This is a genomic window from Arsukibacterium sp. MJ3, from assembly GCF_000987765.1.
GTDB lineage: Bacteria > Pseudomonadota > Gammaproteobacteria > Enterobacterales > Alteromonadaceae > Alishewanella.
This window is the reverse complement of record NZ_LAHP01000014.1, coordinates 57,672-106,119: the sequence shown is the minus strand read 5'-3', so window position 1 is coordinate 106,119 and position 48,448 is coordinate 57,672. Positions and strand designations below refer to the sequence as shown.

Annotated in this window: 48 protein-coding genes (1 of these 48 running past the window's edge); 18 read left to right on the top strand and 30 right to left on the bottom strand. The window is 46.9% G+C overall.

All coding sequences use genetic code 11. The annotated features are described in order from the left end of the window. Nucleotides 1–350: 350 nt before the first annotated feature. Together VT06_RS11680 and trmA are read left to right on the top strand one after the other, a co-directional pair. The gene (locus tag VT06_RS11680) at nt 351–821 is read left to right on the top strand and encodes an RNA-binding protein (protein ID WP_046554479.1); all 471 of its coding nucleotides are present in this window, start codon (nt 351–353) and stop codon (nt 819–821) included. A 156-nt stretch (nt 822–977) separates the two neighbouring features. Further along, complete coding sequence (gene trmA, locus VT06_RS11675) at nt 978–2,090, top strand: tRNA (uridine(54)-C5)-methyltransferase TrmA (protein ID WP_046554496.1); 1,113 nt, start codon at nt 978–980, stop codon at nt 2,088–2,090. On the opposite strand, the gene fabR is transcribed toward trmA, so the two are convergent. Further along, complete coding sequence (gene fabR, locus VT06_RS11670; RefSeq protein ID WP_046554478.1) at nt 2,063–2,674, bottom strand: HTH-type transcriptional repressor FabR; 612 nt, start codon at nt 2,672–2,674, stop codon at nt 2,063–2,065. The two genes, trmA and fabR, sit on opposite strands and share 28 nt — an antisense overlap. Before the next feature lie 96 nt (nt 2,675–2,770). On the opposite strand from fabR, the gene VT06_RS11665 reads away from it, so the two are divergent. The 3 genes from VT06_RS11665 to VT06_RS11655 all read left to right on the top strand — a co-directional run bounded on the left by VT06_RS11665 (nt 2,771) and on the right by VT06_RS11655 (nt 6,889). Then, the gene (locus tag VT06_RS11665) at nt 2,771–3,889 is read left to right on the top strand and encodes a fatty acid desaturase (RefSeq protein ID WP_046554477.1); all 1,119 of its coding nucleotides are present in this window, start codon (nt 2,771–2,773) and stop codon (nt 3,887–3,889) included. Between the two features lie 88 nt (nt 3,890–3,977). Continuing rightward, nucleotides 3,978–5,393 (top strand): Si-specific NAD(P)(+) transhydrogenase, encoded by a 1,416-nt coding sequence (gene sthA / locus VT06_RS11660; RefSeq protein ID WP_200897968.1) that lies wholly within the window; start codon nt 3,978–3,980, stop codon nt 5,391–5,393. A 128-nt stretch (nt 5,394–5,521) separates the two neighbouring features. Continuing rightward, on the top strand, nt 5,522–6,889 hold the full coding sequence (locus VT06_RS11655) for a TonB family protein (protein WP_046554476.1): 1,368 nt from the start codon (nt 5,522–5,524) through the stop codon (nt 6,887–6,889). Between the two features lie 34 nt (nt 6,890–6,923). On the opposite strand, the gene hemE is transcribed toward VT06_RS11655, so the two are convergent. Next, a complete protein-coding gene (gene hemE, locus VT06_RS11650; protein WP_046554475.1) occupies nt 6,924–8,000 on the bottom strand; it encodes a uroporphyrinogen decarboxylase in 1,077 nt (358 codons plus the stop codon). Nucleotides 8,001–8,233: 233 nt separating this feature from the next. Beyond that, nucleotides 8,234–9,028 carry an NAD(+) diphosphatase gene (nudC, locus tag VT06_RS11645; RefSeq protein ID WP_046554474.1) on the bottom strand — a complete coding sequence of 265 codons (795 nt, stop codon included), beginning with the start codon at nt 9,026–9,028 and terminating at the stop codon, nt 8,234–8,236. Between the two features lie 164 nt (nt 9,029–9,192). On the opposite strand from nudC, the gene VT06_RS11640 reads away from it, so the two are divergent. Further along, a complete protein-coding gene (locus tag VT06_RS11640) occupies nt 9,193–9,678 on the top strand; it encodes an Rsd/AlgQ family anti-sigma factor (RefSeq protein ID WP_046554473.1) in 486 nt (161 codons plus the stop codon). A 56-nt stretch (nt 9,679–9,734) separates the two neighbouring features. Here VT06_RS11640 and VT06_RS11635 read toward each other — a convergent pair whose 3' ends face one another. Then, entirely contained in the window at nt 9,735–10,463 is a 729-nt protein-coding gene (locus VT06_RS11635; RefSeq protein WP_046554472.1) for an FKBP-type peptidyl-prolyl cis-trans isomerase, read from the bottom strand. A gap of 104 nt (nt 10,464–10,567) precedes the next feature. On the opposite strand from VT06_RS11635, the gene VT06_RS11630 reads away from it, so the two are divergent. Together VT06_RS11630 and VT06_RS11625 are read left to right on the top strand one after the other, a co-directional pair. Further along, nucleotides 10,568–11,539, top strand: a complete 972-nt coding sequence (locus VT06_RS11630) for a WD40 repeat domain-containing protein (protein WP_046554471.1) — start codon at nt 10,568–10,570, stop codon at nt 11,537–11,539. Then, complete coding sequence (locus tag VT06_RS11625; RefSeq protein WP_046554470.1) at nt 11,532–11,756, top strand: SlyX family protein; 225 nt, start codon at nt 11,532–11,534, stop codon at nt 11,754–11,756. Before VT06_RS11630 ends, VT06_RS11625 begins: the two co-directional genes overlap by 8 nt. A gap of 52 nt (nt 11,757–11,808) precedes the next feature. Here the strand turns inward: VT06_RS11625 and VT06_RS11620 are convergent, their stop codons facing one another. Next, the gene (locus VT06_RS11620; RefSeq protein WP_046554469.1) at nt 11,809–12,015 is read right to left on the bottom strand and encodes a YheV family putative zinc ribbon protein; all 207 of its coding nucleotides are present in this window, start codon (nt 12,013–12,015) and stop codon (nt 11,809–11,811) included. Nucleotides 12,016–12,114: 99 nt separating this feature from the next. Between VT06_RS11620 and abc-f the strand changes: the two genes are divergently transcribed. The 3 genes from abc-f (at nt 12,115) to VT06_RS18740 (ending at nt 14,741) form a co-directional block, all read left to right on the top strand. Beyond that, on the top strand, nt 12,115–14,022 hold the full coding sequence (abc-f, locus tag VT06_RS11615) for a ribosomal protection-like ABC-F family protein (RefSeq protein ID WP_046554468.1): 1,908 nt from the start codon (nt 12,115–12,117) through the stop codon (nt 14,020–14,022). Nucleotides 14,023–14,035: 13 nt separating this feature from the next. Then, on the top strand, nt 14,036–14,512 hold the full coding sequence (locus VT06_RS11610; protein ID WP_046554494.1) for a TIGR02444 family protein: 477 nt from the start codon (nt 14,036–14,038) through the stop codon (nt 14,510–14,512). 88 nt (nt 14,513–14,600) lie between these two features. Continuing rightward, complete coding sequence (locus VT06_RS18740; protein WP_082122508.1) at nt 14,601–14,741, top strand: DUF3149 domain-containing protein; 141 nt, start codon at nt 14,601–14,603, stop codon at nt 14,739–14,741. Between the two features lie 21 nt (nt 14,742–14,762). On the opposite strand, the gene fdxA is transcribed toward VT06_RS18740, so the two are convergent. Continuing rightward, nucleotides 14,763–15,086 (bottom strand): ferredoxin FdxA, encoded by a 324-nt coding sequence (gene fdxA, locus VT06_RS11605; protein ID WP_046554493.1) that lies wholly within the window; start codon nt 15,084–15,086, stop codon nt 14,763–14,765. A 171-nt stretch (nt 15,087–15,257) separates the two neighbouring features. Between fdxA and VT06_RS11600 the strand changes: the two genes are divergently transcribed. Then, a complete protein-coding gene (locus VT06_RS11600; RefSeq protein WP_046554467.1) occupies nt 15,258–16,862 on the top strand; it encodes an NAD(P)/FAD-dependent oxidoreductase in 1,605 nt (534 codons plus the stop codon). 11 nt (nt 16,863–16,873) lie between these two features. Beyond that, a complete protein-coding gene (locus VT06_RS11595) occupies nt 16,874–17,662 on the top strand; it encodes a CLCA_X family protein (RefSeq protein WP_046554466.1) in 789 nt (262 codons plus the stop codon). Between the two features lie 36 nt (nt 17,663–17,698). Here the strand turns inward: VT06_RS11595 and VT06_RS11590 are convergent, their stop codons facing one another. The 3 genes from VT06_RS11590 to VT06_RS11580 form a co-directional block, all read right to left on the bottom strand. Then, the gene (locus tag VT06_RS11590) at nt 17,699–19,069 is read right to left on the bottom strand and encodes a diguanylate cyclase domain-containing protein (protein ID WP_046554465.1); all 1,371 of its coding nucleotides are present in this window, start codon (nt 19,067–19,069) and stop codon (nt 17,699–17,701) included. 88 nt (nt 19,070–19,157) lie between these two features. Continuing rightward, nucleotides 19,158–20,729 (bottom strand): GMC family oxidoreductase, encoded by a 1,572-nt coding sequence (locus tag VT06_RS11585; RefSeq protein ID WP_046554464.1) that lies wholly within the window; start codon nt 20,727–20,729, stop codon nt 19,158–19,160. Further along, nucleotides 20,729–21,232 carry a hypothetical protein gene (locus VT06_RS11580; RefSeq protein ID WP_046554463.1) on the bottom strand — a complete coding sequence of 168 codons (504 nt, stop codon included), beginning with the start codon at nt 21,230–21,232 and terminating at the stop codon, nt 20,729–20,731. Before VT06_RS11580 ends, VT06_RS11585 begins: the two co-directional genes overlap by 1 nt. 52 nt (nt 21,233–21,284) lie before the next feature. On the opposite strand from VT06_RS11580, the gene VT06_RS11575 reads away from it, so the two are divergent. Further along, nucleotides 21,285–22,289: a hydrolase gene (locus VT06_RS11575; RefSeq protein ID WP_046554462.1), complete on the top strand. Its 1,005-nt coding sequence runs from the start codon at nt 21,285–21,287 to the stop codon at nt 22,287–22,289. Next, a complete protein-coding gene (locus VT06_RS11570) occupies nt 22,286–22,522 on the top strand; it encodes a YheU family protein (protein WP_046554461.1) in 237 nt (78 codons plus the stop codon). Before VT06_RS11575 ends, VT06_RS11570 begins: the two co-directional genes overlap by 4 nt. On the opposite strand, the gene VT06_RS17560 is transcribed toward VT06_RS11570, so the two are convergent. The 8 genes from VT06_RS17560 to nudE form a co-directional block, all read right to left on the bottom strand. Beyond that, nucleotides 22,519–24,078 carry a ParB-like protein gene (locus tag VT06_RS17560; protein WP_052750239.1) on the bottom strand — a complete coding sequence of 520 codons (1,560 nt, stop codon included), beginning with the start codon at nt 24,076–24,078 and terminating at the stop codon, nt 22,519–22,521. The two genes, VT06_RS11570 and VT06_RS17560, sit on opposite strands and share 4 nt — an antisense overlap. 71 nt (nt 24,079–24,149) lie before the next feature. Beyond that, the gene (locus VT06_RS11555; protein ID WP_052750238.1) at nt 24,150–25,511 is read right to left on the bottom strand and encodes a histidine-type phosphatase; all 1,362 of its coding nucleotides are present in this window, start codon (nt 25,509–25,511) and stop codon (nt 24,150–24,152) included. Continuing rightward, entirely contained in the window at nt 25,511–26,971 is a 1,461-nt protein-coding gene (locus tag VT06_RS11550; protein ID WP_052750237.1) for a metallophosphoesterase family protein, read from the bottom strand. Before VT06_RS11550 ends, VT06_RS11555 begins: the two co-directional genes overlap by 1 nt. 76 nt (nt 26,972–27,047) lie before the next feature. Beyond that, nucleotides 27,048–29,870, bottom strand: coding sequence for a TonB-dependent receptor (locus tag VT06_RS11545; protein WP_046554460.1), 2,823 nt, complete (start codon nt 29,868–29,870; stop codon nt 27,048–27,050). Nucleotides 29,871–30,022: 152 nt separating this feature from the next. After that, complete coding sequence (locus VT06_RS11540) at nt 30,023–31,162, bottom strand: hypothetical protein (RefSeq protein ID WP_046554459.1); 1,140 nt, start codon at nt 31,160–31,162, stop codon at nt 30,023–30,025. 171 nt (nt 31,163–31,333) lie between these two features. Then, a complete protein-coding gene (gene pckA, locus VT06_RS11535) occupies nt 31,334–32,932 on the bottom strand; it encodes a phosphoenolpyruvate carboxykinase (ATP) (protein ID WP_046554458.1) in 1,599 nt (532 codons plus the stop codon). A gap of 213 nt (nt 32,933–33,145) precedes the next feature. Further along, nucleotides 33,146–33,976 (bottom strand): 3'(2'),5'-bisphosphate nucleotidase CysQ, encoded by an 831-nt coding sequence (cysQ, locus tag VT06_RS11530; RefSeq protein WP_046554457.1) that lies wholly within the window; start codon nt 33,974–33,976, stop codon nt 33,146–33,148. Beyond that, nucleotides 33,954–34,541, bottom strand: a complete 588-nt coding sequence (nudE, locus tag VT06_RS11525) for an ADP compounds hydrolase NudE (protein WP_046554456.1) — start codon at nt 34,539–34,541, stop codon at nt 33,954–33,956. The genes cysQ and nudE overlap by 23 nt, the downstream gene beginning before the upstream one ends. 58 nt (nt 34,542–34,599) lie before the next feature. On the opposite strand from nudE, the gene yrfG reads away from it, so the two are divergent. Beyond that, on the top strand, nt 34,600–35,295 hold the full coding sequence (yrfG, locus tag VT06_RS11520; protein WP_046554455.1) for a GMP/IMP nucleotidase: 696 nt from the start codon (nt 34,600–34,602) through the stop codon (nt 35,293–35,295). Between the two features lie 15 nt (nt 35,296–35,310). Here the strand turns inward: yrfG and VT06_RS11515 are convergent, their stop codons facing one another. The 12 genes from VT06_RS11515 to gspC are packed head-to-tail and all read right to left on the bottom strand — an operon-like array spanning nt 35,311 to nt 46,625. Continuing rightward, nucleotides 35,311–36,057 carry a type II secretion system protein N gene (locus VT06_RS11515; protein ID WP_046554454.1) on the bottom strand — a complete coding sequence of 249 codons (747 nt, stop codon included), beginning with the start codon at nt 36,055–36,057 and terminating at the stop codon, nt 35,311–35,313. 1 nt (nt 36,058) lies between these two features. Beyond that, nucleotides 36,059–36,529 (bottom strand): type II secretion system protein GspM, encoded by a 471-nt coding sequence (gene gspM / locus VT06_RS11510; RefSeq protein WP_046554453.1) that lies wholly within the window; start codon nt 36,527–36,529, stop codon nt 36,059–36,061. Beyond that, nucleotides 36,526–37,716 carry a type II secretion system protein GspL gene (gene gspL / locus VT06_RS11505; RefSeq protein ID WP_046554452.1) on the bottom strand — a complete coding sequence of 397 codons (1,191 nt, stop codon included), beginning with the start codon at nt 37,714–37,716 and terminating at the stop codon, nt 36,526–36,528. Before gspL ends, gspM begins: the two co-directional genes overlap by 4 nt. After that, nucleotides 37,713–38,699 (bottom strand): type II secretion system minor pseudopilin GspK, encoded by a 987-nt coding sequence (gene gspK / locus VT06_RS11500; protein ID WP_046554451.1) that lies wholly within the window; start codon nt 38,697–38,699, stop codon nt 37,713–37,715. Before gspK ends, gspL begins: the two co-directional genes overlap by 4 nt. After that, nucleotides 38,699–39,427, bottom strand: coding sequence for a type II secretion system minor pseudopilin GspJ (gspJ, locus tag VT06_RS11495; RefSeq protein ID WP_052750236.1), 729 nt, complete (start codon nt 39,425–39,427; stop codon nt 38,699–38,701). The genes gspK and gspJ overlap by 1 nt, the downstream gene beginning before the upstream one ends. Further along, nucleotides 39,420–39,788 (bottom strand): type II secretion system minor pseudopilin GspI, encoded by a 369-nt coding sequence (gene gspI / locus VT06_RS11490; protein ID WP_046554450.1) that lies wholly within the window; start codon nt 39,786–39,788, stop codon nt 39,420–39,422. Before gspI ends, gspJ begins: the two co-directional genes overlap by 8 nt. After that, on the bottom strand, nt 39,788–40,372 hold the full coding sequence (gspH, locus tag VT06_RS11485) for a type II secretion system minor pseudopilin GspH (RefSeq protein WP_046554449.1): 585 nt from the start codon (nt 40,370–40,372) through the stop codon (nt 39,788–39,790). The genes gspI and gspH overlap by 1 nt, the downstream gene beginning before the upstream one ends. Further along, nucleotides 40,372–40,815: a type II secretion system major pseudopilin GspG gene (gene gspG, locus VT06_RS11480; protein ID WP_046554448.1), complete on the bottom strand. Its 444-nt coding sequence runs from the start codon at nt 40,813–40,815 to the stop codon at nt 40,372–40,374. Before gspG ends, gspH begins: the two co-directional genes overlap by 1 nt. Before the next feature lies 1 nt (nt 40,816). Continuing rightward, nucleotides 40,817–42,037, bottom strand: coding sequence for a type II secretion system inner membrane protein GspF (gene gspF, locus VT06_RS11475; protein WP_046554447.1), 1,221 nt, complete (start codon nt 42,035–42,037; stop codon nt 40,817–40,819). After that, nucleotides 42,037–43,548 (bottom strand): type II secretion system ATPase GspE, encoded by a 1,512-nt coding sequence (gspE, locus tag VT06_RS11470; RefSeq protein WP_046554446.1) that lies wholly within the window; start codon nt 43,546–43,548, stop codon nt 42,037–42,039. The genes gspF and gspE overlap by 1 nt, the downstream gene beginning before the upstream one ends. Beyond that, a complete protein-coding gene (gspD, locus tag VT06_RS11465; RefSeq protein ID WP_052750235.1) occupies nt 43,548–45,659 on the bottom strand; it encodes a type II secretion system secretin GspD in 2,112 nt (703 codons plus the stop codon). The genes gspE and gspD overlap by 1 nt, the downstream gene beginning before the upstream one ends. 30 nt (nt 45,660–45,689) lie before the next feature. Beyond that, complete coding sequence (gene gspC, locus VT06_RS11460; RefSeq protein ID WP_046554445.1) at nt 45,690–46,625, bottom strand: type II secretion system protein GspC; 936 nt, start codon at nt 46,623–46,625, stop codon at nt 45,690–45,692. A gap of 168 nt (nt 46,626–46,793) precedes the next feature. Here gspC and hslR point away from each other — a divergent pair, with 168 nt between their 5' ends. Both hslR and hslO read left to right on the top strand, forming a co-directional pair. Further along, a complete protein-coding gene (gene hslR, locus VT06_RS11455; protein WP_046554444.1) occupies nt 46,794–47,204 on the top strand; it encodes a ribosome-associated heat shock protein Hsp15 in 411 nt (136 codons plus the stop codon). A gap of 10 nt (nt 47,205–47,214) precedes the next feature. Next, the gene (gene hslO / locus VT06_RS11450; protein WP_046554443.1) at nt 47,215–48,060 is read left to right on the top strand and encodes an Hsp33 family molecular chaperone HslO; all 846 of its coding nucleotides are present in this window, start codon (nt 47,215–47,217) and stop codon (nt 48,058–48,060) included. Between the two features lie 46 nt (nt 48,061–48,106). Here hslO and VT06_RS11445 read toward each other — a convergent pair whose 3' ends face one another. Beyond that, nucleotides 48,107–48,448: the end of a S8 family serine peptidase gene (locus VT06_RS11445; protein WP_046554442.1), read on the bottom strand. Its footprint extends 3,375 nt past the window's final position; 342 of the gene's 3,717 nt are visible here — the last part of the coding sequence; the start codon falls outside the window, past its right edge; it ends in the stop codon at nt 48,107–48,109.

Here is a 48,448-nt window from a genome sequence, read left to right as displayed (position 1 = left end):
TCGTTGCTACCTTCAAGCGAGGGCGCCATTTTAGTGATTTAAACCTCAGTGTCAAGCGTCTTTTTAGAAGATTTTTGCTACCCGGCTTATCTCACCCAGCGTACCCAACCCGCAGTACCCCTTGGCATGGCGCGCATTATAGGGTGTTTATTGCTAGCTGCAAGCAGTTATATGACTATTTTATTAATTTTGATGCTAACTGCCTATAAATCACACTTTTCGCTTAAATTTATTACAGCTTTTTTGTAAGTTTGGAATTTTTTCTGTTGGCTGCTTAAGATCTAACCGTTAAGATGGAATTGCTGTATAAACTGTATGTGTATTTTATCTTCTGTCTTTAGGAATTGATTATGTTACCAACTTTACGTGCTTCACTAGCTTACACACTGGCATTAGCTGTGCTGGTTTTTGTTTTTGCATTCTTTACTTTAGATTTTGATCAGGCTTTGTCTGTTGTAATTGGCATTTTACTTGCGGGAATACTGGTGCCCATTTTAGTCGATGTTAAAGGCGCCACTGTTAATACCAACTCTAGCACAAAAGAATTTAGCGGTGACAGTGCAACATTATATGTTGGCAACCTACCGTATCGTGCCAATGAAGAAGCCGTAAAAGAATTATTTGAAAGCTGTGGTACCGTTAAAAATGTTCGCTTAATGAAAGATCGACAAACGGGCCGGCGGCGTGGGTTCGGTTTTGTTGAAGTAGCCGCTAAAGATGCCGCTAAGATGATCAGCAAACTTAATGACTTCGAGTTTCAGGAAAGAACGTTAAAAGTTCGTGAGGCAAAAGAACGTCAAGAGGAAGACAGTGCTGAGTAAGCTTTGAAATATTTAATAGCTAATAAATAAAAGTCGGCGCTTAGTCGGCTTTTATTTACACTTTTAGTTCAATACCTGTTAACTAGAGCTCACTTAGGTTGGCGGCATTAGCAAAAAAACATAAAATACTCCTCTTTATTTTAAGCAGAGATGATTATGCCAATAGGTCAGGTATTTCCCGCCGAGTACGACACCCAATTAATCAACAAACAGACACGGTTACAACAATTACTTGCGGTCTATATCAAACCAGACATCGAGGTGTTTCGCTCTGAAGCAAGCCACTTTCGGCAACGAGCTGAGTTTCGCATATGGCATGACGGTGATGATATTTATCATGCGATGTTTGACCCAGATACTAAACAAAAAGTACGAATCGATTATTTCCCGATAGCATGTCGGATAATTGCCGATTTCATGCCGGTGTTACTCAATAAAATTCAGTATAATCACGCTCTGCGTTATAAACTGTATCAGGTAGATTATCTGGCTACTATATCAGGTGAACTACTCGTCAGCTTAATTTACAAACGACAACTCGATCAGAGCTGGCAAGACGCTGCCACTGCATTAATTGCAGACTTACTGCCAGAATGGCCAATAAAAGTTATCGGTCGCGCCCGTAAACAAAAAGTAGTATTACAAGATGACTATGTTACTGAACACTTTACTGTTGACGGTAAAACACTAGCTTACCAACAAGTAGAAGGCAGCTTTACTCAACCCAACGCCGGGGTTAACCAGCATATGCTAAACTGGACAGCCAGCATTGCACGGCAACTCAGTGGCGACTTATTAGAGTTATATTGTGGTAATGCAAATTTCTCTCTAGCACTGGCTAGCTATTTTGACCAGGTTGTCGCAACAGAAATTTCACGTACATCGATTAAATCAGCACAATATAATATTGCACTGAATAATATTATGAATGTTCAGGTACTGCAAATGTCTGCTGAAGATGTAGCGAAAACGCTATTTAACAGCACTGCGCTCAAGCAGATCGAGCTGGCAAATATGGCACTTAATACGGTTTTAGTCGACCCACCGCGCGCCGGTTTAGATACGGATACTATTAAGCTGATCAGTCGTTTTAATGATATTATTTATATTTCATGCAATCCTGAAACATTGGCTGACAACCTGCAGACCCTTAATGAAACACACTGTATTGTTAAAACAGCCTTGTTTGATCAATTCCCCTATAGCCATCATGTAGAAACCGGAGTTTGGCTGCAAAAACGTCAATCTTTCAGCTTATGCCTACCATAACTGGCAGCACCATGTGCCAGCCAGCGTAATTGCATAATAGTACGGTTGCTGAGTTTGGCATATTGCTCTGGTGGTGCATCAAGTGCATCAGCACCAGTATGAAACACCAACGTTACCATTGCCTCTGCCTGCAACTGTGCCAAGTCGTCGGGACAGGCCGTTTCTTTTCGGAGGTAATGGGCAAGCTCTGCGGAGAAATGCTGAATTTCGCGGGCCACCGCAGCTCGAAAAGCAGCAGAAGTACCGGAACGCTCGCGTAATAATAAACGGAATACATTACTGTTTCCGGTGACAAACTCCATAAAGGTCTCTATCGAAGTGCTAATAACACTGCCGTTTTTTTCAATTCTCTGCCGGGCCTGCCGCATTAACTGGCGTAACATTAAACCCGCTTCGTCTACCAGCGTTAAACCTAATTCATCCATATCAGCAAAGTGACGATAAAACGAAGTTGGGGCGATCCCCGCTTCTCGCGCTACTTCTCGCAAACTTAAACTGGCGAAACTTTTTTCTGCACTCAACTGAGAAAAAGCAGCTTCTATTATAGCCTTACGAGTTCGTTCTTTTTGTTGCGCTCTGCTCACGGCACATCCTATCGATAAAATAGCTATTTTATACCTTGACCTAACGCTGCTGGCTAGTTAAATTGGCTTACAGTTGTAAGCTCAAAGTACCCTAATATGAAAAAAGCACCTATTATTTGGTCAACGACAATCTTATTTAGCCTGACATTTCTTGTAGCAGCCGTCGCCGTACCCTGGTACGCCATTGCAGTAGGATTTGGCTGGTTTGAGATTATTGCTACAATTTTAGCGCTTGGCTACTGTGGTATGTCTATTACCGCGGGCTATCATCGGTTGTGGGCGCACAAAACCTACGATGCTCATCCTATTTTACAATGGGTTTTCGCCATCGGTGGCGCCTTTGCATTGCAAAATAGTGCATTACACTGGGCTTCTGATCATCGGGACCATCATCGCCATGTTGATAACAACGACAAAGACCCCTACTCTGCTGGGCGTGGTTTTTGGTACAGTCATATCGGCTGGATGCTTCGTGATTACCAGGGCGAGGTATACAACGACTACGCTAATGTTCGTGATTTGCAAAAAAACCATATTTTGGCATGGCAACACAAACACTATTTATTATTAGCCATAGCAACCAACTTTGGCATTCCACTGTTTTTGGGCTGGTTAAGCGGTAATATGCTGGGTATGATTTTAAGCGTTGGGGTACTAAGACTAGTCTTAAGCCATCACTTTACTTTCTTTATAAATTCTTTAGCTCATATCTGGGGTAAGCAACCTTACACAGACAGCAATTCGGCGCGTGATAATGGTTTGCTGGCCTTTTTGACTTATGGTGAAGGTTATCATAATTACCACCACATATTTGAATACGATTATCGTAATGGCATCAGATGGTGGCAATTTGACCCAACGAAGTGGTTAATTAAATCTGCCAGTTTTATTGGGTTAACCCGAAATTTACGCACGGTGCCTGAAGAGAGAATAGCGATTGCAAAAATAAAAATGCAATTGCAGCGGGCCAAAGAAAAAGCACAGCTGCTACCTAATGCTGAGCAACTTTTACAAATGCTTGAGCGTGAATACGAATTATTGCTAGCCAGAATTCAAGATTACTATCAGTTAAAAAAACAATTTATGGTGCAGAAAAAACAGGCCTTGATAGAACAGTGTCAAACTGCAGCATTTAAACAGCGCTATCGTGAGTTTAAATTTCACCTGCAACAACAACAGCAACATTGGCAAAGGCTAACCGCAGCATTTCATTAATCTTTAAAAAGAGGCTGCGGCCTCTTTTTTTGTTACTAAGAACTGCTATGCTGGAAAATGACGGGTTTTATCAAGCAGGATTGCGCTAGTGACCGAAAAAAACAAAAATATAACTTATGATTATGACGCGATAATTATTGGCACCGGCCCTGGCGGCGAAGGGGCAGCGATGTATCTGGCAAAAAGCGGTAAACGAGTTGCAGCCATTGAGCGTTATAAGTCAGTGGGTGGTGGCTGTACCCATTGGGGTACAATTCCTTCTAAAGCATTACGTCACTCGGTGAGCCGACTAATAGAGTTTAATGAGAACCCACTATTTCAGCTAGACGAACAACATACACACCTGACTTTCTCACAAATTCTAAAGCATGCCGCAGGCGTTATCCGCAAGCAGGTAAAGCTCAGAGCCGGTTTTTACGACCGGAATGTGGTTAAAATTCATCAGGGTGAAGCACGTTTTATTGATAACCATACTCTGGAGGTTACGGCTGAAGATGGCAGCTGCTACACGCTAAGCGCTGAAACCATTGTTATAGCCACCGGTTCACGACCTTATCGTCCGCCCGAAGTTAATTTTAACCATTCACGCATCTATGACAGTGACACTATTTTATCACTGGCTCATGACCCAAAACATATTATTATTTATGGCGCCGGTGTTATAGGTTGTGAATACGCATCGATATTCCGCGGCCTGGGTGTGCGTGTTGATTTAGTTAATACCCGGGATCGGCTTCTCTCCTTTATGGACGCAGAGGTGTCAGACTCGCTAAGTTACCATTTTTGGAATTCAGGCATGACTATTCGTCATGGCGAAGAGTTTGAACGAATCGAAGGGACAGCAGACGGCGTAGTATTGAACTTGAAGTCTGGTAAAAAAATGAAAGCCGACTGCTTCTTGTTCGCTAATGGTCGCACTGGCAATACCGAAATGCTTAATTTTGATGCAATAGGTTTAGAAGCAGATGGTCGTGGTTTAATAAAAGTGAATACCCATTATCAAACCAGCATAGACAATATTTACGCTGTCGGCGATGTAATTGGTTATCCAAGCTTAGCCAGTGCCGCCTATGATCAAGGCCGGTTAGCCGGTGAGGCCATTGTTAAAGGCAATCTTGACGTTCATTTAATTGCGGAAATACCTGTTGGTATTTATACCATTCCGGAAATGAGTTCAGTTGGTAAAACAGAACAGGAGCTGACCAGCGCTAAAATTCCTTACGAAGTAGGCAGAGCACAGTTTAAGCATTTAGCACGAGCGCAAATAGCGAATACTAATGTGGGTAGCCTCAAATTATTATTTCATCGTGATACGTTAGAAATTCTGGGCATTCATTGTTTTGGAGAGCGTGCTGCAGAAATTGTCCATATCGGTCAAGCAATTATGATGCAAACTAACGGTGGCAACACTCTTAACTATTTTGTGCGTACTACTTTCAACTATCCGACAATGGCCGAAGCGTATCGGGTAGCTGCTCTTAACGGTCTAAACAGACTTTTTTAATAATTAGTAAAAAATTTACGCCGCAACATCTTGAAAATAAACAAAATATTTATTTTTGTTTTGGCTGATAATTCATTGTAAACTCAATGAAAGAATAATATTTAGTGGGAATGTCGTGGAGACCCGTTATGCCATTAGTTCGTATTAGCCTGGCTTGGATTGCAATCTGCTTCTCTTGGCAGACGCTTGCAGATTTTCCTACCGCAAAATCGCTGTTTGAGAAGCAAGAATACCAACTAGCGAAACCTCGATTGGAAAAGCTAGCAGAGCTTGGCCATCTTCAAGCCCAATTTATGGTGTCCAGCATCTATGCTGAAGGTTTAGGCACCGACATTGATATTAACAAAGCTTATGCCTGGAGTTTAATCGCTCGCGAGCGTCAACACCCCGAAGCAGAAAAACAGTATTTATTATTGCGCAGCAAACTTGAGTCACGCCGTGATGGCAAAAATACTTTTACTGAACTCAACAGCAAATATGGCAAAGATGCGCTTTATGGCAGTTTATATCCTATTGCTAACAGGTTTGTAGTGGGTAATGCCGTTAAATTGCAGGTAATAAACCAGAGCAAACCAGATTATCCAAGCTTTTTTGAACGTGGTGGTGTGTCAGCGTGGGCAGTGGTGCACTATGATATTAATGAAGATGGTAATGTTGAAAATGCTAAGGTTATTGCATCATTTCCAATTGATGGCATTAATGAATATGTGTTAAAAGCCGTAAATAATTGGCGATTTGAACCACCGCAGGACTTATACGGCGACACTATGCGCCTTGAAATGCAATCGCATACCTTTCAAATTAAAGCTAATCAAGGAACGCAAACCCGACGTTTTAACAGGGAAAGTCAAGAGTATATTGACGCTATAGCAGCGGCAGCTCGTGCTGAATTTGCAGAATACCAATATTTGTATGCCGTGCTTGCTGAAAGTAATATTGTCAAAACCGAGAACCCGCTAGAGTGGTATCAAAAAGCGGCAATAAATGGTAATAAAACGGCCCAGTATCGTTTAGCGCAATGTTTAATTGCTGGTAATGGTTGCGACAAAGATCGCAGTAAAGCCGTTAATTGGCTGGCACTTGCAGCTGAAGGTGGCAGCCCTAAAGCAGCTTACTTATTAGCTCAAGAATTACTAGACAGCAATAATGTTAATTTTGATCCACGCAAAGCCGCGCGTTATCTGGAGCTAGCCGCATTGAAGGAATATATGCCGGCCATTGCAGACTACGCTTCTTTGCTGGCTATGTCAGATGATCCACAAATACGTAACCCAAATAAAGCGGTTAGCCTGGCGGAACAAGGACGTGCAATAGATCCGAATCATCCCGACTTATTAGCAACTTTAGGCGTAGCTTTTATCGAGCTTGGTCAACAAAGCCGTGGCGAAGCAATGTTACAACAAGCTATAAACGAAGCACAGAAACGTAATTGGGTAGTGGCGAATTTCGAGGATTTACTACTTGATTATCAAACTTCAGTGGCTGACATGAATTAGATAAATGGCCATCAATCTGATGGCCATTACTTTGTTATTCGGCTGAGATATCCAGATGGTAAGTGCGGCTTAATGACTGTACCGCATCAATAAATATTCCCGCTTTTTCAGGATCAACATCAGGTGTAATGCCATGGCCCAGATTAAACACATGGCCAGATCCCTGTCCAAAACTGTCTAATATAGACTGTACTTCCTGCCTTATCCGCTCAGGAGAGCCCAACAACAGAGACGGATCCATATTACCTTGTAAAGCCACTTTATCGCCTATTCTGGCACGGGCATTACCAATATCAGTAGTCCAATCTAAGCCTACACCATCACAGCCTGTTGCCGCTATTACCTCTAGCCATTGGCCGCCATTCTTAGTGAATAAGGTAACCGGTACTTTTCGGCCATCGGCTTCACGAGTTAAACCATTTATAATAGTTTGCATATAACTTAACGAAAACTCTTTATAGTCCCGTGGTGTCAGTATGCCGCCCCAGGTATCAAATATCATGACTGACTGCGCACCTGCTGCAATTTGAGCGTTCAGATACAACACAACGCTTTGGGCCAGTTTATCTAATAGCATATGCACCACTTCAGGCTCGCTATACATCATCTTCTTAATAATACTAAACGTTTTACTGCCACTACCTTCGACCATATAGGTTGCCAGTGTCCAGGGACTGCCGGAAAAACCAATTAATGGCACACTACCATTAAGCTCTCGCCTGATAGTTCGCACTGCGTCCATCACATACCGCAATTCTTGTTCGGGATCCGGAATAGGGAGATTAACAACATCTTTAAAATCGCGAACGGGCCTTTGAAACTTTGGGCCCTCACCTTCGCCAAAATATAAACCCAAACCCATGGCATCAGGAATAGTTAAAATATCACTAAATAATATGGCTGCATCCAGTGGGTAACGTCGCAGGGGTTGCATAGTCACTTCACATGCCAACTCAGGATTTTTACACAGCGACATAAAGTCGCCAGCTATAGCCCTGGTTGCCCGGTACTCAGGCAAATAACGACCTGCCTGACGCATCATCCAAATTGGCGTACGATCAACTGGCTGCTTTAAAAGTGCTCGCAGGTAACGGTCGTTTTGTAATTGCATAATTCATTCGCCTTAAATATAAACTGCATTAGTTTAACATTTGTCAAAGCCAGACTCTATATATTCAGTATTAATCTACAGTTCAGGTTTATTCAGTCAGGGGCTTGTCAGTAGATAAACTATCTGGTATAAAATACAGGCGCTAGTGAAGAATTATAATTAAGAAGCCCTTTATAAGGGACCACGCAGTACTACGTTAAGCCACATTTGTGGCTTTTTTATTGGCTGTTTTTCTACTTTACATTTTTACGCTGCAAATGATGAATAATCCTGCCTGATAATGTTTCTACTGGCGGTATTTGCGGAAGGTTATTAAAATCAAACCATGCTGCTTCTTCAATTTCATTCGGCTGACACACAATATCTCCCTGTTGATAGTCGGCAGTAAAACCTGTCATCAACGAATGCGGAAATGGCCAGGGTTGGCTACCAATGTAGTTCAAGTTAATAATATCTACTCCCACTTCTTCTTTTACTTCCCGTACAGCAGCTTGCTCCAGCGTTTCTGCTGATTCAACAAAACCTGCCAATATTGAGAAAGAACCCGTTTTATGCCGACTGGAGCGAGCTAAAAGTATTTGTCCGGGCCGGGTGATCCCTACCAGTACACAAGGCGCGATACGGGGATAGCAGCGATGACCGCAGCGGTTGCACAGAACAGCAAGCTCCCAGTTCACCAGATGCATAGCACTGCCGCATTGACCGCAAAAACGGTGTGTTTGCAGAAATAATGCTACCTGCAGCGCCCTGGCCGCTAACTGAAAAAGCTGTTCATCTTCAGACAATAAACTGCGCGCAGAATGCCACATCGCCTGATCAGCTACTTGATCATGATCAACTAACAAATAGCAGGGTTGTTGCTGATACTCACCAAGCCAGCATATCTGCTCAGGCTCGGCAGCGACTTGCAAACTTGCCAGCGTTCCTCTTGGTATTTTACCAGCCTCTGTTAAATATACATTGCCTTTATTAACAATAAACCAAAAGCCTAGGCTCTGTTTAGTCAGTGTTACACTGTGCTTGATCATGGTAAAGTCCTTTATCGGCGAGATTTATTCAGTTGCACATCAGTTCACTATTGCTATGATACGGCGAGTATACTGAGCTGACCAATAAAAAAATGGTTGATCTTTCGTCTGAATTTCTTTTAATTAGAGCCTGCAGTACTTTTACTGCACTTAAGGAGAAGGCAATGTACCGTCGTGTGCAACAAGCGCAACAAAAATGGGGAGGGTCGTTAACAGCAATTGATAACTGGCTTGACGAACGCCAGCAGCTTATTGTTAGCTATTGTCGACTAGCGGGCTTGCCTCCCTTTGAAAAAGATCGCCATACATTGCCTTCTCAAGAAAAAGTCCGTGAATTCTGTCAATTACTCATGGATTATTTATCAGCGGGCCATTTTGAAGTGTATGAACGAATTGTTGACCAATGCGCGGTAAATGGTACTGATTCCCGAAAACTCGCTGATAGCATGTATCCAAAAATAGCCATTTCAACTGATCTATCGCTAACGTTTAACGACTCTTATGCGGACCATTTAAGCACACGTGACAGTGCCGCCTTTGATCATGAATTGTCTGATCTTGGACAAGCATTAGAAGAACGATTTGAATTGGAAGATGAATTAATTGATACGTTACATGCTAAACATACTGACAGCGGTGTATCAGCCTAAAAGTTGCATACCGAATAAGTAAGCGACCACAACATGTTGTGGTCGCTAGCAAAAATTTATTCGCCGGCAACAATTTCCAGCAATTCAACTTCAAAGACTAACACGCTATGCGGCGTAATAACGCCCATGTCACGCTCGCCGTAAGCCAGTTCAGACGGAATTGTAAACTTAAATTTAGAGCCTACGTTCATCAGCTGCACGCCTTCAGTCCAACCAGGAATAACCCGATTTAATGGAAACTCTGCAGGCGCGTCACGGTCGTATGAGCTGTCAAATTTAGTGCCGTCAGTCAGTGTGCCGGTATAATGTACTTTTACAATATCGGTTTCTGCTGGCTTAGGGCCATCTGCTGCTACCAAAACTTCGTACTGTAAACCAGACTCAGTTACCATGACACCTTCTTTAGTGGCATTTTGCTCTAAATAAGACTTACCTGCAGTAATCACCGCTTCTGATTCTGCCGCAGCCATTTCAGCCTGCTTGGCGCGGTACTGCTCATCTAACGTGGCTAACAGTTGCTGAATTTCGTCATCACTGACACTTGAAGTGCCCGCCAAGCCATCTTTAACACCTTGCAAAATTAAATCACTGTTCAACTCAACGGCAATTTTGTCGTACTCTTGCACGGTACTTTCCAGGTAACGACCCGCAGATACACCCAAACTATAAGCTTGTTTGGCTTGATCAGTATCTAATGCCGGTATGTCAACTTGAGGTTCTTTCTGACAGGCGCTTAAAGTAAGTACTGTTATAGCAATTAATGATAATTTAGTTGTTACGCGCATTCATTTCTCCAATTTTTAGCAGTCGGGCTGCAAAAGTGTGTTTTAATAATTTGTCAGGTTCTTATCTATACTAACGGTTTGTGCGAATGAGGTTAACACCCACAATGAAATATCCTGTGTTTTTTCTTGTTTTTTTAATCGTATCCTGTACAAAAGTAGAAACAACGGCACTTCAGCAATGGCAGCACGTTGCTCAGGGCAGTTATGCGGCAGAAATAGCTGACAATGGCAAATTTGCAGTTGTCTCTTCAGTTCAAAATGGTATTGCCTTTTGGGACCTGCAACAAAATGCACTGACGTATCAGTGGCAGCATCAACAAGACCAGGAAAATCTGGTATTTAACCTTGCACTGAGCCCTGACAACAGCCACGTGCTGAGTGCCGATCAACAAAACTTTGCCTTATGGCGCACCGACAATGGCGCAAACGTGGGTTTCTGGCAGATAGACCAATCAAGTATTCGCGATATTGCCGTTTCAAACAACGGCGCCCATTTACTCATAGGCAAAAGCGACGGTGCTGTGCAACATATTACTTTAGCCTCAGGCCGTCGCCTCGAGTTTCTGGGACACACTGAAAAAATAAATAGTGTTGCGCTATCGCCAAACGGTCGCTACGCGCTGACAGGCAGTAATGATTACCAAGCTTACCTATGGGACACCGATAGCGCCCAAATTATTCATACCTTTAGCCATCCTAGCCGGGTAAGCACCGTTGCCCTCGACCCGCAAGGCCGTTTTGCGTTTACCGCCGACAGTCAAAGCATGGCACGTATATGGGATGTGCAAACCGGCGCCCTGATCAGCTCCTTACAAATTATCGCTCGCCAGCAGGTTTTTAGTGCGGTTCGTTTTAGTGCTGATGGTAAATACCTGCTAACAGGTGCCCCAACCCGCAATGTTGTATTATGGCGAGTGAGTGATGGTAAAGAGCTGCAACGCTGGCGGGTTATGCCACGTGACGGCAGCCGGCCAGCTGGTGCAGTGGTGCACGCAGTAGCATTCTTAAGCCCAACACGTATAATCAGCGAAAGCTCCAGTGGCTATGCCGAGGTATGGGAAATAAATTATGAGTGACAACGAGACATTGCAACAACAGCTAATTGAACTGGAAAGTAAACTGGCTTTTCAGGAAGACACCGTAAATAGCTTAAATAATGAATTGCATGAACATCAAAAGCGCATAGAAAAGCTGCAACATCAGGTAATGTTGCTGGCAGACAAACTACGGCAACTGCCCGATGATAATGGTAACGGGCCGGTAGAGCAGGAACCGCCGCCGCCTCACTACTAGTTCCTTACTAGTACCTGGCGACTTGAACCAGCAGAGTAAATTGGTAGTAGCGTTATTCGGGCTTAAAAACCCCAATAACCTGCTCCTGAGAACGGCTGGCTTTAGTCACTTGCTGGTCTGGCTGCACCATCTGATGACCACAGCTGACACATTCTACCTTTTCAACATTATTTTCTATAAACAGCATCATCGTATCAATAGCATGACATTTAGGGCAGCTGGCACCGGCGATAAAGCGTTTTTTTTTCCGAACAGTCATAGTGATCTCATTTCAATAGCGGCTATTTTAGCTTAGGCCTTGGTTTATGCTGGTTATAGCGTAAAATTGGCGCCCTAGTTCAGTATTACAGGTAAAAGCATGATTCAGTTACAACAGGTTGAACTGCGCCGTGGCCCGCAGGCTTTATTTAGCAATGCCGATCTTACCGTATTTCCGGGGCAAAAGGTCGGAATAATTGGCGCTAACGGTTGCGGCAAATCCAGTCTGTTTGCCATGCTGCTGGGGAAACTTCATGCCGATGCCGGCAATATTAACCTGCCTGAGCGCTGGATTATCTCAACGGTTGCCCAAGAAACCCCAGCATTGGATTGCAGTGCTATGGATTACGTGTTGCAGGGTGATGAAAAATTGTTTCCATTGCTGCTTAAGGTCCGCAGCCAGTGCAGTGAAAGTGATTTAGCCACTGTCCATCTACAAATTGAAGCGCTGGACGGTTATCGCGCTGAAGCTAAAGCCGGTATCTTACTGGACGGCCTTGGCTTTAGCGGCGAAGCGCAACAACATACGGTTAAATCATTTTCCGGTGGCTGGCGCATGCGCTTAAACCTTGCCAAGGCATTAATGCAACCTGCTGAATTATTACTGCTGGATGAACCCACTAACCACCTCGATTTAGATGCTGTACTGTGGTTAGAGAAATACCTCAGTAATTATCAGGGCACGCTGCTGTTAATTAGTCACGACCGTGACTTTCTCGATGCTGTCACCGACAATATTGTGCATATAGAGCGGCAAACTCTCACCTTATACAAAGGTAACTACAGCCAGTTTGAACGCCAGCGCGCTGAACAACTGGCTCAACATCAGTCTAATTTTGATAAACAGCAACGGCAAGTGGCACACCTGCAGCAGTTTATTGACCGCTTTAAAGCTCAGGCTACCAAGGCTCGTCAGGCGCAAAGCCGCATTAAAGCACTGGAACGGATGACCGTACTTGCACCCGCCCATGTTGATTCACCGTTTAACTTTAGTTTCAGAGATCCAAAAGCCTTACCTAACCCACTGCTTAAAATGGATAATGTACAGGCAGGTTATGCGGATAACGTAATTCTGAGTCACATAAAATTTCAGTTACTGCCGGGCAGCCGCATAGGTTTGCTTGGTCGCAATGGCGCCGGTAAATCCACACTTATCAAATTACTGGCGGGCAGTATGCAGCCGCAGAGTGGCGATGTGTGGTATGCCAATGGTGTGAGTCTTGGTTATTTTGCCCAGCATCAATTAGAGACGCTTCGTCTGCAAGACTCACCACTGCAACATCTTGTCAGGCTCGATCCATTAGTGCCAGAGCAAAAACTGCGTGATTTTTTAGGTGGATTTGGTTTTTATGGCGACAAAGCGCTGGAAGCCTGCGGTCCCTTTTCCGGTGGTGAAAAAGCCCGGCTGGTATTAGCGCTGATAGTTTATCAGCGCCCCAATCTGTTATTATTGGATGAACCCACCAACCATCTTGACCTTGATATGCGCGAAGCCATTGTCATGGCACTACAGGAATTTGCCGGTGCCATCGTTATTGTCTCGCACGACCGTCACCTGTTAAGCAGTTGTACCGACGAGTTTTATTTAGTGGCCAATGGCCAGGTCGTACCCTTTGATGGCGATTTAACTGATTATTATCAGTGGCTGCAACAGGATGCGCGGCAAAATGCCGGTGCCAGCCAGGTAGACAGCGCCGCTAGCAATAACGTGGTACGAAAAGATCAGAAACGGCTGCAAGCAGAGCTGCGTAATTTGCTGCGGCCACTGAAACAAAAAGTAGAAAAGTTGGAACAACAACAGGAACAGCTGACCACAGAGCTTGCCAGTATTGAAAAATGGCTAGCCGATGCCGATATTTATCAGGCTGAACGCAAGACAGAGCTTACTGCGCTGCTGGCAAAACAAGCCAGCGCCAGTAGCAGCTTAAGCAGCACTGAAGAGAACTGGTTTATGGCCCAGGATGAACTGGAACAGCAAACCGAGCTGTTCTGGCAGCACAATAGCTAACGGCGGCAACAACATGGTTAACCCACCAACTGAACAGCAGCTGTGGCAATTTAGCTTGGCGCTATACCCCAAGATACAGCAATGGTGTCTGGATTGGCAGGACAGCTTCGGGGTCAATATCAATTTATTGCTGTTGTTGTGTTATCTTGAACAACAACGGATTAGCCTGACTGCAAAGCAGCTACAACAGCTTTCTGCTAAGCTTGAACACTTCAACCGCCAGTTTACCCAGCCGCTGCGCGCACTGCGACGCAACAGTAATCACACCAGTTTATCCGCAGCAGCGCAGCAGCAACTAAAACAAACATTGCTTGCAGCCGAACTGTCACTAGAGCAGTTGGAACAGCAATTACTGATTGAGCATTGCCCCACTCTCACCCCACAAGCACAACCATTAATTGAGCTATATCTGGCACAGCTTCAGGCCAGTAATCTGGCAATAGCCAGCCAAATACTTGATCTGCGTCAAACTTGGCAGCAACTAGGTTAAATGTGCGGGCAAACCTTGATCTGTATCAGGTTAAGCGCGGGCGTTCAGGCCCACACTTTGCGTATACACTTTGCAAGAGGGCAAAACAATGAACTTATGGTATGAATTTTTTAACGATCCAGTAATCTTTTTTTCGTTTACCGGTTTGGCTATCGTGATTGGATTATGTTTGTTTTACGCCGTCTATTTTATTTATAAAATAGACCACGACAAGCCTAACTCTAACTAGCGCCTTGGCATCAGGTTTTGCTTACGTTTCAAGATAAGCCAGTTTATCTGGTATGCCATTCCACTTATCGGCATCAGTTGGTGCGGCCTTCACTTCACGAATATTGGGCCATAACTGGGCTAGCTCAGCATTTAGCTGGATAAAACCCTGCTGAGCAGCCGGTACTTTTTCTTCCTGCACTATGGCATTGGCCGAGCATTCCGGTTCGCATAACGCACAATCGATGCAAATAGCCGGATCTATCGCCAAAAAATTTGGCCCTTCAAAAAAAGCATCTACCGGGCATACCGCCACACAGTCGGTGTATTTGCATTTAATACAATTATCCAGCACCACAAAGGCCATAGTATCGTTATTTCCTATTGTTTCAGGCCAGCGATCATACTGCAGTGCCCACAAAAATCAAACACCTCAAAAACCATTACGGACATTCAGGCCGGCTTGGCGTAAAATAACCACTATCTTGTGAGCGGCTGGCCTGTTGCCGGGCCGCAATGACACCGATACGGAAACTGTATGCTGCGCCTGACTGAAATAAAACTCCCGTTAAACCACGATGAACATGCCATTCATGCTGCCATTCTTGGCAAACTGCAATTAAAACCTGAGCAACTGCATAGCTTTAGTGTGTTTAAACGCGGCTTTGATGCCCGTAAAAAATCCGATATTCAACTTATTTATACACTCGACATGGAAGTAGAAAACGAAGCGGCTTTGCTACAGGCCTTTGCCAACGATCAGCACGTTAAACCCTCACCCGACACCCGTTATAAGTTTGTGGCGCAAGCACCAGAACATTTGCCAGAGCGCCCCATCGTGATTGGGCTTGGCCCCTGCGGTTTGTTTGCTGGCCTGTTACTGGCGCAAATGGGTTTTAAACCGATTATTTTAGAACGCGGTAAAGAAGTGCGCGAGCGCACTAAAGACACCTTCGGTTTCTGGCGTGGCAAAGCATTAAATCCGGAGTCGAATGTACAATATGGTGAAGGTGGCGCCGGTACATTCTCTGATGGAAAATTATACAGCCAGGTTAAAGATCCGAAGCACTATGGCCGTAAGGTGATGAGTGAATTTGTGGCTGCCGGAGCGCCCGACGAAATTATGTATGTCAGCAAGCCGCATATTGGTACCTATAAACTGGTTGGCATGGTCGAAAAAATGCGCGCCACAATTATCGAACTTGGTGGTGAAGTTCGGTTTAGCAGCCGGGTCGATGATTTGCATATCGAAGACGGTCAGCTAACCGGCTTAACCTTAGCCAGCGGTGAGCGGCTAAACAGCCACCATGTGGTGCTGGCCGTGGGCCACAGTGCTCGTGATACCTTTCATATGTTGTATGACAAAGGTGTTTACGTTGAAGCCAAGCCCTTCTCGGTTGGTTTTAGGATAGAACACGAACAGTCTATGATAGATGAATGCCGTTTTGGCACGAATGCCGGCAACCCCATTTTAGGCGCTGCCGATTACAAACTGGTGCATCACTGTAACAATGGTCGCACCGTTTACAGCTTCTGCATGTGCCCGGGCGGTACCGTTGTTGCTGCGGCCTCAGAGCAAGGTAGAGTTGTAACCAACGGCATGAGCCAATATTCACGGCATGAACGTAATGCCAACAGCGCGATAGTGGTAGGTATTGACCCCCAACGTGATTATCCGGGGCACCCGCTAGCGGGTATTGAACTGCAGCGCCAATTAGAGACACTGGCATTTAAGGTAGGGGGCGAAAATTACAGCGCGCCGGCGCAGTTAATTGGTGATTTTTTAAGTGGTAAACCCTCAACCGATTTAGGTGAGGTAAAACCGTCTTATACCCCAGGCATTACCCTGACGGATTTATCGCAGGTACTGCCTGACTTTGCCATTGCCGCCATTCGGGAAGCTATTCCGGCGTTTGATCGGCAGATCAAAGGCTTTGCTAAAGCCGATGGTTTACTGACCGGGGTAGAAACACGTACCTCCTCGCCTATTTGCATTAAACGGGGGGCAAATTATCAAAGCATTAATATCAAAGGCTTGTATCCGGCAGGCGAAGGAGCCGGGTATGCAGGTGGTATTTTATCTGCCGGCATTGATGGTATTAAAGTAGCCGAAGCACTGGCATTAGCCATGTTGGCAGATTAAGCCAGCACTTAGTGGCCGATAACCACCTGCTACGTCAGTATTACCGTAATGGCCCGCCACATCGTGGCGGCGCCGACGTCAGCTTTGGCGATCTGGTAAAAATTTTCGGTTTTAACAGTATTCATATCGGCCGCTGGGTCAAGCCTGCCGAACAACAACAAGCTGCTAATCTTTTTTTTGATGCGCTGTGCGATTTGCAGCTATTACTGCAAGTACCTGAGCAGGTTATTTCCCTCAATGGCCGCTTAGCGTTAACCTATGGTATTGGTGGCAGGCCCGGAGTGAGTGCCCATTATCAGCCACAGGGGCGTATTTTAGCACTGGCGAAAAATGCCGGTGGTGGCAGCTTAGCGCACGAGTGGTTTCATGCGTTTGATCACTATATTGCCAGTAAACTGTTTACCGACAGCCCGCCGGCCAACCGGTTTGCCAGTCGCTGTTGGTTAGAGAATATGCCACTGCGTCAACACCCGTTAAATGCGCTGCTTGATCAGGCATTTAGTATCTTATTTTTGTCTGTTGATGGTAACAGCGAAAGTGCATTTTTTCAGCACTGCCGCCTACTTGATCAACAACGGCAGCAGCTGTATTGGGCTATGCCAGAGGAAATAGCTGCCCGTGCCTTTGAAAAAACACTGCAACGGCAACACCTTAAAAACAGTTTCTTAGTGGCAGGTACCTTAAAAAGTGCGGCAGCAAAGCAAGGGATCTATCCGGACGAGTTCATTACCCATAAGTTAAGCCAATTATGGCTCAGCTATTTTCAGGGTTTGGGCCAAAGCCTTAAACAACAGCACTAAAGCCTGAGTCGCTAAACGTGCATTCTGATTTATGGGTTAGGATTTAGCCACGTTACCGTCGCTGTAAACCAAGCGGTTGCCGCCGGCTTTTTTGGCAGCATACATGGCGTTATCAGCATGAGATAATAACGTATCTTTGCTCTGGCCATGTTGCGGATAGCTGGCAATACCAATGCTGGCAGCTATCTGCACTAGCTGCTCCGACAACTGAAAAGGCTGATTCAGCACTTTTCGGATCTTTTCTGCTAGCTGCATAACGTAGTTTTCAGTCGTTGTTTGAGGCAATAACACCACAAACTCATCACCGCCAAACCGGGCTACCGTATCACTCTGTCGCAGACAACTGAGAATGCGCTGGGCGCTTTGTTGTAATAACGCATCACCAAACCGGTGGCCATACTGGTCATTTATTTGTTTAAAGTTATCTAAATCCAGGTATAACAGCGCAAACTGAGTTTGTTCCCGCTGTGCCCGCAACACGGCTATTTGGAACCGATCATAAAACAATTCGCGGTTTGGTAACTGGGTTAAATGATCATACAGTGCACTACGTTGTAAACGCTGTAACATTTGCTTGCGCTCTATTGCTACCGCCACCTGCACCGACACAAACTCAAGCACCTCTACTTCAGCGCTGGCATAAACGGCGGTACCCGAGTTATTTTCCAATACCAGTGCCCCAATGACTGCAGTGTGTGACTTTAAAGCCACACCAAGCCAGTTAAGATTTTTATCTTTAACAAGCAATCTAACGCTTGGCGACTGCTTTTTAAGGTTATCTTGGGTAATCAGAATGGTTTCAGCATGATCAATAACCTGCTGGCATAACTGGCTAAAACTATCTTCAGAAAGCGCTGCTAATAGCGCGTTATCACTAACATCATAAGCAAATGACAGTTCATCAACATTATCTTGTAACACAATAGCAAAACGCTGCAACGGCATTAAGTTGGCCACAATTTGATGGATATTGTGGTAAAGCTCTGACAAATCTTCGCTGGAAAATGAAGCTTGAGAAATCGCATACAACGCCTCTTGCCGTTGCTTGGCCAGCTGGCTGGTCGTAATATCACGGGCAACCGCAACTCTTCGCTGGTCGGCTGCTGACCAGCGTGCCGACCACAACAAATGCACAATCTGGCCATCTTTACGGATATAGCGGTTTTTAAAATCTACCTTTAAGGCGCCGGCATTAACGTCATTAGCCGCTTGAATAGTCCGCGCCCGGTCCTCTGGGTGAACCAACTCCAACATCTGTCTACCAAGCATTTCTTGCGGCGTATAACCGAAAACGCGTTCAGCGCCGGCACTGACAAATTCAAAACGTCCGGCTTTGTCCACTACGCAAATGGCATCCAGCAGCAAATCAATATATTGGCTAAGCGCCTCAAAACCAGTGGTGTTCATAAATCACATAACCATAACTAGACGACAACTAACAGTAGCATGAATTAGCAAGGATTTCAGGCTGGATACCCCGATCCCGCTGCAACAACTAACTCACGTTCGCTGAGAATGGCTTAAGCTGTGTTAGTAGTTGCTGGCAATTTCGCCACACCAGAGCAAAGATAGTCAACTGCGGGTTAGCCCCTAAACTTGTCGGTAAAATAGAGCCATCAAATACCGATAGATTGTGTAATTGATGATGACGACCATTTTGATCCACCACGCCTTTGGCCGGGTTGATGCTCATATTGCAGCCACCCATCACATGGGCTGAAACAACAGTTTGCCGCAACGTTTGCATAGGCAGCTGTAATATCGCTGTTTTAGCTTCAGGCCAGCTATTGTATAGCTTGGCATCGTGGTGGATAGGCAGTACTTGTCTGGCCCCCGCGGCAAATTGCAGCTGAGCCATGGATAATAGAGCTTCGCGCATGCCCTGCCACATATAATCTGTAATGGGGTAATCCAGTACCGGTTGACCTTGCTCATCTAACGACACACTGCCGCCCTGACTTTGCGGATGAAAGCCATCACGCTGCAGCGCAATACAAACTTGTAATTGGTTAAACTGCGCCATTAAAGCAGCATGCTGCTCACCGGTACCCGTTAACTTGGTGGCCATTAACACCGGATGCAACGGCGGTACTTCCAGTTTATAACCTGCTTTATCTTGGTTTTCTGGCCAGACAAATTGATCAGAATAAATACTTTGCGGCGCACCGCTATGGCCGTTAATGTCTTCAGCAAACAAGGCACCCGAAATGACGGTGGGGTGTAAATAGGTATGTTTACCTAAACGACCAGACGGGTTAGGTACTTTCGAGCGCAGTAACAACGCTGGCGAGCCAATAGCACCAGCAGCAACAATATAGTGTTTGGCTTTAATTTGAATACGAATATCACTGCGGGGCTGAAAATAGTGATCAACCGGCACCGCATCTAGGCTGCTGATGCTGTTACCTTGCCAATTCAGTTTACGTACCGAAAGCCTTGAAATTAGCGTCGCGCCAAGGGCCATAGCAGCAGGAATAGTACTAACCAGCATTGATTGCTTCGCATTAATCGGGCAGCCCATACCGCAATAGCCCAGGTTAGCACAGCCGTTTACATTGCGATTAATAACGCTGTACTGCCAGCCAAGTGCCTCACAGCCTTGCTGTAACTTGGCATTGTTAGCGTTGGGCGCTACTGACCATGGCTGAATATGTAAGCGCTGTTCTGCTTTGGCAAAATAGGGCGTTAAATCGTTGTCGCCACTGAAATTAAGGCCAAACTCGCGTTGCCAATAATCCAGCGTGGCTGGCGGGGTACGAATAGAAGTAGTCCAGTTCACCGTAGTAGAGCCGCCAACGGTGCGCCCCTGCAAAATACCAATGGCTTTATCCCGAGTTTTACGCGCCGCGCCCTCTTGATACAACTGCGGGTAGGCCCAGCGCTCTTCCATGACAAAATCGGCACGGGTATAATATGCGCCCTCTTCCAGCAACAACACGCTAAATCCGGCTTCAGTTAATTGCTCGGCCGCGATACCACCTCCGGCCCCAGAGCCAATAATAACGATATCCGCTTCAAACTGCTGATCGCTTAGTAAGGTACTGGCATCAATATGCTGCGTGGCCATTAACGAAACCTCGGTGCTATATAAGAAATAGGCTGCCAGTGCTCGGGCTGGCCATAATAAGCACCATACAATAACTCGCGCAGGCCATGATAGGCTTGCTGTAATACACCTAGGTAGCTGTCACGCCAACGGTCAAGCAGTGCAAAACGCTGTTGCATGGTTAACGCAGATAAGCTGCTGAGATGGCCCGTCAGGCCAAGCTGAGTGATACGATTGGCTAATAGGTTAAATAACTGGTGTAGCTCTCGCTGTTGGCGCAACGGTAAAAATGGCAAAAAATCATCAATGGCGGTTTTGGTTCGCTCCAGTTCAGCAACAGCTAAAGTCGCATCTTCGGGTAAAGCACCGTACAATAGCGCCGGTAGCAAGGCCGACAGCACTACGCTACGGTTACTATCGTCCGCTGTCTGGCTTTGTTGCCAACCCCAGATGCTAAGCCCGGCACCTAAACTGGCGGTAGCGGCTAAGGCGATGCCAGATAAAATAAATTGCCGTCGTTGCATAGTGCTGCACCTTAAGTAAACCTTAACGCATTGTTTATCAGGATACGCCCATTTGCAAGCTCAGATCAGACCAGCATATTGCAGTACATTTAAAGCTCCCTGGTGGCTTAAAAATGCCCATTTGCAAACTATTTTTGCGAAGTACCTAAGCCCCAAAGTACAGCTTAGCAGTCAGGCTGAATTATTAAGGCTAGCCGACGGTGATGAGATACAGCTGAACTGGACCGAATTACCCGCAGCTAACGACACCCGGCCGTTGGTGGTATTACTGCATGGCCTGGCTGGCAATATCGATAGTCATTATATTCAAGGATTACTAACCGTATTAAAACAAGCTAACTGGCCAGCAGTACTGATGCACTTTCGTGGCTGTAACGGCCTACCGAATAAACTGCCACGTGCTTACCATAGTGGCGATACTGGCGACTTTGCTGCGGTTATTCAACATATTCATCAACGTTATCCAGCAATGTCTCTTAGTGCAGTGGGTTTTTCGCTCGGTGCAAATGTCTTAATTAAATACTGCGGTGAACAAGGCAGTGCTAATTTACTAAAAGCAGCGGTAGCCGTATGCCCGCCTCTGGCGCTGGCAGCCAGTGCGAAAAGAATTAATAGTGGCGGCAGCAAATTATATCAACGCTATTTACTAAACCGCTTAAAAGCCAGTACAACGCAAAAACTGGCCGCTCATGCTAACTTTCCACTGCCGTTAACCGCACAACAAATTCAGGGTTTTAGCAGTATCGAACAGTTCGATGAACACTATACTGCGCCTATTCACGGTTTTATTGACGCTCAGGATTATTATCGACAGGCCAGTGGTAAAGCTTTTTTACGGCATATTCAGATCCCCACCCTCGTTATTCATGCCAGGGACGACCCGTTTTTAAGTGACGCTGTCATCCCCAACCCTAATGAATTAAGCTGCTCGGTACAGTATGAGCTTAGCCAACATGGTGGCCATGTCGGTTTTGTTACTGGCAGCAGCCCGTTTAAACCAGTATTCTGGCTAAACCAGCGAATTCCCGCCTTTATTAAGCAGCAGTTAAACTTATGATTATTCCTTACACCGAGATTGACCCGGAAACACTGCACAATCTGATTGAATACTATGTGTTGCGTGAAGGCACGGATTATGGCGAGCAAGAAGTATCGTTACCTGAAAAAGTAGCTGCTGTGACCCATCAGCTAAAAGCAGGTGACATAGTAATAGTGTATTCAGAGCTGCATGAAACTGTAAATCTTATGCTTAAGCAGCAGTTTTTGCAAGATCAACACAGCCAGCACTAAAGCTGGCTGGCTTTTAGTAACTCTATTGCCGTTGCTGCGCCGTCAATACGCTGCACGCTAATATTGCCGGTAGCGCCTTTGTAGTGTTCAAACCAGAGTTGCAGCTGCTCGGTTACCCCCGGAAACTGGTGTTGTAATTCAGCCAGATCGGTAATCTCAGAAAACACCCCGCTAAGCGGCACGGCCAGCAGTTTGTCATCCTGCTCGCCGTTATCCAGCATCCGCATTACTGCTACAATCCGCACCTGCTGCACCGTGCCTTGCGGCAAGGCTTGCCCTAGCACCAGCACATCCAATGGGTCACCATCACCGCCCCGCTCTTTTGCTAGCAGGGTGTTACTAACAATACCGTAGTTGGCCGGGTAAGCCAGATAATCAATTTGCCGCAGCTTGCCTTGTTGTTGCTCCCACTCCAGCTGCAGCGGCGCAGCTTTATTTTGCTGCCACTTCGCATTGCTGCCGGCAGTGATTTCAATTAATACATTAACACTGCCATCGGTATTTATTGCCGGCGGCAGTTGCTGCAACCCGGTTGCCAGTTTAGCTCGATCTAAATATTGCCGTTTATCACACTGCAATGGTACGCCACGCTGACTTAGGGCAATACCGAGCGGCCCCCAATTATGCTCTTTTGGCTTACGATGACACAATAACTGATCAAGCCGGGCGTAATCTGCTTTACCCTGCCAACCTAATTTCTCCGCCGTAAAATCACCAAAAATGATACTGTCTTTATTCAGGTGCAGTAAATGGCTGTGGATCCGCTCCAGCCACTGTAAATACTCAGCAGCACTATAATAACCCGGAAATTGTAACTCGCTGTGCGTCCGTAAATACTGCGCCCAGTAAAACTCCACAAAGGGAATAGCCGGCTTGGGCTTAGCCCATACGCCATCGCGTAAAAAATACAGCGCCGCCCGGTACGGGTCGTTCTGTAAATGTGCCCGGCCCAGGCTGGTGGGCAACGCCTGATAACTTATTTGCCGACCTTCAGCATCATATAACCAGGCATTACCCTTGCGCTCCATCTGCTGCCAGAATGCAGCTGACTCTGGTACCTCCAGCTTTGCCTGAACCAACACCGTTACCTTTAGTTCAGGACCGCCCTGTGGCATATCATAAAAGGCAGAAAAAGCATGATGACCGTCGGTCAGGTACAGCTGGTTATCAGCACCCACGACTACCGTTTTCAACTGTTTAATATTGCGCGTGTTACTGCCGGCATCGGTGCAAACATAACTATCAGCGTTATTGGCCACTGATTGCCCGGTAAAACTTACCTGAAGGCCCCAGCCGGCGTTTTTACACAGATCAGCAAACATTTGCTGGCGGCTATCGCGGTATAGCGCCAGTCTGTAGTTAACCTGTTCGTGAGCAATAACACTTTGGGTCGGCCGTAAACTGGCCAGTGATACTTCAATAACATTTCCGGCGACAACAGTCTCGGTAATAACACCATCAGGCAGCCGAAGCTGTCCTGCATAACAAAAACCAATACTGTGCAACAGCACAACAACCAATATGGTGTTGTACATTATCAAATTAATGTTGCTCATAAATCACCCCGGCCAGGCACTACTGCCTGCAGTGTAGCGCCAAACCCGATGTTTAACACTGCGGCTTCAGTTTACAACAGACAACGTTGCAGCTCCTTAAAATGATAAAAATAGGAGCCGGGCGTAACTGGCTGACAATGTCGACCAAAGAGTACTTCCCGCTCCTGATGCAGCATCCGCACTACTACCTCACCCTCAGTATTGCGATACGCATCCCACTGCACATTTGCTGCCATCGGCGACACCAGCGCACTGCGCCAGGAGCTACTCTGGTAACTATAAGCGGTGCCTACTGCCAAGGGTTCACTGGCATCTTTAATGCCTAAGTAAGCGGCCAGGGGCATCAACGCCTGTGCATGGGTAAAGCGTAGCGCAGCCACATAATTTGCCGGCTCAGCAATGCGCGCCAACATGTCTTCAACCAGATTTCGCGCTAAGCGATAAGTAATATCGTCACCGGCAAACGCCGGGCCGCGACCGTAAAAAGAATCAGCATCGTCCAACTCAGCAAACCAGGCGGCGTGCTCGGGCAGCACAAACCGCTGAAACTGCCAATCACCCTCTGCAGGCATATTGCTGGTAATGTTGTATAAACTATACAACAACATGGCCGCATCGGTCGGGCTGTTAACTTCATCATCGTCATAACTCAGGGTAAAACTAAACTCACCCTGTGCCAGCCTGGCAATAAACGCTTCGCTAAATAACCGCGCTAACATTAATTGCGCCATTTGCTCAGTTTTTGGCTGCTCAGTCAGTTGCTGCATCACTTGCAATAAACGGGGATCATTGTCTTTATAATGCTCATAGCCTTCGCTGCCCTCGGTTTTATTAAAGTACAGGGTATGTTCATCCGCTTTGGCCTCATCAATCAACGGTTGCAGAGCAGGTTGCAGCGTTAGCAGGTGTTGCACAAAAGCGTCAGCACTTTGCGCGGCGCGTTTACGGCCAGAGTGCGTTACGGCTATGCGTTGGCCGCTGGCTGGCGCCTCGCTGAACAAGGGTGCATACCTGGCCAGCAGTCGCTCAGCCATCTGGTGATGCTCTGCTATGCCCAAACCAGAAATACTGCCATAACCTATGTGTTGATGCACCTGATACAGTTGCTCTAATACCGGGCCTAGCTGCTCGCCCAGTGGCGTCAAGCCATTCAGTTGCTGCGCTTTGTTCCATAACTGCAGTGCTAAATCATCGTCGCCAGCACTGGACAACAGTCTGGAGCCATGCCGGGCGACATGCTGCACCATCACCGGTGTGAAACCTGCGGGCGGTGGGCTGTAGTCCTGCCAAGGCTGCTGCGGCTGATACGGTGTTTTGCTGGCCAGATACAGCTCAACCTGCGCCAGTTGGCCAGCTTGTGGCTCTGAGGTCACGGCCGTGTTACAGCCATTTAGCCCTAAAACGAAGAGCAACGGTAACCATAAATATTTCATTATTTGGCCTTGTGTTCGAAAGCGTCGTTAACAATAGCGCGGTTGATATTAAATTCGGTGCCATTCCAGCAGCGTGAGGCACGAAAACGCTCCGCTTCCGGCGTGGTGCAAAGCCGTTGCTGTGGTAAAGGCTGCGCTAACACCAACTGCTTATTACCCAGACTGTCTTTATGCAGCTCAAACGCATCGTATAACTCACCATTAGGGGTCAAAGCCTGATAAATCAGCTTATCTTGCTCAACATCAATCAGCTGAAATAACTGGGTATCTTCGGCGCTGTGATCCATGTTGGCCCGTGATTCAGCTGAGGTCAGGTACATTTTCGGCCCCGTTACCGACACCACGTATACCGGGCCATTATTAGGACTGGCCGCACCTAAACCACTACTGATATTTTCCAGCCGACCATAGACATGATCATGGCCCTGCAATACTAAGTCGACCTGGAAGCGCTCTAATAACGGCTGCCAGTATTGGCGTAAACGCGCGTTATCACGGCCGCTGGATACTGAAAACATTGGATGATGGTAAGTGACCACTGTCCAGCGGCTCGGATTATTTTCCAGTACCTGCTGCAGCCAGTCAGCTTGCAACTTTGCCAACGCCTCATTTTGCAACGCTTCCATTGAGTTTAATGAGATAAAGCGCACTCCCTGATAGTCAGTAAAGTACACAGTGTCCTGTAAAGGTTGTGGGCCGTTTTTTAGTGCCGAAAACTGCGCAGAAAATTGTGGCACCAGCGTGCGGACATCGCCGTCCTGCTCAATATACTCATGATTTCCCGGGGTAATAAATTGGTTGATCATCGATGCTTGCCAACCGCTGGCAGCAAACCACTCGCCCCATTCATTGTCATGGTTACCGGCGCGGCTATTGACCAAATCACCCGCGTGCAACATCAGGCTGGCGCGTGGCCGCTGCATAAAGGCTTCGCGCATCACCCGCGACACATGGGCTTTCACATGATTTTGGGCATCGCCAAAATAAATAAAACTAAAGGGTTTAAGCTCGGTACTGGTGGTTCTGAATTGCAACCATTCACTCCAAGTGCCAGCGCCCTGTACCCGGTAAGTATAAAGCGTGTCGCTCTTCAGCTCAGTAAAGGTGACTCTGTGATGCATCGCCGCGCCATTTTCTGTCAGGGTTGGGCTGGTTTCACCTCTTGCCTGCCTGGCATCAATAGCAAAACCCGGGCCGGCACTGGCCAGGGCTATTTCAGCCATGGCAATTGGCATAGCATGACTGGTGCGCCAGTTTACCGTTTGGCTATGCTGTGGCGTGCTGGTGGGCAACATTATTATCCTGTCCGGAAACACTGAAGGTAAATATGGCGAGGCGGTCTCTGGCACTAAAGTATAATGTTCGGCCTGCTGCACTGGATGCGCTGCCAGCTTAACGCTGCTTAAGCCAACAATACTTGAACATAGTATTGCAGAGCACAAAAAAACTGTTTTCATCATAAAATTAACTCAATATGAAATTGTAAAATACAAAGGCCGGAGACAAGGCTTCGGCGCTTTAAAAGGAGATTAATGCTTAAAATTTGCCACTAACGCCCAGCTGCCAGGCACGACCAAATTGCTCGTGCTCATACACCCGGCTGCGATCGCCCTGATAACGAATGGCCTGACTATCGGTCAGGTTGGTCGCCTCAACGAACAATGACAGGTTTTTGCTCAGCATATAGCTGGCGGTATAGTCCAGGGTGCCACGGCCATCCCAGTATACGTTGAGTTCAGGGTTAGCCGTGTCAAAAGCGTCGATATATTCAGAGCGGTAGTTATACGCCAACTGGCTACTGAATTTAGCGATGTCATATTGTAACGCCAGGTTAAAGGTATGACGGCTGGTACCATTAAGCTCGGTTTTACCAATACCAAAGGGTAAATCGGCTTCAGATTTGGTGTGGGTGTAGTTGGCAATAAAGCCTAAGCCACTTAAGGCACCCGGTAAGAAGTTTAATGATTGTTGCCAGTTTAGTTCGGCACCATATAAGTAGCCGCTGTTGCCGTTTTCTGGCCGCTCCATCCGAAAGCCATCGAACTCGCCGCCAACAATTTCACTGCGTGCTTTAAAAATCGGATCTGACAGCTTTTTATAAAACACTCCGGCAGAAACCAAACCGGTAGGCGCAATATAAAACTCACCGGTGAAATCCAGGTTATGGGCATAAGTTGGTTTTAAATCGATATTACCAATTTCTACCTCGCCACGGCCTGATTCACGGTCTTCAATAATAAAATAGGGCACTAAATCTTCGAAATTGGGGCGCCTTAAGCCCGTGCTGTAAGCGGCTTTGATGATAAGGCCGTTTTCCAGCTCCTGGCGCAAGTGCACGCTAGGGAAAAATTTGGTGTAGCTTTTGCTGGCATCGACCAAAGTAGCGCTATCGGTATCTAAATCATATTCAAAAGCTTCGCCTGAATTTTTAGTTTGTTCAACCCGGGCACCAAATAATAGCGTAGTACTATCCCATTCCAATTTGTTCTGCACGTAGGCAGCCAGAATATCTTCCTCAGCTGAATAATCCGCGGTAATCGATGGCGCGCCACGATCCTTGAAGTCGGCATTTTCAAAAATAGCCCGATAGGCATCGACAAAATTACGTTGCAGTTTTGGGCCATTGTTATAAAAGCCAGCAAACGGCAAGGATTGTTTATCAATGATCAGTTCGGCATAAGTCGGCGCATTGGTACCCACCGAGTTACGGAAACGGTTTTCATCGTTCGATTTCTCCTTTAAACGGGCTTTAGCGCCAAACTTCAGTTCTGAATAAGTATTACCCCATTGGCCTGGCCGGGTAATGTTAAACGAGTAAGCCTGCTCAGTTTCTTCGGCGCCACCGGTACGACGCTCATAACGACGCCAGTTCATGTCGGTTGGGGCAAAGTTAAAGTCGGTACGCACCACATCACCAGCAGAATTTAATACCTGAAAAGTGGGTAAATCCGGGTTACTAAAATCATAAGCTACCGGTGGCCGGGATGCTTCGCGGTACAGTAAATAATCGCGGCTTGGATAATCCTGCTCGGCCGCTGAATAAGAAGCCTGGAAATCTGCAGTATAGGTATCCATGATAAAGCGCCCCCCGAATACCGAGGTATTAATGGTATTCACCACGGTACGGTGCCGCAATTCTTTTTCAATGGTTGCGCGGCCGGCCACGCCTGTAGTTTGGTCAGATTGCTCGGTAAAACGCTCCCACTCTACTACCAGGGAATCGCGGTATTCATCGTCTTCAAACCGCGAATAGTTGTGAGATAAATACAGGTGCTTGTTATCATCTAACCGAACATCAAAGCGGCCACTTAACCCACTGCGAATGCGCTTAACTTCGTAGTCTTTAAATTCGGTATCTTCTGGTACATAGGCGCCACTGGCCAACTGCATCCAGGAATGTTCTATATTGTCGGTTACCCGGTTGGTTTCGCTCTGTTTAGCAGAAAAGAGAAAACCGGCATTTTCGTTGTCGCCAAATTTGTTGCCAAAAGTCAGGCTGGCTTTATAGGCATCGCCACTGCCTTTTTCATTCTTGCCGCCGGACAGCTTGCCACGTAAAATGCGCCCTTTAGTATCCAGCGCACCCTGGGTAATAATATTAATATTACCGGCAATCGCATCGGCATCCATTTCCGGGGTAATAGCCTTAGTCAGTTCCAGAATAGAAATAATGTCAGATGGGATAGTATCCAGATCGACGGCGCGGGTACCGCCATCCGGCGACGGAATATTAACCCCGTCAATAGTCACATTGGTGAATTCCAACGGCGCACCACGCACGTTAACGTAACGACCTTCACCCTGATCGCGTTGAATAGAAGCGCCTACCAAGCGTTGCATGGCTTCCGCCACGTTATCATCCGGAAAGCGACCTAAGTAATCTGATGACACCACTGATTTTAAATTGTCCGACGCGCGCTGAATATTCAGCGCCCGTGATTGCGCATCCCGACTACCGACGACATGGATCACCTCAACATCGTCGCCACCAAACCGTAAGGCTAATTCCTGACCTTGCTCTGCGCTCACCATGACTTCAACTGTTTTAACGGCAAAGCCCAGGTAACTGACTTCAAGCTGATAGTTGCCAGCAGCAAGTTTATCAAACCGAAAACGGCCTTGGCCGTCGGTTGTCGTTTCCCGGTTGGTACCGAGCAGGCGTACGATTGCACCCTGCAAAAATACCTGACGATTATCTGCTAGCTGGCCACGTACCGCTGGACTATCGATGGCTGTACTGCTGACTATTAAGGGTACATCGGTTCCTTGTGCTTGCGCCAGCAAGGGTGCACAACAGGCCAGAGCGACGGCCATGGCGACTGCTTTCTGAGGAAAAAGTGGTTTTTTCTGCAATTTCATTGGTCAAAATATCCATGGTAATGATAATTGACCGTGACGTTACAGTAAAAGAGTGACAGTGCCGTTACCACAACATGACAGTTTAATGTCGTCACTATGGGAGTTTTATGACAGCGCCTGAAAAATCAGTCGGATGATTAAACAGAAAGTATCTAAGGTGCGGGGAGCTTTAAAAAATAAGCCGGCTGTCGCGGGTTATTTAGCAGCACAAAACCGTCCAGCGCTTTTACATAGGCAAAACGACCAAAGGTACCGTGCCGCACCTGCGGCCCGGGATCGCCTGCAATCGCCATGCCTTGCCAACTTAACGTCGCTAAATCAAATTTATACAACTTGCCGTCACCCGGCCAGGCATAAAAATGGCCATCTTTGCTGTTATAAGTTAAACCCGGCGCGGAAAACTGCTGAATAAATTCTGCATCGCCCTTTAAAGGTGGCCTGGTGCGTTGATAGCCCGATTCCGCGGTTAAATCATAAAGTATCTGCTTTTTCTGACCAATTATCAGCATTTTGCGGTTGACTGGATCTACCGCCGCATTCACTCCCAGTCCCAGCCCCCCTTCGTCATTCAGTCTCTTATACACCCCCCCCGCGCGCTGATACTGATAACTGTATAACGCTGCCCGGTTATGCAGAAAAACCAGGCCGGTTTTGCTGTCATAAGCCGCTACCACGCCAAAAGCACCGCGAGGGATATCACCGGTGGCGTGATCTTTATGCCAGCGCTGGGTAGCAGGGTCAAACAACCAGGTAATATTGTCAGCCCTACCAGAATTAATGCCCGCCAAGGCACCGGAAAACGCCCATAACAATCCTGCCTCACTGATAAACGCCAGGCCATCATAAGTATGGCGTGAATTGGGTTGGGTACCATCAAAGGGGGCCAATTCGGTTATCCCTGAACGCACTGGTTCAGCCGGTTCTGCGGGCTCGGTTAGCCGTTGCAGCTTACCCGTTATGGCATCCAGCTGATAAACCTCATTACCATAGTAGTCGTTATGGCCTCCACCCCATAGATACAGCTGCCCGGTGCTGTGATCAAGGTCACCGCCACCCCAGGCAAACACCACATTGTGGCAGTAGTCTGCGAACGGATAATCGTATAAATCATTAGCAGGACAATGTTCAGTAAGGACTGTGTCGGCTATCGGCTGCCAGCCGGGAGCATATTGTTGCTCTGCGGTTGAGTTACCGCTGGTTAAATCGTCAACGTCAGGCTGGACGAATATCAGCGTCAGGCCCAGTAACATCAGGCCAGTAATTACAATGGTAACTATTGTAAATAATTTCATCAGCACCTCCTGTGCAATTAATTAAGTTAGCTTAGTTTAAATACTAACGTTATCACGCTGGGATAAGGTACTGAGACAAAAATGAATTGGCGATGACAACTAAAGTTGTCAATATTAGCCATAACAAAAAAACCAACCCGAGGGTTGGCTTTTTTAACATTTATTATCTTGTTACAGTTGCGGGCCGGCTGCTACCAGTGCCTTGCCTTCGGCATTATCCGTAAACTTAGCAAAGTTATCGACAAACCGTTTGGCCAAGTCTTCGGCTTTGCTATCCCACTCTGCCGGGTTGCTGTAGGTAGCGCGCGGGTCGAGAATGCCGTCCTGTACATCATGCAAATGGGTAGGAATGGCCAGGTTAAAATAAGGTAGCTGCACAAACTCGGCGTTTTCAATACTGCCATCTAAAATAGCATCAATAATTGCGCGGGTTGCTTTAATTGAAATACGCTTACCTGTGCCATTCCAGCCCGTATTAACCAAATAAGCTTCTGCGCCAGATGCGGCCATGCGCTTACCTAATACTTCAGCATATTGGGTTGGGTGCAGGCTTAAAAAGGCCGCGCCAAAACAACTGGAAAAGGTTGGCGCAGGTTCAGTAATGCCACGCTCAGTACCCGCCAGTTTGGCAGTGAAGCCCGATAAAAAGTGATATTTAGCCTGCTCTTTGGTTAATTTAGAAACTGGCGGCAAAACACCAAAGGCGTCGGCAGTTAAAAAAATCACTTTTTTAGCATGGCCAGCCTTCGATACCGGCGTCACGATATTATCAATATGATAAATCGGATACGACACTCGGGTATTTTCTGTTTTCGACCCATCATCAAAATCGATAGTGCCATCGTCAGCTACGCTCACATTTTCCAGCAGCGCATCACGACGAATAGCCTGATAAATATCCGGCTCATTTTCCTGCGATAAGTTGATGGTCTTCGCGTAACAACCACCTTCAAAGTTAAACACCCCGTCATCATCCCAACCATGCTCGTCATCGCCAATTAGCTGGCGCTTCGGATCAGTAGATAAGGTGGTTTTACCGGTACCCGATAAACCAAAAAATACCGCAACATCGCCGTCTTTACCAACGTTAGCAGAGCAATGCATAGACGCCACACCTTGCAGCGGCAAAAAGTAGTTCATCATCGAGAACATACCTTTTTTCATTTCGCCGCCATACCAGGTACCAGCAATTAACTGAATGCGTTCAGTAAGATTAAACGCCACAAAATTTTCAGAATTTAAACCCTGTTGTTGCCAGTTCGGGTTTGTGCATTTAGCGCCATTCATCACGATAAAATCAGGTTTATAGCTAACAAGTTCTCTGTCGGTAGGACGTATAAACATATTTTTGACAAAATGTGCCTGCCAAGCCACTTCGGTAATAAAACGCACCGCTAAGCGGGTATCGGCATTAGCACCGCAGTAGGTGTCGACCACAAATAGCCGTTTGCCCGATAACTGGGTGGTTACCAGTGCTTTTAAATCAGCCCATACTGCAGTACTGATGGCCTTATTATCATTTTTACCTTGGTCAGACCACCACACGGTATCGCGGGTAGTATCGTCACGCACTATGTATTTATCTTTTGGGGAACGGCCAGTAAAAATACCGGTATCAACCGAAACCGCGCCCAGCTTGGTCTGTTTGCCTTGCTCATAACCGTGTAAATCATGGCGACTTTCTTCGGCAAATAGTAGCTCGTACGATGGGTTATAAACGATTTCCGTGACATCTGTTATGCCGTATTGGCCCAGATCCAGATCGGACATGATGTAACTCCTAAGGGTACTGTAGGTAAGGGTGCAGTCTCTAGCGGACTTATTCATTAAGTTGTTTTTTGCGCAAAGGCCTGATTTTTGCGCAAAAAACACTCCAACATCTTAGCGTTTTCGCTGAAAAAAAGATAGTTGATAATAACCCCAATGCCTGAGAAACGTTGCACTGCTTGACCTATAGCAACGTTATGCAAAAAATGTGGCTAATTATGACAATAAACGCCGGGTAGTTGGCTTGGCCTGGATCAAGTCACGCCAGGGTAATTCTGCCTGGCCTATGACCATAAAGTCGGGGTTAGCTAAGGTTTCACGCTGATTATAACTTAGCGGCGCAAACTGACTATCCAGAATTTTACCGCCGGCTTCTTCTACTATAATATGCACCGCGCCAGTATCCCATTCACCGGTCGGCCCCAGCCTTAAATAGCAATCGGCTTTGCCCTCTGCCACCAGACAACTTTTTAATGAGCAACTGCCAAGTGGAATATACTCAACGGTTTGGTATTCACTTAGCAAAGAGACTATGGGTTGTAACGGCTGGCGCCGGCTTACTGCAATACGCAATACGTCACCCTGTTGGTGCTGATGTACCTGCATACGGTTAATTAAATTACGTTGTTGTTTAAAAGAACCATGGCCACGGGTAGCGTAATACAGTATGTCTTCTTTGGGCCAGTAAATAACCCCTAATGCGGGCCAACCATGTTCGACTAAGGCAATACTTACTGCAAAATCACCACTTCTGGCAACAAATTCCTGAGTGCCATCCATCGGATCGATTAGCCAGTAACGCGGCCAGTGCTGACGCTGCGCTAACGGAATAATGGCGGTTTCTTCAGAGATTATCGGGATGTCGGGTGTTAACTCTGACAACCGATTAATAATGAGCGCGTTTGCGGCGAGATCGGCAGTCGTTACCGGACTGGCATCGGCTTTTTGTTCGGCAACAAAATCACCACTTTGGTAAAGCTGCCATAAATGCTGGCCGGCTTCACGGGCGGTCTGTTTTACACTCTCAAGCAGGTTGCTTAAAAACATCCGGGTTTGCTTCCAGGTATTGCTGTGCCAGTAATAAAGCGGCGACGCTTCGTGCCTCGGTGAAATCGATTTGCTGTAATAATAAATCGCTGTCAGCGCGTGCCCAACTGACCAGTTCTAACGGTTCAGGCTCATCTCCTTCTAGTTGCTCAGGATATAAGTCGAACGCTAGCACTACATGCATTGTAGCATTAAAATATCCTGGTGCGAGTGCCAGCGACTTTAACGGCACAAATCGGCCAGCACCAAAGCCAATTTCTTCTTTTAATTCACGATTAGCGGCAGCCATAACATCTTCACCTGGGTCAATTAAGCCTTTGGGGAAACCCAGTTGATAATCATGGGTGCCAGCACTGTATTCGCGGATCAGGTAAAAATGCGCTGGATCAGGGCAGGCCACTATCATTACCGCGCCTCGGCCAGATCCACACATTCGCTCGTAAAGGCGTTCTTCACCATTACTAAAGCGTAACTGCAACTGCTCAATTTTAAACAGTTTACTTTGGGCAACGATTTCCTGCGCCAAAATTTCCGGTATCTGCTTGCGACTATGGCGCTGCGTCATCACTTACCCTCTGTTACACTCTAGGGCGTTACTATAAAACGAATAACAGGAAAAACCTATGCTGAACTGGGCAGAAATCGAGACTGTATTGCTGGATATGGATGGCACCTTGCTCGATTTACACTTTGATAACCACTTCTGGCTAGAACATTTACCGCTACGCTGGGCAGAAATTAGTGGTATTAGCCTCGACAGTGCCAAAGCCCAGTTGCAAAGTGAATACGCACAACTAACGGGAAAACTTGAATGGTATTGTCTGGATTACTGGGGCAGACGATTGCAACTGCCGATCACTGAGTTAAAACGTGAGGTGATGGATAAAATTCAGATGCGGCCCGATGTGCCGGCATTTTTAACAGCATTAAAGCAATCAGGTCGCAATATTGTGTTAGTAACCAACGCCCACCCAGACAGCTTATCATTAAAGCTGGAACGAACAGACTTAGCTAAATATATCAGTACCCTTATCTCCACTCATGAGTTTGGGGTAACGAAAGAAAGCCAAACGCTATGGCAAAAACTGCAACAGCGGCTCGGTTTTGATAAAAGTACCACCTTATTTGTTGATGACAGCTTGCCCATTCTGGCCGCAGCACAACACTTTGGTATTAAACACCTATTGGCAATAGCAAACCCCGATAGCAAGCTTCCAGCCAAAACCATCAGCGATTTTCCGGCTATTACAGATTACACCCCGCTGCTAACAGATATTCTGGCGCATTCTAAACTGCGCCCGGCAGCGGCAACCCATTAACGGTAAACCCACCAGTTAAAAACGGATGGTGTAGCGGCCTTCTGCATCGGGCCTGCCAACAAATTGCATTGCCTGATGCACTTCTTGCGGCAGGCTGGCGTCAGGTTTTAAGGTGCCGTTTACGGTTAAACGGTTATTATCTACTGCAGCAGTTACAGCCAGCCCCAGACTGTTATTGCCATTAGTGATTAGCACCGGGCTTCCTTGCTCGCAGCGTAAATCTGCTACTATGCTGTTTAATTCTAACCAGGTGCCGGTGGGGGGTTGCAACTGGGCATCCAGCCAACTGGCATTGCCGGTTAATCGACTGCACCAAGGCTGGCCCTGTTGATAGTCCTGAATTTCTACCAGTAGTTCACCGCTGGCTGCTACTGGCAGCGGCAGTTCAATTAATGGCAATAACTGGCTAACCGGTATCCGCAGTAAAGCTTGCTTCACCTCAATACCACTAAAACTATAGCCTAACCCGGCAGTAGCGTAAGGCTGCTGACGCGCCGCAACGTTGCCCGCAGTTAACTGAAATTCAGGGGCAAGCCGCAGTAGCGACCAACCATTAAAGCGCCAGTGTACTTGTTGAAACTGCAACCCCTGATATTGTACTACCGTGGCGGTACCCTGCCATAAGGTGCCTTGTACCTGACCTATAACCACTGCCGGTGGCAATCCTGCCCATTTAACCAACCAGGCAGCTGGCAACAAATACAGCATAAACAACGCATAGGCGATGGCTGCCAACAAACTTAACTTCCAATACTTTGTCATACTATTCAATTACCATCCGCCTGACCCGCACTATGCCGCTGCTGTCAGTATTAGACACATCCAGGCTAACCAGTTTAACGCCGTTAGTGGTTTGTAACTGGGTAAGCCAACGTAATAACTGCTCAAAAGGTAAGTCTTCCAACACCAGTTGCAGTTGGTCGTTTTGTGGCTGCATTCGGCTAACGGTAATATTATAACTACGTGAGCTATTAGACACTATTTGCGCCAGACTACCACCGGTTCTGCCCTGATTAGCACTAGCTTGCTGCAATTGGGGTAATGCTTGCTGCAATTGCGCCAATTGCAATTGCCCCCGACTTAATGCCGTGGTTTTGGTAACTATTGCCTGATGCAAAGGCTGCCAGATAAACCAATAAAGCACTCCAATGCCAAGCACCACCGCTGCAATACTAACCAGTCGTTGCTCACGTCTTGCTAAACTCGACCACCAGTTATTAACCTGTTGTTTCATGCTCTGCTCCGCATGGTTACTGTACCTTGTACTCTGGCGCCATCGTTACTTAAGGCGCCTTGCTCAATGACATAGCCGGCACCTTCTAAGGCAGTTTTCAGGCGCTCAAATAATTGAAAACCAGCAGCATTAGCAGAAAAACGTAACTCAGTACGGCTGGCATCAAACCGTAAACTGTCTACTTTTATGTCACCAAGTTCAGTTAACTGCTGTTGCAAAGCACTGAGCAAGGTTAAAAAATTAGCCGTCTCCCCTGCCATTCCCACTGCAGCCAGCTTTTGATTTACCTGGCGTGACAAATTGACAATAGTTTCACCGGGGAAAGCGTGTTGATATTCACTCAAGCTTTGCTGCTGTAATTGTTGTAACTGACGCTCCAGCTGCCAGACAGATAAACCTTGCACCAGTAAATAAGTCAGTAGGCACACCCCGGCTAACACAGCACTACTGCGCCACTGCTGCCAGACTTTATTTTGCTGACGCTTCGGGGCATAAGGCCCCTGCAACAAGGTAAAACTTATTTCTGGCAACTGTTTTGCCAGTAAAGCCAACGGCAATTCAGGTTCCATGTTTTGCTGTGACTGCATAATATCGGCCGGCCAGGGGCTATAGCTGGCAATATTAGGTATTGCAGCCAATGCCAAATATTGCGACCACCAGCTGCTATCAATAGCGGTTGCTTGCCAGGCACCTTGCTTTAATAACCATTGTTGATTAAGTTCAATACACGCTGGTAACGGATTTTCTGGTAACAACAGCGCATCTGGCAACAACCGCACCACATTAAAACCAGCATTATTAAGCCAGCTTAGCCAGCTGTTCATCCGCTCACGTTGCACTACCGCAACGTGTTGCAGGTAATGTCCATCATGTTGCTCCAAAGCACCCAGTGCCAGCCACAGCAGATCAATATCTTCCGCTTGTTCTTCTTCCAGCATATAGGGTAACGCTTGCAAAATTTGCCGGGTAGGCCGGGTAGGCAGGCTAATGTGTTTTAATACCACATCAGACGCCGGAACCAAGGCAATAACCGGACGGCTACCTAAACGCACTGCTAGCTGCTCAAGTTCGCCGGCGTTGCCGATTTCTCCTGAGGCAATAACCTCAGCATTATGGCTGGCCCATACCAGCCAACTAATAGTTTGGCCGGCGCGGCTACCTAACCTGATAATTAACTGTTCACTCACCCCTGGCCTCCAAATCGCCGGGCCAATACCCTGACTGTATTATCATCATCGACTCTGAATATTGACGTTAGCACGAAACCACTTTCTAAATAAGATGTCGTAGCGAGTAACTGAAAGTAACTGGATTTTATTGTTAATATCGCTTTTACGTCATCTGACATTTCAATACCAGCCAATTGTGGCAGTGCCAGTAATTCATCAATACTGGTAAAGCCGGCTTCCGGCCGCTCGGCAATCATATCAATAGCGTCGGCTTCGGTTAATTCCGGAATAAGTGCTGCCAGTAACACGGCCGACTGCTCGGTTAAAGTATTAATATTTAATAACAGTTGACTGTTTTCCGGCAGCACACAAATATAAGGTAACAACAACTGCAGATCAGCCGGGGTAATGTCTAATATTACCCGTAATTCACTGGCCGAAGCCATTAATGAATTGGCGCTATAATATGGAAACTGTAAAGCAGCATAGTCATCTTCTTCCGCACTGCCTGCTGTACTAAGCAAACTGTCTTCATCCAGCCAGTCATGAATACGAGCCGTTAAGTATTCAGCAGGCATTGATAAATCGCTGGCAACTAACTCCAGTAACCGGGTAAAGCCGCGCTGCGCTACACTTTGTTCAATGCGTCCTGAAGGCCCGCGCTGGCCAGCTTGTTGTAATGCATTGAGGTTAAAACAGGCTTGTAAATCGATTATTTCGCCAGCAATATTACCATCATCAACCGGGAAGCTAGCACCACTTTGTGCCCAGTCTTGCTGCAAATTAACGGTATCCTGACCACTCAAACTGCGACTGAGTAATACCCTGGCAAATTGCTCGGCACCCAAGGCATACCAAAAGGCCTGCTGCTGCTGTTGCACGTTTTGCTGCCGTTGTAATTGCAACTGCAAACGCCCGGTCATGTTAACCGCTATTACCACCACTATTGCCAAAATCATTAACACGGTGATTAGCGCAGCACCCCGCTGTGAAGTCCGCATTAACGTTGCCTTCGTCTTGGCTCGCCCGGCTGCCTCGGGTTATTTGGGTTGGCCGAGCTGTTGCGATTAGTATCACCGCTATTTTGCCCTGCTGCATTGGGGTTAGGAGCAGCCACTGTGCCCTGAACAACTAAGCCTGAGGGTAAAGCAAACACCCGTTCTATTTCACCAAGGTAATCATGCACTAAGGTTATTTTTAATGCTTTGGGCATAACGCTGTCCTGCCATTTTTCCTGCCAAGTTTCACCTTGTAAATAACTGACCCGAAACGCCGTTAAATCCTGTAATAGCACCTGCGTTAGCGGCTCAGTGCCGGTTACTGCGTCTGGGTATAAACTGAACAAACGCTGCAACTGGCCTTGCTCTAAGCGATACGCCACTAATTGCACTTCACTGCGGGGCAAAATATTACCCGGATTACGCCAACCCTGGCGGCTAAAACTTACACCGTGATCTTCACTACCCAGCAAATACTGCTCACCATACAAGCGATATTTAACCGCAGCTTCACCCTCTAGCCGGACATAACGCGCACTTATTTGCATAATATCGCGCTCCAGCATTAACATAGTGCGCTGTAATTGTTGGATCCGCTCCGTGCTTTCTTGTGACGCCGAATCACTGTCCGTCACGCTGGTGAGTACCGCAATAGACGCCAGCCCCACCATGGCAAAAATTGCCGTAGCTAGCAGCATTTCAATAAAGGTAAAACCCTGCTGCTTACCCACTTGGTTTACCTATAAACGTTTTAAGCTGATATAGCACGTCGTCTGGTTGTTCCGCTAAACTCACGCTCAGTACTAGCTGGCGCAGCTCTGCGTCGGGTACGGTAGTAGCTTGCTGGCGCCAAAACCATTGCCGGTTAGCCATCTCGACTTCACCTTGCACTATTTCCCGTGGTGGCCAATTCGGCTCCAGCGTGGCCAATTGCAGCTGGTTATTAGCAACGTAGCTGGCGATAGTCAGCTCTTCAATTTGGCTAAGCGCCCTGATATGTCCGGAACTTGCCTGCATAATTGCCAGGCCGGCCGTGGCAAAAATAGCCATAGCCACCAGTAATTCTAATAAGGTAAAACCACGGTTGGCCATTAGCGCACCGTTACCACATCAGTGCGGTTAAGCGGAATAGTAAAATCGGTACCGACGGTCTGGCTGACTTGTTCCAGCCGCTCACCGAACAGAAACGTTAGCTGAAATGGGCTGATTTCACCCGATGATAAAATAAATACCTGGGGTAATACCGGCGGTTGCTCCACATCAGCTTGGGCAGCTTCGTCGTCCTGCCAGTTTAACTGGCTTAGCAAACTTAATTCACTGCCAGGTAACCCCTCCAGCTCGAGTTGCAACAGAAAATTTTTCGCCAACTCATAGCGTTGCGCCGCTTTAGGCTCATCAGCAAGCAACCATTTTTCACCGTCAAAATACACAAAACTGTAGCTATTTTCCTGCAACACTAGGCCCCACTCTTGCTGTTTTAACATGGCCGTTTCAGCAACAAACTGAAACACCTGTTGAAAACGCTCGGTTTCTTTATTTAGCCGCTGCTCGGGGGAGTCACCAGAAAAATTCAGCACGACCGTGGTTGCGAGCAAGCCTATTAACAGCAGCACCAGCATAACTTCCAACAAGGTAAAGCCCTGCTGATGCAGGCGGGTAAATGGCTGATTAAGCATTAATTATTGCTACTTTCTGCTTCATCCAGGTTCCAGTTACCAATATCATCTTCAGTGCCGGCAACCCGATCAGGCCCTTTGCTGTATACGTCTATCCGGCCTAACTGCCCCGGACTCACCAGAATATAATCTTCGTTCCAGGGATCTTTCGGTAAGCGCCTTACAAAGCCACCTTCAGGAAACGACCGTGGCGCTGGCTGCGTGGTGGGTGCCGTTACCAGCGCTTGCATAGTTTGTTCAGTGGTAGGGTAGAAGCCATTGCGCAGGCGGTACATATCCAGCGCACTTTCCAATTGCTGAATATCTACCACGGTTTTTTGCCGGGCCGCTTGCTCCTGATTACCCATTAAGTTGGGTACCACCATACTGGCTATAATACCCAGAATAACGATAACCACCATTACTTCAAGCAAGGTAAAACCTTTTTGTATTTGCCTTAACATGTTATCCACCTACCATATTATTTAACGCTAAAATTGGTTGTAGTATTGCCATCACAATAAACAACACCATGCCGGCCATTACTGACACTAGCACAGGTTCAAACACCTTTAATGATACTGTTACCAAGGTCTCAAATTCTTTATCCTGAGCATTGGCAGCTCGCTCTAACATGCCGTCAAGCTGGCCACTTTTTTCGCCACTGGCTATCATGTGCAGCATCATTGGTGGAAACATTTTGGTTTGTTCCAGCGCATTGCGCAGCGATGTCCCTTCACGTACCCGGCCAGTTGCGGCCGTAACCGCTTCTTTCATAAAACTGTTACTCAGCACATCAGCACTGATGCGCATGGCTTCGAGTAACGGCACCGAACTGGCATTCAAAATACTTAAGGTGCGGGCAAAGCGGGCTGTATTTAAGCCGCGGCTTACTTTACCAAACATGCCCAGGCGCAGGGTAAAACGGTCCCAGCGATATTTCAGGGCGGGTTTGCGCAGTGCCCGTTGCCAGAGCACGGCTAAGATCATCAGCGCTACCACCAGTACAATGCCATAATGTCGAATAAAATCACTGGCACCAATCAGAAACAACGTACTGCCTGGCAACGACTGCCCCATGTGCTCAAACTGACCGATAATTTTAGGTACCACGGCCGCCAGCAAAATGCTGATAACCAGCACAGCAAAGCAAGTCAAAATTATCGGATACAATAACGCCTGCAATATCTGGCTACGCATATACTGCCGTTGCTCGGTATAATCCGCCAACCGGTTAAGCACCTGCTCTAAATGGCCCGACTTTTCACCGGCGGCCACCATCGAGCGAAATAAATGGTCAAACACATGTGGAAACTCGGCTAGCCCCTCAGCCAGGGTATAACCTTCAACCACTTTTGAACGAACACCCATCATCATATTTTGTAAGCGCGGCTTTTCACACTGCTCAGCCACAGCCAGTAAGGCACTTTCTATCGGTAAGGCCGCTTCAACTAAGGTTGCCAGTTGGCGGGTAAGTAAGGCTAATTCGGCAGCAGAAATTTTCCGGCTAAGCCATTTGCGACCCGACGCCACCAATTTTTCTTGCTGCGACGCCAGTTCAACACTAAGCGGGGTTAACTTTTGCTCACGCAATAATTGCCGGGCATGACGAGCATTGTCGGCTTCTAACACCCCTTTATTTTTTTTTCCGCGTAAATCCAGCGCCTGATATTCAAATGCGGCCATTACACATCCTCGCGGGTAACCCGCAATACCTCTTCCAGGGTAGTTTCGCCGGCAATGACCTTACTGAACCCATCTACCCTAATACTAGGGCAGTGCGCCCGGGCATACTTCTCAATTGACTGCTCACCTTTACCGTTATGAATCATTTCGCGAATAGTTTCATCAACCTGCAGCAACTCATGAATACCGGTACGGCCACGATAACCAGTAAAGTTACAGTGTTCACAACCCTTAGCCCGAAAAATAACCTGGCCATCTTTTTTACTGATACCCAATAAATTACGCTGTTCTTTATCCGGCTCGTGCGATTCTTTACAGTGGATGCATAAGGTACGCACCAGGCGCTGAGCTAACACGCCAAGCAAACTGGATGACAGTAAAAAGGCTTCTACCCCCATATCTTCTAAGCGGGTAATAGCACCAGAAGCGGTATTGGTGTGCAAGGTAGATAACACTAAATGGCCGGTTAAACTGGCTTGTACCGCTATTTGTGCGGTTTCCAGATCACGTATTTCACCCACCATTACCACGTCTGGATCCTGCCGTAGAATGGCTCTTAAACCTCGGGCAAACGTCATATTTACTTTGGTGTTAACCTGAGTTTGACCCACGCCTTCCAGCTCGTACTCTATCGGGTCTTCAACCGTTAGAATATTACGATCTTTGGTGTTAATCTCGGTAAGACCCGCATACAAAGTAGTACTTTTACCCGACCCCGTTGGTCCGGTCACCAAAATAATGCCATGCGGTTTTAAAATAAGCTTTGAAACCGCCTGTTGTACCGCTAGTGTCATGCCTAAGTCAGCAAGATTTAAGTGAGAGTTGTTTTTATCCAGTAAACGCAGTACCACCCGCTCGCCATGGCTTGATGGCATAGTCGATACCCGCACATCGACAGCCCGCCCGGCAATTCGCAAGCTAATCCTGCCATCTTGCGGCACTCGTTTTTCGGCAATATCCATTTTTGACATTACTTTAATTCGCGACACCAGCAAGCTAGATAAACGACGGTTCGGCCTAAGTACCTCACGCAGTAAACCATCTACCCTAAAGCGAATAATCAGGGCTTTTTCAAAGGTTTCTATATGAATATCTGAGGCGCCTAACTTAATGGCTTCACCCAGCATAGCGTTGATAAGCTTGATAATGGGCGCATCGTCTTCGTTTTCCAGCAAATCTTCGGTTTCAGGAATGTCATCGGCCAACGAGGCCAGATTAACCTCGTTGCCAATATCTTCCATCAATTGCTGTGCTTCAGACGAGTCACGCTGATAACTGGCCTCAAGCAGCGCTTCAAATTCACTCGCAGACAGCGACTTTATTGTGAAGCCCTCGGCTAATAGCCGGCGCACTTCTAATACCGAGTCAGGCCGGGTAGTCGGTTGCACATAAAGCAACCAGCCATCTTGCTGCTGTTGTAGTAATACACCATGACGCTTGGCAAAACCAAATGGCAGGCGAATGCGGCTACTTACCGGCTTTACATCTTCTTCTGCTACCAGGCCTTCCATTAATCACGATTTCCAATAGCAGGTTCTTGGTCAGTTTTTGGTAGCTGCTGCTCTTCCATAAAACGCTCAAAAGTTGGCGGCAAGGTTAGTGAATCATCCCATTCAGGCAATACCGCCTGTTTAGTCAGTGGCATTAACCGAATACCCTCTGCATCGCGCTTAAGTTGCTCAGCACGAATATAGTTATACTTTTGCTTACTAATACCGCTGATCGCTGAACCATCACGCACAATGGTCGCCTTAATAAATACCATCAAATTCCGCTTTCGCTTGGTCACACTGGTCGATTTAAATAGATGGCCTAATAGCGGAATATCACCCAGAATAGGTACTTTAGATTCACTTTCCTGTACATCTTCATCAATTAAACCACCCAGTACTACCGTCGCGCCGTCATCAGTCATAACGGTAGTTTTAATTTCACGCTTATTAATGGTGATATCTACCGCGGTAGCGCCACCAATGCTGGAAACTTCCTGCTCGATAGTTAGTAGCACCGCATTACCTTCGTTAATTTGTGGCGTTACTTTTAATTTTATACCCACTTCCTGACGCTGCACCTGCTGAAAAGGGTTAGTATTATTAGCACCGGTAGTGGAGCCAGTAATCACCGGCACTTCTTGCCCCACCAGGAAAAAAGCTTCCTCATTATCCATAGTGGTGATATGCGGTGTGGCCAATACATTAGAATTGGTACTGGTGCGTACAGCCTGCAAAATAGCGGCCCAGTCACCCCTGACAAAACCAACCATAGCACCGTTTAATCCTCCCAATACCTGACCGGCAAGGCTGTAGTCACCCTCGGTATCTGGAACAGGGATAGTGGTACTGGGTACACCAGGTATGGTCGATTGTTCTACACGAGGTGGGTTTGCCGTAGGCCTTGCCGCTAAAGCTGCTCCGGCTACACCAATAATCGGGATAGTATTACCGCTGTTAAAATTAGTACCACCGCCATTTTTATTTAACCACTGCACACCAAAGTCGGTACCATCACCTTCAAATACTTCAACAATAATCGCCTCTACCAGTACCTGTGCCCGGCGAATATCCAGCTGCCGAATAACCTCTTCTAAGGATCGCATCATGTCAGGCTGTGCTGTTAATACCAATGAGTTGCTGCCGGCATGCGCTTCAATGCTTATTTCACGGCCAGAGCTCTGGCGCCTTGCTCCCTGACTACCCGCTGCCGTGGCGCCACCTTGCACTTCGGCCACAATAGACTCACTAACCCCTTTTAGTACCGGTACCAGTTCTTCTGCTTTTGCATATTTTAAATAATATACCCGGGTGTTACCGCTGGTTTTAAGTTCAGCATCCAGCCGCTTGGCTAACGCGATAACCCGTTGCCGCGCTTGTAATTCACCACTAACGATAACACTGTTGGTACGCTCATCGGCGACAATTTTCGGGATCAGAAAATCTGGCTGTTCCGCCCGGCCCTGACTCTTATAAATGTTTTCTAAGATCCGGACAATTTCACCAGCAGAGGCAAACTCTAGTTTCAAAATTTCCAGTTCTTGATCGCCAGCTTTATCTACCCGCTGAATAATGTCTACCAACCTGTTCACTACGGCAGCCGGCCCGGTCATCATAATAACGTTCGACGGATCATAGTTAACGACATGGCCACCACCGGCTTGATTGCTGAACTGACGCAACAATGGCGCCAACTCGCGGACCGACACATTACGCACCTGCACCACCCGGGTAACCATTTCGTCACCGTAGCCTGGAGCATCATCACTTACTACCGGAATATTTGAGGTTTTAGCATCTTTATTACGCACCACTTTTAAAATGCCACTTGGCATTTCAACCACAGCAAAGCTATACACTTCTAACACATTTAAAAAGAACTGATAATACTGTTCTTCATTCAGCATTTCGTAACTGCGCACATTAATGCGACCCCGAACCTGTGGATCAACAATAATGGTCTTTTTAAGGTTCATGCCGACAATATTAATAAACTCATTAATATCGGTACCTTTAAAATTAGGGGAATACTGCACCTCAGTATCGGCCAGTATGGCAAAACTAAACACCGCGCCCGCCAGTAAACCCGCTATTGAACGCTTAGAAATCCTGAAAAAACGGCCTGCTATCATGAGAATTTAACCAATTGTTATCTAATAATGTTATTGCGACAGACTAATCAGAATATCTCTGATTTCGCCGTCCCGTTCTATTTTAATGGCGGCTTCACTGGCATCCCGTAAGTCATTAATAACCCGCATTGCCTGTTGCAAATCGTTTAGTGGAATACCGTTTATTTCTACCGCGAGATCATTTTGCTGCAAACCCAGTTGGTTAAACAGTGCAGGGTCTTTGCCTGGCATTAAGCGGTAGCCTACCAGTTCCCCATTATTGCGCTGTGGCGATACCCGGACAAAATCGAAAAACTTCATTGGCTCTGCCAGCAATTCATCTCTGCTGATGCCTAAATCGCTGGCGTCAAGTGCCGGGGCTTCAGCTTGAAGTGCCACAACCTGATCGTTGTCATAATTTATATCAGGATTATCCACCCGGCCTAAACCCGCATTGGCCTGAGCCATTTTGGTATACTCGATACCATCGAGCATTAAGGTTTCAAAGCGACCGGCTTGCTGAATGAGTACCCGGTCGTCTAATACCTGTTTTAACACCGCATTAGTTCCTTCTATGGTATCGTCGATAGCATAAGTGGCCTCACTGCCACGGCTTTCAATAATGGCACTGCCGTTATTGGGATTAGCCTGAGCAACTACACCGGTAAGTTTGACATTAAGCTGCGTTTTAGGTGCCTCAGTTACCACTGTTTCTACCTGCTTTGGCGCTGCACTAACTTGGCCAAATAACGCATAATCTAGCAGTTGTTCAAGGTTAATGGCTGACTTGCCCGTTACTAACGCGGCCGGCTGTTGCAGCAATGCTGGTTCAGCTAATTCAGGAGAGGGAAGTAATTGCCAGCTAAGCCGCGCTATCCACCAGGCAAGCAGCAGCACCAATGCCACATTCAATAGCCTGCGTAAGGTGTTGACCGGCAAGTGCTGGCTATAGCGATTAAAATGTTGCAATGACAAGGACAGATTCATCTCAGCTTTCTTATAATAGTTTCAGCTTCATCTTACTCAGTTGTCGGGCAGCCAACAAGAGCCAGCGGTTATTTTCACAACTTACTAACAGTAAAAATAATCCTTAGTGTACGCTTCACCGCTCGTTTGGCACTATAATGCACTTTCAGTTCAGCATATAGGTTAATTATGACAACACCTCAGGCCAAACAGCAGCAGAATGACAGTATTCGTCTGGATAAATGGCTGTGGGCATGCCGTTTTTATAAAACCCGCGGCTTGGCTAAAAGCATGATCGACGGTGGCAAAGTACACTACAATGGCCAGCGCTGCAAAGCAAGCCGCCAGGTAGAAGTTGGCGCCATTATTAAACTTGCCCAAGGTACTGACGATAAAGTGGTAGAGGTGCTGGGTTTGTCAGAAAAACGCCTGGCTGCAGCACTTGCCCAAGCGTTATACCATGAAACCGCAGCGAGCACTGAGCAGCGCCTGGCACGAGCGGAGCTACGCAAAACGAATAGCTTGTTTGCACCGCACCCCGATACTAAGCCGGATAAAAAAATGCGCCGCCAGTTACTCCTTTTAAAATCCAAGCAGTAAGAGAGACACTATGATCCCTGATAAATTACACCGTTTTTTGTTTCAACAAAAACACGTACGAGGCGAGCTGGTACATGTGGCTGACAGTTTGGATCAAATGCTGCAAAACCATCATTACCCGCTGCCGGTAAAGCAATTACTGGCTGAACTGGTCGTCGCAACCAGCTTAATTACTGCTACGCTTAAATTTGATGGTGAAATTGCCGTACAACTGCAAGGTGATGGGCCGGTAAAATTTGCCGCAGTAAACGGCGACAACAAGCAAAACTTCCGGGCAGTAGTTCGACTGCAGGCAGAACTGAGCGGCGATAGCTTTCGGGAATTAATTGGTGAAGGCTATATGATCGTCACCATTACCCCGAAGCAAGGTGAACGTTATCAGGGCATCATACCGCTAACCGGCGATGGCCTAACCAGCACCTTAGAGAGCTATTTTGCCCAATCTGAGCAACTCCCCACCCGCTTGTACATTTATACTGACATTGCCAGCAAAAATACTGCAGCCGGTTTTATGTTGCAGGTACTGCCAGTGGAACCTGAAAAAGCTGCCGCCGATTTTGCCGAATTAGTCATATTGGCCGATACCATAACGGGCAGCGAATTATTATCCTTACCTGCTGAGCAAATGTTGTATCGGTTGTTTCATCAGGAACAAGTTGAGTTATTTCCGGCGCAAGATATACATTTTGTCTGTGGTTGCTCAAAAGAAAAATGTAAAACCGCGTTATACAGCATCGGCAAGCAAGCACTCAGTGAACATATTGCCGAAGGATCACTCGAAATGACCTGTGAATACTGCAATATGTGCTATAAATTTAATCCGGTTGAACTGCAGCAAATAAGTGATGCGTTATAAAAAAAGCCCCGCTGTTGCGGGGCTTTTGCTATCAATCTACAATAACCTATTTAGCGTTAAAGCGTCGACGTAATAACACTAAAGGTAGTAACAGCAAGCCAAACAAGCCTAGACTGCCACCAGAACCTTTGTTGACAGTTACCTGAACGTTGGCAGTGCCTTGCATGCCGGCACTGTCAGTAGCAGTAATCGTCACAGTCTGAACACGAACATCCGATTTAACCGGCATCCTGGCTAAAACAAGTCGGCCATTGTCTACTCTGAACAATGAATTGTTGCTGGTAAGGCTAACCAGATTGGCATTTGCCTCAGTGATTGTAGCTGTAACATTGCCTATTACAGCACCCGCAGCGCTACCAATTAGCACTTCACTGCTGGTCAGGTTCAC

Bases quoted from the DNA above. Each gene is read 5' to 3' on its own strand.
- VT06_RS11585 (WP_046554464.1), bottom strand. From the start codon at position 20,729: ATGGCCACGCAGCATATTGATGCCAGTACCTTACTAAGCGATCAGCAG.
- VT06_RS11665 (WP_046554477.1), top strand. From the start codon at position 2,771: ATGAAAAAAGCACCTATTATTTGGTCAACGACAATCTTATTTAGCCTG.
- gspD (WP_052750235.1), bottom strand. From the start codon at position 45,659: ATGATAGCAGGCCGTTTTTTCAGGATTTCTAAGCGTTCAATAGCGGGT.
- fdxA (WP_046554493.1), bottom strand. From the start codon at position 15,086: ATGGCCTTTGTGGTGCTGGATAATTGTATTAAATGCAAATACACCGAC.
- VT06_RS11570 (WP_046554461.1), top strand. From the start codon at position 22,286: ATGATTATTCCTTACACCGAGATTGACCCGGAAACACTGCACAATCTG.
- VT06_RS11600 (WP_046554467.1), top strand. From the start codon at position 15,258: ATGCTGCGCCTGACTGAAATAAAACTCCCGTTAAACCACGATGAACAT.
- VT06_RS11540 (WP_046554459.1), bottom strand. From the start codon at position 31,162: ATGAAATTATTTACAATAGTTACCATTGTAATTACTGGCCTGATGTTA.
- VT06_RS11625 (WP_046554470.1), top strand. From the start codon at position 11,532: ATGAGTGACAACGAGACATTGCAACAACAGCTAATTGAACTGGAAAGT.
- VT06_RS11635 (WP_046554472.1), bottom strand. From the start codon at position 10,463: ATGCGCGTAACAACTAAATTATCATTAATTGCTATAACAGTACTTACT.
- VT06_RS11555 (WP_052750238.1), bottom strand. From the start codon at position 25,511: ATGAAATATTTATGGTTACCGTTGCTCTTCGTTTTAGGGCTAAATGGC.
- gspK (WP_046554451.1), bottom strand. From the start codon at position 38,699: ATGCGGACTTCACAGCGGGGTGCTGCGCTAATCACCGTGTTAATGATT.
- VT06_RS11515 (WP_046554454.1), bottom strand. From the start codon at position 36,057: ATGACAAAGTATTGGAAGTTAAGTTTGTTGGCAGCCATCGCCTATGCG.
- VT06_RS11580 (WP_046554463.1), bottom strand. From the start codon at position 21,232: ATGCAACGACGGCAATTTATTTTATCTGGCATCGCCTTAGCCGCTACC.
- VT06_RS11620 (WP_046554469.1), bottom strand. From the start codon at position 12,015: ATGACTGTTCGGAAAAAAAAACGCTTTATCGCCGGTGCCAGCTGCCCT.
- yrfG (WP_046554455.1), top strand. From the start codon at position 34,600: ATGCTGAACTGGGCAGAAATCGAGACTGTATTGCTGGATATGGATGGC.
- gspF (WP_046554447.1), bottom strand. From the start codon at position 42,037: ATGGCCGCATTTGAATATCAGGCGCTGGATTTACGCGGAAAAAAAAAT.
- nudC (WP_046554474.1), bottom strand. From the start codon at position 9,028: ATGATCAAGCACAGTGTAACACTGACTAAACAGAGCCTAGGCTTTTGG.
- trmA (WP_046554496.1), top strand. From the start codon at position 978: ATGCCAATAGGTCAGGTATTTCCCGCCGAGTACGACACCCAATTAATC.
- VT06_RS11655 (WP_046554476.1), top strand. From the start codon at position 5,522: ATGCCATTAGTTCGTATTAGCCTGGCTTGGATTGCAATCTGCTTCTCT.
- gspG (WP_046554448.1), bottom strand. From the start codon at position 40,815: ATGTTAAGGCAAATACAAAAAGGTTTTACCTTGCTTGAAGTAATGGTG.
- gspE (WP_046554446.1), bottom strand. From the start codon at position 43,548: ATGGAAGGCCTGGTAGCAGAAGAAGATGTAAAGCCGGTAAGTAGCCGC.
- abc-f (WP_046554468.1), top strand. From the start codon at position 12,115: ATGATTCAGTTACAACAGGTTGAACTGCGCCGTGGCCCGCAGGCTTTA.
- VT06_RS11680 (WP_046554479.1), top strand. From the start codon at position 351: ATGTTACCAACTTTACGTGCTTCACTAGCTTACACACTGGCATTAGCT.
- gspM (WP_046554453.1), bottom strand. From the start codon at position 36,529: ATGAAACAACAGGTTAATAACTGGTGGTCGAGTTTAGCAAGACGTGAG.
- pckA (WP_046554458.1), bottom strand. From the start codon at position 32,932: ATGTCCGATCTGGATCTGGGCCAATACGGCATAACAGATGTCACGGAA.
- gspI (WP_046554450.1), bottom strand. From the start codon at position 39,788: ATGGCCAACCGTGGTTTTACCTTATTAGAATTACTGGTGGCTATGGCT.
- hemE (WP_046554475.1), bottom strand. From the start codon at position 8,000: ATGCAATTACAAAACGACCGTTACCTGCGAGCACTTTTAAAGCAGCCA.
- nudE (WP_046554456.1), bottom strand. From the start codon at position 34,541: ATGACGCAGCGCCATAGTCGCAAGCAGATACCGGAAATTTTGGCGCAG.
- hslO (WP_046554443.1), top strand. From the start codon at position 47,215: ATGATCCCTGATAAATTACACCGTTTTTTGTTTCAACAAAAACACGTA.
- VT06_RS18740 (WP_082122508.1), top strand. From the start codon at position 14,601: ATGAACTTATGGTATGAATTTTTTAACGATCCAGTAATCTTTTTTTCG.
- VT06_RS11550 (WP_052750237.1), bottom strand. From the start codon at position 26,971: ATGATGAAAACAGTTTTTTTGTGCTCTGCAATACTATGTTCAAGTATT.
- VT06_RS11640 (WP_046554473.1), top strand. From the start codon at position 9,193: ATGTACCGTCGTGTGCAACAAGCGCAACAAAAATGGGGAGGGTCGTTA.
- gspH (WP_046554449.1), bottom strand. From the start codon at position 40,372: ATGCTTAATCAGCCATTTACCCGCCTGCATCAGCAGGGCTTTACCTTG.
- VT06_RS11610 (WP_046554494.1), top strand. From the start codon at position 14,036: ATGGTTAACCCACCAACTGAACAGCAGCTGTGGCAATTTAGCTTGGCG.
- VT06_RS11630 (WP_046554471.1), top strand. From the start codon at position 10,568: ATGAAATATCCTGTGTTTTTTCTTGTTTTTTTAATCGTATCCTGTACA.
- VT06_RS11590 (WP_046554465.1), bottom strand. From the start codon at position 19,069: ATGAACACCACTGGTTTTGAGGCGCTTAGCCAATATATTGATTTGCTG.
- VT06_RS17560 (WP_052750239.1), bottom strand. From the start codon at position 24,078: ATGAGCAACATTAATTTGATAATGTACAACACCATATTGGTTGTTGTG.
- cysQ (WP_046554457.1), bottom strand. From the start codon at position 33,976: ATGTTTTTAAGCAACCTGCTTGAGAGTGTAAAACAGACCGCCCGTGAA.
- VT06_RS11545 (WP_046554460.1), bottom strand. From the start codon at position 29,870: ATGAAATTGCAGAAAAAACCACTTTTTCCTCAGAAAGCAGTCGCCATG.
- gspC (WP_046554445.1), bottom strand. From the start codon at position 46,625: ATGAATCTGTCCTTGTCATTGCAACATTTTAATCGCTATAGCCAGCAC.
- hslR (WP_046554444.1), top strand. From the start codon at position 46,794: ATGACAACACCTCAGGCCAAACAGCAGCAGAATGACAGTATTCGTCTG.